This is a genomic window from Dyadobacter sp. UC 10 (genome assembly GCF_008369915.1).
Lineage (GTDB): Bacteria > Bacteroidota > Bacteroidia > Cytophagales > Spirosomataceae > Dyadobacter.
The window spans coordinates 2,059,266-2,116,936 of the sequence record NZ_VSRN01000001.1 but is presented as its reverse complement, the minus strand read 5'-3'; the positions used below and the strand labels follow the sequence as shown (position 1 = coordinate 2,116,936).

Annotated in this window: 47 protein-coding genes, 4 tRNA genes and 1 riboswitch (2 of these 52 cut by a window edge); of the genes, 36 read left to right on the top strand and 15 right to left on the bottom strand. The window is 45.9% G+C overall.

Going from position 1 to position 57,671, the window contains the following annotated elements; all coding sequences use genetic code 11:
* From cyoE to FXO21_RS08500, 8 genes are all read left to right on the top strand, one after another.
* Window positions 1-443, top strand: the 3' end of a protein-coding gene (gene cyoE / locus FXO21_RS08535; protein WP_225865617.1) for a heme o synthase. 451 nt of this gene lie to the left of the window's left edge; only the last 443 of its 894 coding nucleotides appear in the window; the start codon falls outside the window, past its left edge; the stop codon is at window positions 441-443.
* A 21-nt stretch (window positions 444-464) separates the two neighbouring features.
* Entirely contained in the window at window positions 465-1,052 is a 588-nt protein-coding gene (locus FXO21_RS08530) for a cytochrome c oxidase subunit 3 (protein WP_149639692.1), read from the top strand.
* 15 nt (window positions 1,053-1,067) lie between these two features.
* A complete protein-coding gene (locus FXO21_RS08525) occupies window positions 1,068-1,838 on the top strand; it encodes a cytochrome c oxidase subunit 3 (protein WP_149639691.1) in 771 nt (256 codons plus the stop codon).
* Window positions 1,839-1,867: 29 nt separating this feature from the next.
* Complete coding sequence (locus FXO21_RS08520) at window positions 1,868-2,197, top strand: cytochrome C oxidase subunit IV family protein (protein WP_149639690.1); 330 nt, start codon at window positions 1,868-1,870, stop codon at window positions 2,195-2,197.
* A gap of 5 nt (window positions 2,198-2,202) precedes the next feature.
* The gene (locus FXO21_RS08515; RefSeq protein WP_149639689.1) at window positions 2,203-2,811 is read left to right on the top strand and encodes a hypothetical protein; all 609 of its coding nucleotides are present in this window, start codon (window positions 2,203-2,205) and stop codon (window positions 2,809-2,811) included.
* A 1-nt stretch (window position 2,812) separates the two neighbouring features.
* Complete coding sequence (locus FXO21_RS08510; protein WP_149639688.1) at window positions 2,813-3,352, top strand: DUF420 domain-containing protein; 540 nt, start codon at window positions 2,813-2,815, stop codon at window positions 3,350-3,352.
* Window positions 3,349-3,630, top strand: a complete 282-nt coding sequence (locus FXO21_RS08505; RefSeq protein ID WP_149639687.1) for a hypothetical protein — start codon at window positions 3,349-3,351, stop codon at window positions 3,628-3,630. The genes FXO21_RS08510 and FXO21_RS08505 overlap by 4 nt, the downstream gene beginning before the upstream one ends.
* A gap of 120 nt (window positions 3,631-3,750) precedes the next feature.
* The gene (locus FXO21_RS08500) at window positions 3,751-6,270 is read left to right on the top strand and encodes a glycosyl hydrolase (protein WP_149639686.1); all 2,520 of its coding nucleotides are present in this window, start codon (window positions 3,751-3,753) and stop codon (window positions 6,268-6,270) included.
* 2 nt (window positions 6,271-6,272) lie between these two features.
* On the opposite strand, the gene murI is transcribed toward FXO21_RS08500, so the two are convergent.
* The gene (gene murI / locus FXO21_RS08495) at window positions 6,273-7,082 is read right to left on the bottom strand and encodes a glutamate racemase (protein ID WP_149639685.1); all 810 of its coding nucleotides are present in this window, start codon (window positions 7,080-7,082) and stop codon (window positions 6,273-6,275) included.
* 142 nt (window positions 7,083-7,224) lie between these two features.
* Between murI and FXO21_RS08490 the strand changes: the two genes are divergently transcribed.
* The 21 genes from FXO21_RS08490 (at window position 7,225) to FXO21_RS08390 (ending at window position 28,520) form a co-directional block, all read left to right on the top strand.
* The gene (locus tag FXO21_RS08490; protein WP_149639684.1) at window positions 7,225-7,815 is read left to right on the top strand and encodes an RNA polymerase sigma factor; all 591 of its coding nucleotides are present in this window, start codon (window positions 7,225-7,227) and stop codon (window positions 7,813-7,815) included.
* The gene (locus FXO21_RS08485; protein WP_149639683.1) at window positions 7,796-8,584 is read left to right on the top strand and encodes a hypothetical protein; all 789 of its coding nucleotides are present in this window, start codon (window positions 7,796-7,798) and stop codon (window positions 8,582-8,584) included. Before FXO21_RS08490 ends, FXO21_RS08485 begins: the two co-directional genes overlap by 20 nt.
* A gap of 11 nt (window positions 8,585-8,595) precedes the next feature.
* Window positions 8,596-9,696 carry a hypothetical protein gene (locus FXO21_RS08480; protein WP_149639682.1) on the top strand — a complete coding sequence of 367 codons (1,101 nt, stop codon included), beginning with the start codon at window positions 8,596-8,598 and terminating at the stop codon, window positions 9,694-9,696.
* Between the two features lie 162 nt (window positions 9,697-9,858).
* Window positions 9,859-9,941, top strand: a tRNA-Tyr gene (locus tag FXO21_RS08475).
* 55 nt (window positions 9,942-9,996) lie between these two features.
* Window positions 9,997-10,069 (top strand) — tRNA-Gly (locus FXO21_RS08470).
* An 85-nt stretch (window positions 10,070-10,154) separates the two neighbouring features.
* A tRNA-Thr gene (locus FXO21_RS08465) sits at window positions 10,155-10,226 on the top strand.
* A 201-nt stretch (window positions 10,227-10,427) separates the two neighbouring features.
* On the top strand, window positions 10,428-11,615 hold the full coding sequence (tuf, locus tag FXO21_RS08460; protein WP_031528324.1) for an elongation factor Tu: 1,188 nt from the start codon (window positions 10,428-10,430) through the stop codon (window positions 11,613-11,615).
* A 101-nt stretch (window positions 11,616-11,716) separates the two neighbouring features.
* Window positions 11,717-11,787 (top strand) — tRNA-Trp (locus FXO21_RS08455).
* Window positions 11,788-11,805: 18 nt separating this feature from the next.
* Window positions 11,806-11,997 (top strand): preprotein translocase subunit SecE, encoded by a 192-nt coding sequence (gene secE, locus FXO21_RS08450; RefSeq protein ID WP_149639681.1) that lies wholly within the window; start codon window positions 11,806-11,808, stop codon window positions 11,995-11,997.
* 23 nt (window positions 11,998-12,020) lie between these two features.
* The gene (nusG, locus tag FXO21_RS08445) at window positions 12,021-12,575 is read left to right on the top strand and encodes a transcription termination/antitermination protein NusG (RefSeq protein WP_015812908.1); all 555 of its coding nucleotides are present in this window, start codon (window positions 12,021-12,023) and stop codon (window positions 12,573-12,575) included.
* A gap of 73 nt (window positions 12,576-12,648) precedes the next feature.
* Window positions 12,649-13,098 carry a 50S ribosomal protein L11 gene (gene rplK / locus FXO21_RS08440; protein WP_026631777.1) on the top strand — a complete coding sequence of 150 codons (450 nt, stop codon included), beginning with the start codon at window positions 12,649-12,651 and terminating at the stop codon, window positions 13,096-13,098.
* Between the two features lie 33 nt (window positions 13,099-13,131).
* A complete protein-coding gene (gene rplA, locus FXO21_RS08435) occupies window positions 13,132-13,830 on the top strand; it encodes a 50S ribosomal protein L1 (RefSeq protein WP_149639680.1) in 699 nt (232 codons plus the stop codon).
* 1 nt (window position 13,831) lies between these two features.
* On the top strand, window positions 13,832-14,362 hold the full coding sequence (gene rplJ / locus FXO21_RS08430) for a 50S ribosomal protein L10 (protein ID WP_149639679.1): 531 nt from the start codon (window positions 13,832-13,834) through the stop codon (window positions 14,360-14,362).
* A gap of 85 nt (window positions 14,363-14,447) precedes the next feature.
* A complete protein-coding gene (gene rplL / locus FXO21_RS08425; RefSeq protein ID WP_149639678.1) occupies window positions 14,448-14,834 on the top strand; it encodes a 50S ribosomal protein L7/L12 in 387 nt (128 codons plus the stop codon).
* A 311-nt stretch (window positions 14,835-15,145) separates the two neighbouring features.
* The gene (rpoB, locus tag FXO21_RS08420) at window positions 15,146-19,012 is read left to right on the top strand and encodes a DNA-directed RNA polymerase subunit beta (protein ID WP_149639677.1); all 3,867 of its coding nucleotides are present in this window, start codon (window positions 15,146-15,148) and stop codon (window positions 19,010-19,012) included.
* Window positions 19,013-19,091: 79 nt separating this feature from the next.
* Entirely contained in the window at window positions 19,092-23,414 is a 4,323-nt protein-coding gene (gene rpoC, locus FXO21_RS08415; RefSeq protein WP_149639676.1) for a DNA-directed RNA polymerase subunit beta', read from the top strand.
* A gap of 122 nt (window positions 23,415-23,536) precedes the next feature.
* Entirely contained in the window at window positions 23,537-23,863 is a 327-nt protein-coding gene (locus FXO21_RS08410) for a DUF3467 domain-containing protein (protein ID WP_149639675.1), read from the top strand.
* Between the two features lie 243 nt (window positions 23,864-24,106).
* Window positions 24,107-24,568 (top strand): (2Fe-2S)-binding protein, encoded by a 462-nt coding sequence (locus FXO21_RS08405; RefSeq protein ID WP_149639674.1) that lies wholly within the window; start codon window positions 24,107-24,109, stop codon window positions 24,566-24,568.
* Window positions 24,569-24,571: 3 nt separating this feature from the next.
* On the top strand, window positions 24,572-26,716 hold the full coding sequence (locus FXO21_RS08400; RefSeq protein WP_149639673.1) for a xanthine dehydrogenase family protein molybdopterin-binding subunit: 2,145 nt from the start codon (window positions 24,572-24,574) through the stop codon (window positions 26,714-26,716).
* 119 nt (window positions 26,717-26,835) lie between these two features.
* Window positions 26,836-27,807, top strand: coding sequence for a hypothetical protein (locus FXO21_RS08395; protein WP_149639672.1), 972 nt, complete (start codon window positions 26,836-26,838; stop codon window positions 27,805-27,807).
* Window positions 27,808-28,136: 329 nt separating this feature from the next.
* Window positions 28,137-28,520: a hypothetical protein gene (locus FXO21_RS08390; RefSeq protein WP_149639671.1), complete on the top strand. Its 384-nt coding sequence runs from the start codon at window positions 28,137-28,139 to the stop codon at window positions 28,518-28,520.
* Window positions 28,521-28,622: 102 nt separating this feature from the next.
* On the opposite strand, the gene FXO21_RS08385 is transcribed toward FXO21_RS08390, so the two are convergent.
* A complete protein-coding gene (locus FXO21_RS08385) occupies window positions 28,623-28,889 on the bottom strand; it encodes a hypothetical protein (protein WP_149639670.1) in 267 nt (88 codons plus the stop codon).
* A 269-nt stretch (window positions 28,890-29,158) separates the two neighbouring features.
* Here FXO21_RS08385 and FXO21_RS08380 point away from each other — a divergent pair, with 269 nt between their 5' ends.
* Window positions 29,159-30,322 carry a sialidase family protein gene (locus tag FXO21_RS08380; RefSeq protein ID WP_149639669.1) on the top strand — a complete coding sequence of 388 codons (1,164 nt, stop codon included), beginning with the start codon at window positions 29,159-29,161 and terminating at the stop codon, window positions 30,320-30,322.
* A gap of 12 nt (window positions 30,323-30,334) precedes the next feature.
* Window positions 30,335-30,760: a DUF1801 domain-containing protein gene (locus FXO21_RS08375; protein ID WP_149639668.1), complete on the top strand. Its 426-nt coding sequence runs from the start codon at window positions 30,335-30,337 to the stop codon at window positions 30,758-30,760.
* A 37-nt stretch (window positions 30,761-30,797) separates the two neighbouring features.
* Here FXO21_RS08375 and FXO21_RS08370 read toward each other — a convergent pair whose 3' ends face one another.
* From FXO21_RS08370 to FXO21_RS08345, 6 genes are all read right to left on the bottom strand, one after another.
* The gene (locus FXO21_RS08370) at window positions 30,798-31,697 is read right to left on the bottom strand and encodes a DUF4097 family beta strand repeat-containing protein (RefSeq protein ID WP_149639667.1); all 900 of its coding nucleotides are present in this window, start codon (window positions 31,695-31,697) and stop codon (window positions 30,798-30,800) included.
* Window positions 31,698-31,783: 86 nt separating this feature from the next.
* Complete coding sequence (locus tag FXO21_RS08365) at window positions 31,784-33,031, bottom strand: hypothetical protein (protein ID WP_149639666.1); 1,248 nt, start codon at window positions 33,029-33,031, stop codon at window positions 31,784-31,786.
* 98 nt (window positions 33,032-33,129) lie between these two features.
* Entirely contained in the window at window positions 33,130-33,780 is a 651-nt protein-coding gene (locus FXO21_RS29125) for a response regulator transcription factor (RefSeq protein WP_149639665.1), read from the bottom strand.
* A gap of 106 nt (window positions 33,781-33,886) precedes the next feature.
* Window positions 33,887-36,838, bottom strand: coding sequence for an ATP-binding protein (locus FXO21_RS08355; protein WP_149639664.1), 2,952 nt, complete (start codon window positions 36,836-36,838; stop codon window positions 33,887-33,889).
* Window positions 36,839-36,910: 72 nt separating this feature from the next.
* The gene (locus FXO21_RS08350) at window positions 36,911-38,503 is read right to left on the bottom strand and encodes a L,D-transpeptidase family protein (RefSeq protein WP_149639663.1); all 1,593 of its coding nucleotides are present in this window, start codon (window positions 38,501-38,503) and stop codon (window positions 36,911-36,913) included.
* Between the two features lie 85 nt (window positions 38,504-38,588).
* Window positions 38,589-39,005: a hypothetical protein gene (locus FXO21_RS08345; RefSeq protein WP_149639662.1), complete on the bottom strand. Its 417-nt coding sequence runs from the start codon at window positions 39,003-39,005 to the stop codon at window positions 38,589-38,591.
* A gap of 420 nt (window positions 39,006-39,425) precedes the next feature.
* Here FXO21_RS08345 and FXO21_RS08340 point away from each other — a divergent pair, with 420 nt between their 5' ends.
* Complete coding sequence (locus FXO21_RS08340; protein ID WP_192579192.1) at window positions 39,426-42,605, top strand: SusC/RagA family TonB-linked outer membrane protein; 3,180 nt, start codon at window positions 39,426-39,428, stop codon at window positions 42,603-42,605.
* 32 nt (window positions 42,606-42,637) lie between these two features.
* Complete coding sequence (locus FXO21_RS08335; RefSeq protein WP_149639661.1) at window positions 42,638-44,191, top strand: SusD/RagB family nutrient-binding outer membrane lipoprotein; 1,554 nt, start codon at window positions 42,638-42,640, stop codon at window positions 44,189-44,191.
* A gap of 134 nt (window positions 44,192-44,325) precedes the next feature.
* On the opposite strand, the gene FXO21_RS08330 is transcribed toward FXO21_RS08335, so the two are convergent.
* From FXO21_RS08330 to FXO21_RS08300, 7 genes are all read right to left on the bottom strand, one after another.
* Window positions 44,326-45,654 (bottom strand): voltage-gated chloride channel family protein, encoded by a 1,329-nt coding sequence (locus tag FXO21_RS08330; RefSeq protein WP_149639660.1) that lies wholly within the window; start codon window positions 45,652-45,654, stop codon window positions 44,326-44,328.
* Window positions 45,655-45,690: 36 nt separating this feature from the next.
* A riboswitch (Fluoride riboswitch) is annotated at window positions 45,691-45,756 on the bottom strand.
* 83 nt (window positions 45,757-45,839) lie between these two features.
* Window positions 45,840-47,063 carry a DUF4374 domain-containing protein gene (locus tag FXO21_RS08325; RefSeq protein WP_149639659.1) on the bottom strand — a complete coding sequence of 408 codons (1,224 nt, stop codon included), beginning with the start codon at window positions 47,061-47,063 and terminating at the stop codon, window positions 45,840-45,842.
* Between the two features lie 36 nt (window positions 47,064-47,099).
* Window positions 47,100-49,277, bottom strand: a complete 2,178-nt coding sequence (locus FXO21_RS08320; protein ID WP_149639658.1) for a TonB-dependent receptor plug domain-containing protein — start codon at window positions 49,275-49,277, stop codon at window positions 47,100-47,102.
* Window positions 49,274-50,503, bottom strand: coding sequence for a PepSY-associated TM helix domain-containing protein (locus FXO21_RS08315; protein WP_149639657.1), 1,230 nt, complete (start codon window positions 50,501-50,503; stop codon window positions 49,274-49,276). The genes FXO21_RS08320 and FXO21_RS08315 overlap by 4 nt, the downstream gene beginning before the upstream one ends.
* A 45-nt stretch (window positions 50,504-50,548) precedes the next feature.
* Window positions 50,549-51,727: a DUF4374 domain-containing protein gene (locus FXO21_RS08310; protein WP_192579191.1), complete on the bottom strand. Its 1,179-nt coding sequence runs from the start codon at window positions 51,725-51,727 to the stop codon at window positions 50,549-50,551.
* Window positions 51,728-51,738: 11 nt separating this feature from the next.
* A complete protein-coding gene (locus FXO21_RS08305; protein ID WP_149639655.1) occupies window positions 51,739-52,359 on the bottom strand; it encodes a hypothetical protein in 621 nt (206 codons plus the stop codon).
* 66 nt (window positions 52,360-52,425) lie between these two features.
* Window positions 52,426-53,001 carry an RNA polymerase sigma factor gene (locus FXO21_RS08300; RefSeq protein WP_149639654.1) on the bottom strand — a complete coding sequence of 192 codons (576 nt, stop codon included), beginning with the start codon at window positions 52,999-53,001 and terminating at the stop codon, window positions 52,426-52,428.
* A gap of 267 nt (window positions 53,002-53,268) precedes the next feature.
* Between FXO21_RS08300 and FXO21_RS08295 the strand changes: the two genes are divergently transcribed.
* The 3 genes from FXO21_RS08295 to FXO21_RS08285 form a co-directional block, all read left to right on the top strand.
* Window positions 53,269-55,521 carry a xanthine dehydrogenase family protein molybdopterin-binding subunit gene (locus tag FXO21_RS08295; RefSeq protein ID WP_149639653.1) on the top strand — a complete coding sequence of 751 codons (2,253 nt, stop codon included), beginning with the start codon at window positions 53,269-53,271 and terminating at the stop codon, window positions 55,519-55,521.
* A gap of 11 nt (window positions 55,522-55,532) precedes the next feature.
* Window positions 55,533-56,348 (top strand): AraC family transcriptional regulator, encoded by an 816-nt coding sequence (locus tag FXO21_RS08290; RefSeq protein ID WP_149639652.1) that lies wholly within the window; start codon window positions 55,533-55,535, stop codon window positions 56,346-56,348.
* Between the two features lie 97 nt (window positions 56,349-56,445).
* On the top strand, window positions 56,446-57,671 hold the 5' end (the start) of the coding sequence (locus FXO21_RS08285) for a TonB-dependent receptor domain-containing protein (RefSeq protein ID WP_149639651.1). 1,237 nt of this gene lie beyond the right edge of the window; only the first 1,226 of its 2,463 coding nucleotides appear in the window; its start codon is at window positions 56,446-56,448; its stop codon lies beyond the right edge, outside the window.

The following is a 57,671-nucleotide window of genomic DNA, read 5'->3' as shown; positions in this document are numbered from 1 at the left end:
TAGGCGCATTCCCAGGGGCATTTCCTCCGATGATCGGCTGGGTTGCGGCGACTAATCATTTCGGACTGGAACCTGGGATTCTGTTCGCGATACAGTTCTTCTGGCAGTTTCCACACTTTTGGGCGATTGCCTGGGTGCTTGATGAGGACTACAAGCGTGCAGGTTTCAAGCTATTGCCCGCCAATGGTTTGAAGGATTCCGACACTACTTTGCAGATCATGATTTATACATTGTTCCTATTGCCAATCGGTTGGCTGCCTTACGAACTGGGAATGACTGGTATCAATTCTGCATTTATTGCAACTATTTTTGGGGTGCTTTTTCTTGCTCAAACATTCCATTTGATGCGGACATGCACAGACAAGACAGCAAAGCAGCTAATGTTTGGATCATTTATATATCTGCCGATCGTTCAGATCGCGTTTTTGTTGGATAAATTGTGAAACTGAAATTATTGTAGAGAAATGGAAAACGTTCAGCAATATAAACTAGAAAAAGAGCCACAGGCCACGCTGGCGATGGACCCCATCAAGTTCATCCTGTGGTTGTTCCTTGTAACGATCATCATGCTTTTTGCTTCTCAGACAAGTGCGTATCTTGTTCGCAGAGCAGAGGGAAATTGGCTTGAGTTCCAAATGCCAAAGATCTTTTGGTACAGTACAGGCGTCTTGGTAATGAGCAGTATCGCCATGCAATGGGCTTATTTTGCGGCAAAAAAAGATCAGTTCAAACAATTGAAAATAGCAATTTCTATTACTTTTGTACTAGGCCTGCTCTTCCTTTGGATGCAGTTTGAAGGATGGAAAATGCTGGTTGACATGAATGTTTATTTCGTGGGAAACCCGTCTGGTTCTTTTTTTTACGTGTTTACCGGTTTGCACGGTTTTCACATTATTACAGGCCTGATTGTTTTGGTGCTTTCACTTTCTGCGGCATTTAAATCAAGGGTTCACAAAAAGAATTTGAGAAGGATTCAGATTTGTGCAACCTACTGGCATTTTTTAGATATCCTCTGGATTTACCTTTTTGTATTTTTATTGACTTTTAATTAATAATAACTTTTACCAATGGCTGCAAATGTAACAACACCTGGTGCTGTGGAACCCAAAATGTGGTTGGGGGGAATAGAGCCCATGAAAGCGAGTTACGGAAAACTAATGATGTGGTTCTTCCTCATCTCCGATACTTTTACTTTCTCCGCCCTATTGGTGGCGTACGGTACAGCCCGGTTCAGTTTTCCTGCTTTTACCGGAGATAGGGAAAATTTCACCTTTTCAAACCTATATTGGCCAGTACCTGAAAGGGTATATGAGGCGGTTCCTTTTTTGCACGGAATTTCCTTGCCGCTGGTTTTCGTAGGAATTATGACTTTCATTCTGATCGCAAGTAGTGTTACAATGGTACTTGCAGTGGAAGCCGGTCACCGTATGGATAGAGCGAATGTGGAGAAATACATGCTTTGGACAATCCTGGGTGGATTTACATTTCTGGGCTGCCAGGCTTGGGAATGGTCCCACTTTATCCACGGAACCGACACAGGAAGCGTTATGAAAGTAATGGAGAACGGTGAATGGATCGAGAAAACAATTTTTGGAGCTAATCTGACTGAGAATCAGTACGGTCCGCCAGCCTTTGCCGATTTCTTCTTTTTCATTACAGGTTTTCACGGTACGCACGTTTTTAGTGGTGTTATCCTGAACATATTAATATTCTTCCGAGCTGCTACCGGTTTTTACGATAAAAGAGGAAGCTATGAGATGGTCGAAAAAGTAGGTCTCTACTGGCACTTTGTGGATTTGGTTTGGGTGTTTGTATTTACCTTCTTCTATCTGGTTTAGTTTTTAACTTCTAATATTCTTTAAAAGAAATGGCAGACGCACATCATATTCACAATCAGGATCCTAACGCTGGTGCAGAGCAGCGTAAAGCGATCATGAAGACATTCTGGATCCTGTTGATATTAACTGCACTTGAATTCGTGATCGCCTTTATGGTTCCTCACGGGGTTTTGAAAGTTTCAATTTTCATCGTGATGACCATTGTGAAAGCATTTTACATTGTGGGCGAGTTCATGCACTTAAAACACGAAACCAAGTCGCTTATCTGGTCTATTTTGGTCCCGGTAATTTTTGTGGCCTGGTTAATACTGGCGCTTCTACTTGAAGGAAATGCCATTTTCGAAGCGATTTTTAGTTAATAAAAATGAAGAACTTTCCCAAAGCCGGATTACTGATAGGCACATTAGTAATTCCGGCTTTGATTTTTTTGTTTTTGCAGCTCTTCGCAAGAAACCATTATGACCTGCCCTATTTCAATCCGGAACTGGACGAAAATGGGAAGGTGGTAATGCAAAATTCCGACACTGTTTTTCATAGGCTATCTGAGAAGCAGAATACAGTGGCCGGTTATTTTTTTACCGGAAAATGGACAGTGGTTAGCTACCTGCCAGTTGATTGCAGGGATAGTTGCAAGCTCGGATTTAGTCAGTTGCAAAGAATAGCAGCCTTAGGAAGCGAGCTACAAGATTTGCATTTGCTAACCCTTACTTCTGATTTAGGTAAGCAGAAGGCCAGTATGCCTGAACTGGATATGGCGAACTGGGAGATCAAGGCAGCACCGGAAGATGGGATTGCTCAATTTTTCAAGCAAGAACTAGGTTTGAAAAATGCAGTGACAAATTCTTCGGCCTGCGTCTTAGTAGATAGCAAAGGTTTTGTGAGAGGGCATTATCAATTAACGGATCCAAAGGAAACGGAGAGGCTAATGGCGGAAATAAAGATTCTTTCCTACGAAGGAGAAACGACAGATTAGAATGGCAACTTTATTAATTGAAAAAAAACCAAAATACGAACGTATTATCAACATTTTGGCGGTGGTTGTGCCGGTTGCTGTGGCGGCTTTACTGGGAATACGTCAGAAGATCGAGCTCGGCGCCTGGACCAAAGTATTACCGCATGTTATCGGCGTAATCAACTCATTAACTGCAATTCTGTTACTGACGGGCTATTATTTCATTAAGAAAAAAGATATTACCGGGCACAGAAGATCGATGACAGGAGCATTCCTGTTAGGCTCGGTATTTCTGGTCTGTTATATATTATACCATATTTCAAATGAATCGACACCATTTGGCGGTCAGGGGTTTGTGAGGCCGGTATATTACTTTCTTCTGATTTCACATATCTTATTATCGATTGTAGTCGTTTGGTTTGTATTGCGCGCAGTTTATTTTGGGTATACCAATCAAATAGTCCAGCATAGGAAAGCAGTTAAATGGGCCATGCCGATTTGGTTGTACGTCAGCATCAGTGGAGTGGTTGTTTACTTAATGATTAGTCCTTATTACACATGAGAAAGTTAATAGTTATATCAGGTCTTATTATCCTGTTTGTCATACTTGGAACGGATACCTGGGCGCAATGCGCAATGTGCCGCGGCTCTGTTGAAAGCTCAATGGGGAATGGAAGAAATAATGTGGGCGTGGGATTGAATACAGGTATTATGTACCTTTTTGTGATGCCGTACCTTTTGGTAGGCGTGATCGGATACCTATGGTACAGAAACAGTAAGCGGGCACGCGACGAAAGACAATTTGTTATTTCTCGTGTAAAGCAGGCTTATCAAGGATAATTTGTTTTAAATCTATATCGAGCGAAATCATTTTGGTTTCGCTTTTTTTATGCGCAAATAAAAATCTTGCGGCTGGTAGTGTAGAAAATGTATTGTACGTCTTTAATCAAAAACTTGTCTATGAAGAAGCTATTCATCCTTTTGATTATACTAACAAGTCTGAACATTCAGGCGCAGCCAATATCTACTGCAAAGCCTTGGACTTATTGGTGGTGGATGAGTAGTACTGTCAAAAAGGAGGATATCTCCGCGCAGTTGCAATTTTTCAAAACCTCCGGGATCGGCGGCGTACATATCATTCCGATATATGGCGTCAAGGGATTGGAAAAGGAGGCAATACCATTTCTGTCTTCGCAATGGCTGGATATGATGCAATTCACGGTGAAAGAGGGTAAGCGACTCAGGATAGGTGTAGATCTGACGACCGGTACCGGCTGGCCTTTTGGCGGACCAAATGTTTCGCAAGCTTTGGCCGCCAAAACAATGAAGGTCAAAAATGGAAAAGCTGACATTAGTCTCACAGGTCAGAAAGTCAAGCGGGCTGCGCCAGGAGGCGAGGGCTTTGTACTGGATCCTTTCCATTACAAAGCGATGCCCCAATACCTGTCTAGGTTTGACTCCGCTTTCAATGAAATTGCAGAACTGCCGAGGTCGATGTATATGGATTCCTATGAGGCCTATGGAGCAAATTGGACTGATGATTTTCCTGAGGAATTTAAGAAACGAAGAAGATATGACATCCTTGAAAAGTTAGACGTATTGTCGGATTCAACACAAAATTCTGAAAACGAACTGATCAGAATAGACTATCACCAGACGCTTGCCGAACTATTGCTTGAAAGATATGCAAAGCCGTGGACAGAATGGAGCAAAAAAGAAGGCTTTTTAACCCGCTACCAAGCGCACGGTTCACCAGGTAACCTGCTAGACCTGTACGCTACTGCAACTATTCCGGAGACGGAATCATTTGGTACCAGCAGGTTTGATATTCCCGGTCTCAGAGTTGACCCTGATTATTCCATTGATCAATTTGGCACGCCGAATCCACTAGCGATGAAATTTGCCTCTTCGGCAGCTCATTTAAATGGAAAGAAATTGGTCAGCTCCGAGACAGGTACCTGGCTGGCAAATCATTTCAAAGTATCGCTTTCGCAGATTAAGCCACAGGTTGATGAATTGTTCGCTTCGGGGATCAATCACATTTTTTATCACGGGACTAATTATTCACCCACCAATGCGCCCTATCCTGGCTGGTTGTTTTACGCGTCTACGCATTTCGGGCCTACTTCGCATTTCGCGAAGGAATTTCCCTTACTTAATAAGTATGTAACATTTTGCCAGGAACGCCTGCAAAACAGTAAGCCGGACAATGATATTCTGGTTTATTTTCCGATTCACGATCTATGGGCTACAAAAGCGAAATCGTCGGGCAATATCCATTTACTGGAGGTACATCACGTTGATCGCTGGTTGCTTGACCTGCCTTTTGGAAAATTAACTCAAAAACTATGGAATGCCGGGTATAGCTTTGACTTCGTATCTGATTTACAACTTCGCCAACTCACCGTCAAAGGCAATAATCTGATAACTTCTGCCGACGCGACTTATAAAACAATCCTGATCCCGTCCAGCACCTATATTCCTTTGGAAACGCTGAGAGAATTGAAACGCATTGCAGCGGCGGGAGTTCGCATAATTTTTGAGGAAAATATGCCGAAGACTGTAACCGGGTTTGCTGATCACGCTTCGAATCAGGCAGCATTTCAAAAAGAGGCTGCTACGATTTCTCAAATGAAGCATGTCCAGATATCTGCCGATTTTGAGAAAGCATTGGCTAATATCAATGTGTACCCGGAAGAACTTGCTCAAAAGGGGCTGACATTTATCCGTAAAAAAACCGACGACGGTCGCACCCTATATTTCGTGACCAATCTATCTAACAAATTCAAAAAAGGTTGGCTAAAACTGGGTACAGCCGGAGCATTTACCAGAATCGACCCACTTGGAGCAAAGTCTCTTTTACCATTTCGACAATCAGGAGATATACAACAGGTCTATTTACAATTACTTCCCGGTCAATCCTGCTTTCTTGAATCCGGAGCAAAAACAGGTGCTTCGCCGGAAATTTCAGATCTTTCTCATAGCGCAGAGATAACTGGAACATGGGAGCTGACTTTCCTAAAGGGGCGGCCCTCCAAACCAGCTAATGCTAAAATGGAACGTCTGGATTCATGGACGACGCTGCCTGATTCCGCTAAATACTTTTCAGGAACAGCGCGGTACACGATCAGGTTTGATACGCCGGCCGATTTGCCCAAAAACAAATCTGTTGTTTTGGATCTTGGAGATGTACGGGAAACGGCCAGAGTGACCATCAACGGACAGGACAAAGGTACTGCCTGGTGCATTCCATTTAGGATTAATCTGAACGCGGGATCGCTGAAACCGAAAGATAATGTGCTCGAAATTGAAATAACCAACTTGTCAGCCAACTATATGCGTTTGCGGGATAAGCAGCAACCGGAATGGAAGAAGTTCCTGGATATCAACATCGTTGATATCACCTATAAAAAGTTTGACGCGAGTACATGGGAGCCGATGCCTTCCGGGCTTTTGGGGCCGGTAAAGCTCATTTACTGATACTATTCCCAAAGCGGATAATGTTCCAGCTGAATCTGGCGGCCGAAGAATATGCTGGTGGATTGTTCAAAAGATAAAGTATAATCCGAAACATAAAACTGTCGGTTTCCATTTCCTTTTTCGTTGACCAGATAATGCTGTTCCAGCCAGGCGCGGAGAGAATGTGCGACAATTTCAGACGTATCCAGAATTTCGATCTGCTCCTCATAAAACTTGTCGATTTGCTTTTTAATAAGCGGATAATGCGTGCATCCCAGAATAAGCGCCTCGATGCCGGAAAGTGTAGGATCTGAAAGATAGCTTGATACAATGCTTTCACTGATATTATTATCGAAAAAACCTTCCTCTATCATCGGCGCGAGTAATGGAGTGGCCAGCGATTTTAGATAGATGTTTTTACCGATAGCATCAACCTTCTTTTTGTAAACATTGGATGAAACCGTCTGCTTTGTCCCGATCAATCCGATCGTTTTTCCGTCATAATGCTCCTTAATGTAGTCGACAACAGGATCTATCACATTCAAAACTTTGGCCTTGCTGCCTACATATTCGCGAACTAATTCATAAGCTGCTGCTGAGGCAGAGTTACAGGCAATTAATATCAGCTTACAATTTTGCTGCAAAAGCATATTGCAGATCTTGATAGAATATGCCTGAATAGCCGCCGTGGATTTATCACCGTAAGGAAGGTGAGCGGTATCTCCGAAATAAATTGTGTTTTCCAATGGTAAAAGTCGCGTAACGGCACTTGCGACGGTCATACCACCGATACCACTGTCAAAAATCCCAATCGGTGCAGAAGAGTCGAGCATAATAAAATCAATGTCTGGATCAATACCCCAAAGCTAAAAGAAGCTGACTGATTATTTTTTATAGAAATCTACAAAAAACTTCTCAGTACGTGCAACCTCGTCGAGAGGAATGAGCATCTTGCTATTGAAACCATCAGTTAAAATGGGGAGAATTTTAGCACTATTTAGCCAGGAAGCACAACTCGTCAAAGCCCTTAAGAAGGAAGATCCTAAGGCGCAGCGACAGGTTTACGATAAATACAGCACTCGCATGCTGGGTTTATGCTTCCGCTATATATGTGATGAAATGGTGGCGGAAGATGTGATGATTGAAGGTTTTTTGAAGGTGTTTTCCAAAATCGATCAGTTTAACAGCGATGGAAGTTTTGAAGGTTGGATCCGCCGGATCATGGTTAACGAATCGCTGGGACATTTGAGGAAACAAAAGCGAATATTGGAGGACAATTTGTCTGACGAGGCAAACAATATACCCGATTACGCACAGGCTGATCAGAATCTGGATACACAAGAGTTGCTGGAATTAATAGAGCGTTTACCGACAGGATACAGAACGGTTTTCAACTTGTATGCGATTGAAGGTTACGCGCATATTGAAATTGCAGAAATGTTGGGAATCACTGAAAGTACATCCAAATCGCAATTACATCGGGCGCGCGCGTTGTTACAGAGAATGGTTTCTGAGTGGGAAAATGATTTTAAAAAAAAAGTGAACTATGAAAAAGCATCCTGTTGATGATCTTTTCAAACGAAAGCTGGGCGACCTGGAAAAAAAGCCTTCCGAAAATGCGTGGCTGAGAATACAGGCAGAGAACAAGCCAAAACACCGGAGCCTTGGGTGGATCTGGTATGCTGCCGCGAGTTTGGTTGTGGGATTGTTTGGAGGATATCTGGTCTGGAAAAATAGTCAGTCTGGTTTGGACGCTCCAATTCCAAACAAGGTAATCGCAAAGGTAGAAGCAGCAGAGCCGCCTGCAAAAAGCATTGAAACCGAAAGCATTTCAGAGAGCATTGACACTTTGTCTCGGAGGAATATCCAAAAAGGGTCGCTCCTGACTGATAATGTGACAAAGTATCCTCAACAAAGCAAGAAAGTCAAAACTGAGCAATCTGTTAAGGACGATAGGATTTTGGTAGAGATAATTGAAAAACCGGTAGCAATTGTCTCTCAAAACGCGCTGGCGGAAGTTTCCCAAATGCCGGAGGTTTCGGAGCATAATCCAGAACACCCTGTTACTGAAACTATTAAACCGGAAGCAGAACCAGCGCGTACCATAGTTGTTGCAGTTGAATCAGAATTCAATGAAACGGATGATAAACCTAAAACTTCACGATTCTCAAGAGTATTCCGCCAGTTAAAAAATGCGAGGGCTGGTGAGAGAGTGGATTGGGAAGAAGTAGGTTTTAATCCAAAAACGCTGGTTGCAAGAGTAGATGACCGGCTACGCAGTAAAGATGACAAAGTATCAGAGAATCAAAACCCCAAAGACAGAACAAAATTGTAATCTATTCAGCCATGAAAAGTAAAATATTTGCCTCGCCAATACTGCTTCTTTTGTGCATTGTTTTTAGTATCAAACAATTGAAAGCCAATGATATAACTACCAGTGAAAAAGATTCGATTATTGTCACTTTCGGAGATAAAACGCGGCTGATCATCTATGGAGAAAATCGAAAGGAGCTGGACAAGATCATGAAATATGATTTAAATGCCCTTTTGAAAGATTTGAAAATCAGACTGGATAGCACCAGCGCAGATACGACTTACTTGAGGGAAGAGTTTAATGGGAACGATTATCTGAAAGATCAATCCGGAAATGAAGAAAAGGATTATGTAAGAATCGGTTTGAGAGGGATACACGTCAAAGACGGAGACACGCGGGTCAGCATTGATGGCAAGGGCGTAGAGGTGAGAGATGGAGACGATGTGATTGTCAATGACTCAACATACCGTCGTACCGGACGGCGTTTTTACCGATCGAGCCGTAATTCAAGCCCCAGAAAGGGTTTTAATGTGGCATTTGGACTGAATGCTTATGGCACGAACGAAGCAACGCCGGGATACAATAAATCTGACTACGAACTGAGGCCATTTGGATCACGGTTTGTCAGTCTAGGATATGTGGCCAGCGCTACATTAGCACGAGGTAAAAACGTAGGGTTTCACCTTGACTTTGGAGCAGATTTTTCCTGGTACAATCTGATGTTTGACAATAATAACACGGTTGTGAAGAACATTGGTTACGTAGAGTTTTTACCAGTTATCGAAAATAACGAAGAGGTGGAATTCAAGAAGAGTAAGCTGGTGGTGCCTTATGTGAACTTATCTCTTATGCCGACAGTCAGCTTTTCGCATTCATTTATTTCATACCTGAGTGCCGGCGTCTATGGAGGTTACAAACTGGGAAGCTACACCAAGGTGCGGGTTCAGGGTAGCAAAGATGTTGACCATGTGCGTAAGAACTTTTACATTGAAGATTTGCGATATGGTTTTGCGGCAGAAATAGGGATCCGGAAATTTCCTGATTTATTTATTAACTACGACCTGAATAACCTGTACGTCGAAAACCGCGGTCCTTCGGTAAGAATGCTGAGCTTTGGTGTGAGACTGTTCTAATGTAAAAAGTGCAATCAGAGGCTGAAATGGACGTTTTTCCTTTCAACCTCTTTTTTTCTTTATTTTTTTTTCGAAACAATTTGAGAATTTAAGAAAAGGCCATAATTTTGCGACTCCAAAAAGTGAGACAAACGGTTTCGCGGTACTGTTGAAATGATGTCTGGGGGTGTACCAGAGTGGCCAAATGGGGCAGACTGTAAATCTGCTGGTGTATGCCTACGGTGGTTCGAATCCATCCGCCCCCACAGTTTATGTCAAACATGATCTTGAATTGCCAGTCAGGAATCAGACATAACAAATGCGGAAGTAGCTCAGCTGGTAGAGCGATAGCCTTCCAAGCTATAGGTCGCGAGTTCGAACCTCGTCTTCCGCTCATTAAAGCACCGTCGAAGCGATTAGCGAAAACATTCAATTGTAACTTTTTCGCTAGTCGCTTTTTGGTTCTTACAAGGGTTTTTGCTTTTGTAGCTCAGGGGTAGAGCACTTCCTTGGTAAGGAAGAGGTCAGGGGTTCAAATCCCCTCAAAAGCTCGGTGAACGAGTTTTCCTTGGTAAGGAAGAGGTCAGGGACGGTCCGCCGCGCGGTTCAAATCCCCTCAAAAACTCAGGAAGATTTTTGGTTCTGTATTTGGTTAATTGGTTTTGAAGTGCTTGGAATTTGTAAGCTAAACAGGATCAATATTTAGTGTTAAATAAATTCGTAATAACTTTTAATTTAAGCGTACTTAAGTCATGGCAAAAGAGACGTTTGACCGCTCGAAACCCCACGTAAATATCGGTACTATCGGGCACGTTGACCACGGTAAAACCACCCTTACGGCAGCAATTACAACTGTTCTTGCTGACAAAGGTTTCGCACAAAAACGCGATTTCTCATCAATCGACAATGCTCCTGAAGAGAAAGAGCGTGGTATCACCATCAATACTTCGCACGTAGAATACCAAACAGCCAATCGTCACTATGCGCACGTTGACTGTCCAGGTCACGCTGACTATGTGAAGAACATGGTAACTGGTGCTGCACAGATGGATGGCGCGATCATCGTAGTTGCTGCTACTGATGGACCGATGCCACAAACTCGTGAGCACATCCTTCTTGCTCGTCAGGTAGGTGTTCCTCAACTTGTAGTATTCATGAATAAAGTGGATATGGTTGATGATCCTGAGCTTCTTGAGCTTGTTGAAATGGAAATTCGTGAGCTATTAAGCTTCTACGAATATGATGGTGACAACATTCCGGTAATCCAGGGTTCTGCTTTGGGTGGCTTGAATGGCGAACCAAAATGGGTTAAGACCATTGAAGATCTGATGGATGCAGTTGATAGCTACATTCCAATTCCTCCACGTATGACAGATCTTCCATTCTTGATGCCTGTTGAAGATGTATTCTCGATCACTGGTCGTGGTACTGTTGCAACTGGTCGTATCGAGCGTGGTGTGATCAACTCTGGTGATCCAGTAGATATCTTGGGTATGGGTGCAGAAGGTCTTAAATCTACCGTAACTGGTGTTGAGATGTTCCGTAAGATTCTTGACCGTGGAGAAGCTGGTGACAACGTTGGTCTTCTTCTTCGTGGTATTAACAAAGAAGATATCCGTCGTGGAATGGTAATTTGCAAGCCAGGTTCAGTAAAACCTCACGCTGCATTTAAAGGCGAAGTTTACGTTCTTTCGAAAGAAGAAGGTGGTCGTCACACTCCATTCTTCAACAAATACCGTCCTCAGTTCTACTTCCGTACCACAGACGTAACTGGCGAGATTACACTTCCAGCTGGTGTTGAAATGGTTATGCCAGGTGACAACATCACTATCGAAGTGAAATTGATCAACAAGATCGCTATGGAGAAAGGTCTTCGTTTCGCGATTCGTGAAGGTGGACGTACCGTAGGTGCAGGTCAGGTAACTGAAATTCTTGACTAAATAGTTAAGTAACAATAGCAAGTGCATTTCTTCAAGGAATGCACTTGTTTTTTGTAAATAAATTGTATCTTTGCAGCCCGAAAGAACGGATTGCGGGAAATACGGGTGTAGTTCAAGGGTAGAATAGCGGTCTCCAAAACCGTTGATGGGAGTTCGAATCTCTCCACCCGTGCATATTTAAAAAGGAACAATGGAAAAGTTTACCTCTTTTTTTAAAGCTTCCTGGGAAGAAATCACCCAGCATGTTACCTGGCCTCCATTCAATGAATTGCAGGCTAACACAACTTTGGTGCTCGTGGGTTCGCTCATTTTTGCCTTTGTTGTTGGTGTGATGGATTTCGTTTTTGAGAATGCGCTTAAACTGTTTTACCAGTCTTTCTAAGGCTATTTTAACCCCTAAATGGTATGAGTAGTCTAAATTGGTTTGTGTTGCGGGCAGTGTCGGGACAAGAGAAAAAAATCAAGTCTTACATTGAAAATGAGATAACACGGCAAAAATTAAATGAATTCGTTCCGCAGATCCTGATTCCTTCTGAGAAGATTTACGAAATGCGTAACGGAAAGAAAAGGGTCAGGGAGAAGAATTTTTTCCCGGGCTATATTATTATCTCCGCCGACCTTTCAAAAGGAGAAGTACTCCATATTATCACAAGCATTCCGGGAGTTATCGGTTTTCTTGGTAACGCCGAAGGAAATTCAAAAGTACCTGTTCCATTAAGGCAATCTGAAATCAATAGAATTTTAGGTAAGGTTGATGAAGCAGAACAGCACGAAGAGGCCCCAAGCATGTCCTTTATAAAAGGAGAAACCGTGAAAGTGGTAGACGGGCCTTTCAGCGGATTTATCGGTTTGGTGGAAGAGGTATTTGATGAGAAGAAAAAACTCAATGTAGTTGTAAAAATATTCGGGCGTAATACACCCGTGGAACTCAGTTACGCACAAGTAGAAAAGGATAGTTGAGAGAAGGCGGGCAGGTAAGCTTCCACTTGCATTTGAACCGTGATCAATCAATGACCCAACAAATTCCAAAACAATGGCAAAAGAAATAGGTGGATACGTCAAACTACAGGTGAAAGGCGGCCAAGCCAATCCTTCACCTCCGATTGGTCCTGCATTAGGATCGAAGGGTTTGAATATCATGGAGTTTTGCAAGCAATTCAATGGCCGTACCCAGGATAAAATGGGTGTGGTATTGCCGGTAGTTATTACATACTATAAGGATAAGTCTTTTGACTTTGTCATCAAGACTCCCCCGGCCGCTATTTTGCTTCTGGAAGCATCAAAAGTGAAGACAGGTTCGGCTCAGCCTAACCGTTTGAAAGTAGGTTCGGTATCATGGGATCAGGTTCGTACGATCGCTGAGACGAAAATGCCGGATTTAAATTGCTTCACAATTGATTCTGCCATGAAAATGATCGCGGGAACGGCTCGTAGTATGGGTATCACTGTGGCAGGCAAAGCCCCGTGGGAAGAAAACAACTAAGCGTAGGTTTAATACGCTAACGAAACAAAGAACATGGGAAAACTGACCAAAAAGCAAAAAGAGGCTCTTTCGAAATACGACCCAAATCAGGCTTACTCTTTGGAGCAGGCAGCGGACGTTCTTAAAACGATTTCCTATACCAAATTTGATTCTTCAGTTGACATCGACGTTCGTTTAGGCGTTGATCCTCGTAAAGCAGATCAAATGGTACGTGGCGTGGTAACATTGCCACACGGAACCGGAAAAGAAGTACGCGTTTTGGTTCTCTGTACTCCCGATAAGGAGGCAGAAGCGAAAGAGGCAGGAGCAGATTACGTTGGTCTTGATGAGTATATCACTAAGATAGAACAAGGCTGGACTGACATTGACGTAATTATCACAATGCCGAGTGTGATGGCAAAAGTGGGACGGTTAGGTAAAGTATTAGGTCCTCGCGGATTGATGCCGAACCCTAAATCAGGAACTGTAACTCCCGATGTAGCGAAAGCTGTGAAAGAAGTAAAAGCAGGTAAGATTGATTTTAAGGTTGATAAAACCGGAATTATACATACCAGCGTTGGAAAAGTTTCTTTTGGAACTGATCAGCTTGCACAGAATGCACAGGAAGTTATTAACACTTTGGTGCGCCTAAAGCCTTCTTCGGCAAAAGGTACTTACGTAAAGAGCATTCACTTGTCTAGTACGATGAGCCCGGGTGTTGTTATTGATAAAAACACGATTCCAGGATTATAATATGACACGGGAAGAGAAAGCAGTAATTATAGACGAGTTAAGTCAAAAATTCGCTAGCACCCCATACTTCTATATTACCAGCGCAAGCGGAATGTCTGTTGGCGAAGTAAATCAGCTAAGAGGACTATGCTTTGAGCGCGGTATTGAGTATCGTGTTGTGAAGAATACATTGATAAGAAAAGCACTAGAAACGTTAGATACAGATTATTCCTCATTCGACGAAGTGTTGAAAGGATTCTCTGGAGTAATGTTTCACCCGGAGTCAGGCAAAGTTCCTGCGCAATTGATTAAAGAGTTCAAGAAGAAATCAGGAAGTGATAAGCTTAAGTTCAAAGGAGCTTCTGTGGATACTGCTGTTTTCGTTGGTGAAAGCCAGCTTGACGTTCTTATCTCTCTGAAATCGAAACAGGAGATGATAGGAGAAGTAATCGGATTGTTGCAATCACCTGCTAAAAATGTTATCGGTGCTCTTAAAAGCGGCGGAAACAAATTGGCTGGTATCCTTAAAACTTTGTCTGAAAAGGAAGACTAATTAATAGCCAGGCTTAGCTCTCCGGGTTTCATAAAACAGAGCTTTTTTAATCATCTTATTGTATAATCAAAAAATCTAAATAAAAATGGCAGATTTGAAAGCTTTCGCAGAACAGCTTGTTAACCTTACGGTTAAAGAAGTGAACGAATTGGCTACAATTCTTAAAGATGAGTACGGTATTGAGCCTGCAGCTGCTGGTGCAGTGATGGTAGCAGGTCCTGCTGGTGGCGGTGGTTCAGATGCTCCTGCGGCTGAGGAAAAAACATCTTTTGATGTAATCCTTAAATCAGCAGGTGCAAGCAAACTGGCTGTCGTGAAATTAGTTAAAGACCTAACAGGTCTTGGCTTGAAAGAAGCGAAAGAACTGGTTGACGGTGCACCAAAACCTGTTAAAGAAGGAGTTGCGAAAGACGAAGCTGAGGCTTTGAAAAAACAACTTGAAGAAGCAGGTGCAGAAGTTGAAGTGAAGTAATTTGCTTTATTGCATTCATCTATAATTCGAAGGAATAGGCCTGACAAACGTCAGGTCTTTTCCTATTTTGTGTTTTACCAAACGAAAATCCCTTTTTTGACGTTTGGAATAAAGGCCCTGCTGATTAACGGCGGTTGTCCTTACTTCTTTCCAATAATTTGCCCGAAACACTTCTTTACTCGTAGAAAAGACAGAAAAGGGGCAGTTATTTATCCTTCTACGAGGCATTAGATTAGGTTTAAAACTAATTAATACCATGCGATGAAATCTTCACGTATTGGTTTTTCTTCTAACCCAAATCAAACATAGCCTTGGCTACAATTAAAGCAACAACACCTAGAAAGAATTTCTCAAGGATCAATCAGATTATCGATTATCCGGATCTGCTAGGAATCCAGGTACAATCATTCCGGGATTTTTTCAGTTTGGATACATCGGTAGAAGATCGTTCCGGCGAGGGATTGTACAAAGTTTTCGCTGAAAACTTCCCAATTGCGGATTCGCGCGACAATTTCGTTTTGGAGTTCATTGATTATCTGCTTGAACCACCAAAATATTCTGTTGACGAATCTATTGATCGCGGACTTACCTATGCGGTACCGCTAAAAGCAAAGTTACGTCTGATATGTAATGATGCTGATCATGAAGAATTTGAAACCATTGAGCAGGAAGTTTTCCTAGGAAATATTCCTTATATGACCGAAAGAGGTTCATTTGTGATCAATGGTGCTGAGCGTGTTATCGTTTCTCAGCTTCACCGTTCGCCAGGGGTGTTCTTCTCAATGAGCAAGCACACAAATGGTTCCAAATTATATTCTGCACGTATTATTCCGTTCAAAGGATCGTGGATTGAATTCTCGACTGACGTGAATAATGTGATGTATGCATACATCGACCGTAAGAAAAAATTCCCGGTTACTACGCTTTTGAGGGCTATTGGTTTTGGTTCTGATAAAGATATCCTAGACCTGTTTGGGCTTTCTGAGGAAATCAGCGCAACACCTGCTAACCTCAAAAAAGCAGTTGGTCGCCGTCTGGCTGCGAGGGTTCTTCGCACCTGGACTGAGGATTTTGTAGATGAAGATACTGGTGAAGTTGTTTCTATTCAGCGTAATGAAGTTTTGCTGGAACGCGATTCGACTATTTCTGCTGATGATATCGATGTGATCACTGAATCAGGTCAGAAATCGGTTATTCTTCACAAAGAAGATATGAACGTAGCGGATTATAATATCATTTATAATACCCTACAAAAAGATAGCTCAAACTCTGATAAAGAGGCTGTTGAGCAAATTTACCGTCAACTTCGTAATGCAGAAGCTCCTGATGAGCAAACTGCACGTGACGTAATTCAAAGCTTGTTCTTCAGTGATAAGCGTTACGATCTTGGAGATGTCGGTCGTTACAGGATCAATAAGAAACTGGGTTCTGATACCAGTCTGGACGTTCGCGTTTTGACTACGGGTGATATTGTTTCGATCGTGAAATATTTGATCGGTTTGATCAATGCCAAAGCGGTTGTCGATGATATTGATCACTTGTCAAACCGTCGCGTTCGTACTGTTGGTGAACAACTTTACGCACAATTCGGTGTAGGTCTGGCGCGTATGGCGCGTACTATCAAGGAGCGTATGAACGTACGTGATAACGAAGATTTCAAGCCTGTTGATTTGATTAATGCGCGGACTTTGTCTTCCGTTATCAACTCATTCTTTGGTACTAACCAGCTGTCACAGTTCATGGATCAAACCAATCCGTTGGCTGAGATTACCCACAAGCGTCGGATGTCTGCACTCGGGCCTGGCGGTCTTTCCCGTGAAAGAGCTGGTTTTGAGGTTCGCGACGTTCACTACACGCACTACGGTCGTCTTTGTACGATTGAAACGCCGGAAGGTCCGAATATTGGTCTGATCTCTTCGCTTTGCGTATTTGCAAAAGTGAATGGAATGGGCTTCATCGAAACTCCGTACCGCGTTATCGACGGCGCTGGTAAACTGACCGATGAGCTGATATACATGACAGCCGAAGAAGAAGATTCCAAATATATCGCCCAGGCAAATGCCTCTGTCGACAAAGAAGGAAACTTTACGGTAGAAAAAATCAAGACACGTTTTGAAGGTGATTTCCCAATGGTGGATCCTTCACAAGCGTCTTACATGGACGTTGCTGCTAACCAAATCGTATCTGTCGCGGCTTCGCTGATTCCGTTCCTGGAACACGATGATGCAAACCGTGCATTGATGGGATCTAACATGCAGCGCCAGGGTGTGCCTCTTTTGCGCCCACAAGCGCCAATCGTAGGTACTGGTCTCGAAAAACGCGTTGCAATGGATTCACGTGCCCTGGTAGTAGCCGAAGGCGACGGGGTTATTGAATTTGTAGATGCAAAGAAAATCGTCGTTAAATATGACAGAACAGATGAAGACCGTCTGGTAAGCTTTATAGATGACAGCGTTTCTTATGATCTGGTAAAATTCCGTCGTACCAACCAGGATACTTGCCTCAACCTGCAACCGATGGTCCTTAAAGGACAAAAGGTAAAGAAAGGCGAGGCACTTTGCCAGGGTTATGGTACCGAAGGCGGGGAACTTGCTTTGGGACGTAATCTCCTGGTAGCGTTCATGCCTTGGCAGGGATACAACTTTGAGGATGCGATTGTAATTTCTGAAAAAGTGGTTCGCGAAGATATCTTTACTTCTATTCACATTGAAGAATTTGAACTGGAAGTGCGTGATACCAAACGGGGTGAGGAAGAATTGACAGCTGAAATTCCAAACGTTAGCGAGGAAACTGTTAAAAACCTTGATGAGAATGGTATTGTTCAGGTTGGTACCGAAGTGAAAGAAGGTGATATTCTGATTGGTAAGATCACTCCAAAAGGAGAATCTGATCCTACTCCGGAAGAAAAACTGCTTCGTGCGATCTTCGGTGACAAGGCAGGGGATGTGAAAGATGCTTCGAAAAAAGCACCGCCATCAATGAAAGGTGTTGTTATTGATACAAAACTTTTCTCTCGCCCAACTAAAGAAGAGCGTGCAAAACATAAAGACGAGTTGCGTCTGTTGATGAAAAAATACAGCCGTGACCTGACTGCGTTGCGTGGAAGAATTATCGATAAGCTGGTTCAACTGACCGACGGTAAAACCACACAGGGTGTGAAGCACAAATTTGGTGATGAGCTGATCAGCAAAGGAATGAAGTTCAATGTGAGAAATATCTCGGAGAACTTGTTCCCTGCTAACAATCCGTACCGTGACGAAAGTCAATATGCAGTTCCTGAGGAAGTTAACCTCATCGGGGATGTGCTGACAGATTCATGGACTGAGGATGCAGATACCAATCGCCAGGTTTCACTGGTATTGAAGAATTACCTGAATGCAAGAAGCGAAATTATGGGCCGATTCAAACGCGACCGTTTTGCTCTTGAAGTAGGGGATGAACTGCCAGCTGGTATCGTGAAATTGGCAAAAGTTTATATCGCCAAAAAGCGTAAGCTGAAAGTAGGGGATAAAATGGCAGGTCGCCACGGTAATAAAGGGGTTGTTGCCCGTATTGTTCGTGACGAAGATATGCCATTCCTGGAAGACGGAACGCCTGTTAATATCGTGTTGAACCCGCTTGGTGTACCTTCACGTATGAACATCGGGCAGATTTACGAAACAATCCTGGCCTGGGCTGGTTTAAAACTAGGTCGCCGGTATGCGACACCGATTTTCGACGGTGCAACAGAAGCAGAGGTAGCGGCGGAATTGAAAGAAGCTGGTTTACCGGATTGGGGACGTACTTATCTGTACAACGGTTTGACAGGAGAGCAATTTGATCAGCCTGTAACTGTCGGTCTGATGTATATGATGAAACTCGGTCACTTAGTCGACGATAAGATGCACGCGCGTTCAATCGGACCATACTCTCTTATCACACAACAACCGTTGGGTGGTAAGGCACAATTCGGAGGTCAGCGTTTTGGAGAAATGGAAGTGTGGGCGCTTGAAGCATTTGGTGCCTCTCACATTCTTCAGGAAATCCTTACGGTTAAATCTGATGACGTGGTTGGCCGTGCAAAGGCTTATGAAGCAATCGTGAAAGGTGAAAACCTTCCGAAACCAAATATTCCGGAGTCATTCAACGTACTTGTTCACGAGCTTCGCGGACTAGCATTGGAGATTACACTGGACTAATTTTAGTCGTTGGCGCGCGAAAGCGCGCCATCAATGAAATCTAATTGAGTTTCGACTAACAGACAAACGACTTTTTATTATGTCTTTCAAAAAGAACAAAAAATTAAATAGTGACTTTTCCAGAATGACGATCAGTCTGGCGTCACCGGAGTCTATTCTTGAAAGCTCTTTCGGTGAAGTAACCCAGCCTGAAACCATCAACTATCGGACTTACAAACCGGAGATGGGTGGTTTATTCTGCGAAAGGATTTTCGGTCCTGTAAAGGATTGGGAATGTCATTGTGGTAAATACAAGCGTATCCGTTACAAAGGAATCATCTGCGACCGTTGCGGTGTAGAGGTTACCGAGAAAAAGGTACGTCGCGAGCGCATGGGCCACATTGAGCTGGTAGTTCCTGTTGCGCACATTTGGTATTTCCGCAGCTTGCCGAACAAAATCGGTTACCTGCTTGGATTGTCTACCAAAAAATTAGATCAGATAATTTACTACGAGCGATATGCCGTAGTTCAACCAGGTATCAAAGAAGAGGATGGCGTAGGCTATCTTGACTTCCTTACCGAAGACGAATATCTGGATATTGTCGATAAGTTGCCACGCGAAAACCAAATGCTTCCGGATACGGATCCCAATAAGTTTATCGCGAAAATGGGTGCCGACGCGCTTGAAATGCTTTTAAACCGGATCAAACTGGACGAGCTTTCATACGAACTTCGCCACCAGGCAGCAACGGATACTTCTCAGCAACGTAAAGCAGAAGCTTTGAAGCGTCTGAAAGTTGTAGAAGCGTTCCGTGATGCAAATACACGCATTGAAAACCGTCCTGAGTGGATGGTGATCAAGATGGTTCCGGTTATTCCACCAGAACTTCGTCCGCTTGTGCCTTTGGATGGTGGTCGTTTTGCGACTTCCGATTTGAATGACCTTTATCGTCGTGTGATCATTCGGAATAACCGTTTGAAGCGTCTGATCGAGATCAAAGCGCCTGAGGTAATCTTGCGTAACGAAAAACGTATGTTGCAGGAAGCGGTTGATTCGCTTTTCGATAATAGCCGTAAAGTAAATGCGGTGCGTTCAGAAGGTAACCGTGCATTGAAATCACTTTCTGACATGCTGAAAGGTAAGCAAGGACGTTTCCGTCAAAACTTGCTTGGTAAGCGTGTCGATTATTCTGGTCGTTCGGTAATTGTTGTTGGACCTGAATTGAAATTGCACGAGTGCGGTTTGCCAAAAGATATGGCGGCAGAATTATTCAAGCCGTTCATTATTCGTAAGCTGATCGAGCGTGGAATTGTTAAAACTGTAAAATCAGCGAAGAAGATCGTAGATCGTAAAGATCCTGTGATCTGGGATATTCTGGAAAACGTTTTGAAAGGGCATCCTGTTCTGCTTAACCGTGCTCCAACGCTTCACCGTTTAGGTATCCAGGCGTTCCAGCCTAAGCTGATCGAAGGAAAAGCAATTCAGTTGCACCCACTGGTGTGTACTGCATTCAACGCTGACTTTGACGGTGACCAGATGGCGGTACACGTACCACTAGGTCAGGAAGCCGTTTTAGAAGCTTCTATGCTGATGCTTTCGTCACATAACATTCTGAACCCTGCCAACGGAGCGCCGATTACGGTACCTTCACAAGACATGGTTTTGGGTCTGTATTATGTAACGAAAGGTCGCGTAAGTACTCCTGAATATCCGATTATCGGAGAAGGTAAGATCTTCTACGGTCCGGACGAAGTTGTTATCGCTATTAATGAAGGGAAACTTTCGAAACACGCGAATATCAAATGCCGTCTGAGAGTACGTAACGATGACGGAACTTTTGAAACCAAATTGACCGACACTGTTGCAGGTCGTATCCTGTTCAACCAGGCTGTTCCTGAGGAAGTTGGTTATATCAATGAATTGCTGACCAAGAAAAAATTGCAGCAAATCATCGGACTTGTTTTCAAAATGGCCGGCGTAGCACGTACAGCTCAATTCCTTGATGAAATCAAAGAACTTGGTTTCCAAATGGCCTTCAAAGGCGGTTTGTCAATGGGATTGAACGATGTAATGGTTCCGGAAGAAAAAGAGAAACTGATCGAGCAGGCAAAAGCAGACGTTGAAAACGTTTGGAGCAACTACTTGATGGGTCTTATCACCGAAAACGAGCGTTACAACCAGGTTATTGATATCTGGACGCGTGTTAACTCCCGTATTACAGAAACTTTGATGAAGCAACTGGAAACAGACCAGGGCGGATTCAACTCTATCTATATGATGATGCACTCAGGTGCACGTGGTTCGCGCGAGCAGATCCGTCAGCTGGGAGGAATGAGGGGTCTGATGGCCAAGCCTCAGAAAAATATCGCAGGTGGTGCAGGTGAAATCATCGAGAACCCGATCCTTTCTAACTTCAAAGAAGGTCTCGACGTTCTTGAGTACTTTATCTCAACACACGGTGCACGTAAAGGTCTTGCCGATACTGCATTGAAAACTGCGGATGCTGGTTACCTGACCCGTCGTTTGCATGACGTTGCGCAAGATGTTGTAGTTGTTGAAGAAGATTGCGGATCACTTCGTGGTATTGCGATCTCAGCTTTGAAAGACAACGAAGATATCGTTGAGCCGCTATCTGAGCGTATTTTGGGCCGTGTCAGCGTTCACGATGTATTTGATCCGCTTTCTAATGAAATGATCCTTGCCTCAGGTCAGGAAATTACAGAAGAAATCGCTTCTTACATCGACGAAACCAGCATTGAAACTGTTGAAATCCGTTCGGTACTGACTTGCGAAACACGTAATGGTGTTTGCGCGAAATGCTACGGACGTTCGTTGGCTTCGGCGCATATGGTGAATATCGGTGAAGCTGTGGGTGTAATTGCATCTCAGTCAATCGGTGAGCCAGGAACGCAGCTGACACTTCGTACATTCCACGTGGGTGGTACTGCTTCCAACATTTCTGTTGAAGCAAATATCAAGGCGAAATTCGATGGTGTGATTGGGTTTGAAGATCTTCGTCTGGTACAGTCTGTTAATTCAGAAGGCGACGAAGTAACAGTGGTAATGGGACGTTCAGGTGAAGTTAAAATTACAAATCCTGAAACCGGACAGCTGCTGATCTCGAACAACGTTCCTTACGGAGCACATTTATTGGTAAAAGACGGTGAGAAGGTATTCAAAGGACAAGAGCTTTGTACCTGGGATCCATATCACGCAGTAATCCTTTCCGAATTCACCGGAACAGTTTCTTTCGATGCGATTGAAGAAGGTATTACATATCGTGAAGAATTTGATGAACAAACCGGTTTCCAGGAATCTGTGATCATTGAAACACGTGACAAAACCAAGAACCCCGCTATCGTGGTAAAAGGTAAGTCTACCTTGTTGAAAGATCAGACAGAAAAAGGCTATAACCTTCCTGTTGGTGCACGTTTGGTTGTGAAAAATGGTGTTGCTATAAAAGCAGGTCAGCCGCTGGCAAAAATTCCTCGCGTAGTTGGTAAAACCCGCGATATCACAGGAGGTCTGCCACGTGTAACTGAACTTTTTGAAGCACGTAACCCGTCGAACCCGGCGACAGTTTCTGAAATCGACGGTGTTGTTTCCTATGGTGGCGTAAAACGTGGTAACCGCGAGATTCATATCGAATCAAGAGATGGTACGCAGCGTCGTTATATGGTTGCACTTTCGAAACACATTCTGGTTCAGGATGGTGACTTCGTAAGAGCCGGTGACCCGCTTTCTGACGGTGCGATCACGCCTGCGGATATCCTTTCTATCAAAGGGCCAACTGCTGTTCAGGAGTACCTGGTGAATGAAATCCAGGAAGTATACCGTCTGCAAGGTGTGAAGATCAACGATAAGCATATCGAATGTATCGTTCGCCAAATGATGCAGAAAGTAGAAATCCTGGATGCAGGTGATACCAATTTCCTCGAAATGCAGCCGGTTGATCGTGTATTGTTCCGCGAAGAAAATGATAAGATCCTTGATCTTAAGGTAGTTGAAGACGCTGGTAGCTCTGAGACCCTTAAGCCAGGTATGATCGTTTCTGTCCGCCGTTTACGCGACGAAAATTCAAGCTTGAAACGTCGCGACCTTAAACTCGTTGTGGCACGTGATGCGCAGGCAGCTGTTGCAAAACCTACTTTGATGGGTATTACACAAGCTTCTTTGGGTACCGAAAGCTTTGTTTCTGCGGCGTCATTCCAGGAAACAACCAAGGTACTGAGCGAAGCAGCTGTTCGTGGAAAACGCGACGAACTGAAAGGTCTGAAGGAGAACGTGATCGTAGGTCACCTGATCCCGGCCGGTACAGGTATGCGTCAATACGAAAGCCTCATCGTAGGTTCAAAAGAAGAGTTCGATGCACTTACTGATTCGCGTGACAGACAGTCTCGCAAGAAAAAAGAATTGGTATAGTAGATTATATTGAAGTTCAGAGCCGGCCCGCTATGCAGGCCGGCTCTTTGTTTTTTGGTGCTGCTATTTTTTACTAATTTCAGAAATCCATTTAGCCCAAAGCTGTTTTTAAGAACCAAACAATGAAAGAAGAAAAGGAAAACGAGCAACAAATTAATGTAGAATTGTCCGAGGAAATGGCTGAGGGTGTGTATTCCAATCTTGCCATGATCGCCCATTCTAACAGCGAATTCATATTGGATTTTATACGCCTGATGCCAGGGGTACCACGTGCAAAAGTTAAGGCACGTATTATAGTTACTCCGGAGCATGCAAAGCGGCTTGTAGCTGCCCTGAAAGATAATATCCAGAAATACGAGGATCAGTACGGGCCGATCCAAAATTCACAGGATGGAGATCCCACGTTTAACTTCCCAATCAGCTTTGGAGGTCCGGGAGGCGAGGCATAATTCAGCTTCAACTAGTTTTTTATTTTTTACTCTTCGCTCGTCCGACCAAAAATACCTTGTGAGGCATTAACTTCCTAACAAGGTATTTGGGAACCAGGATTTTCTATGCACCAGTAAATCAATCACTTCAAGTTCTTTTTGAAGGACGCCCGCGGGTGGTTTGCCAATGTGTTTTTTTTGGCAAATTTAGTAACTTGTTAATTGTTACACAGAATCGACAATTCAGCATTCAAATTATTCACCATGGCTTTATTCAAACTTTCAATTAACAACCGCAGCTACGATGCGGACGTCGAGCAGGATACCCCGCTTCTGTGGGTGCTGCGTGACAACTTAGGATTGGTCGGCACGAAATACGGCTGCGGTATTGCGCAATGCGGTGCCTGCACGGTCCATTTAGATGGGAAGGCAGTTAGGTCCTGCGTGTTGCCGGTATCTGCTGTCGGGAAAGGGAAAGTAACCACGATTGAAGGCTTATCCGAAAAAGGAGATCACCCGGTTCAGAAAGCCTGGGATGAGGTCGATGTAGCACAATGCGGCTACTGCCAGGCGGGACAGATCATGACGGCGGCTGCTTTGTTAAAAGACAAACCAAAACCTACTGACCAGGAAATTGTAACAACCATGAGCGGCAACCTCTGCCGTTGCGGTACGTATCACAGAATCCGGGAAGCAGTGAAAGTTGCAGCCTCTAAATCCAACTAAAAAATGAAAACATCAGATCAATCTTCCAGACGTGATTTTATGAAGATCGCGGCTGCGGCAGGCGGTGGACTGTTTTTGGGGTTTAATTGGACAAACTCGAATGCACTTCCCGTAGTGGTCGACGCAAAATCGATTGCGGCTGGATCCATTCATTTCAATGCATATTTATCCATCGGTACTGACAACATCATAACGATCGTTTCTCCTAACCCGGAAATCGGCCAGGGGATCAAGACGGCGTTCCCGATGGTTGTAGCAGAAGAGCTCGATGCAGATTGGAAACAGGTAAAAACAGTTCAGGGTAACCTGGACACAACCATTTTTGAACGGCAGGTAACAGGAGGAAGCGGCGCTGTACCACATTCCTGGGAGAGGCTGCGTCAGGCAGGTGCGACTGCCAGACATCTGCTAATCGAAGCCGCTGCATCCACCTGGAACGTGCCCGCAGCAGCATGCAGCACTGAAAATGGAAAGGTTTTACACAAAGCTTCGGGCAAGTCCCTTACCTATGGCCAGCTGGCCGAAGCCGCTTCGAAACTGGAAGCGCCAAAAGAAGTTAAACTCAAGGACGAGAAAAGCTTTAAACTGATTGGCCAATCGGTGCGCAATGTTGATAATATCGATATAGCTACCGGAAAGCCGCTTTTTGGTCTCGATTTTTACCGGGAGGGAATGTTGTTTGCCTTGATTCAGAGACCCAAAGCTTTTGGCTTAAAACTGAAATCTGTCAACGCCGATGCTGCTAAGGCAATGCCGGGAATCGTTGATGTGGTCACATTTGAAAACAGCGTCGCAGTAGTGGGCAAATCCACCTGGCAGGTAAAGAAAGCCAAGGATGCGTTGAAAATTGAATATGAAAAAGCTGCGGACCTGGAAAGTTCTGCCGATCATAACCGGATCTTTTCGCAGCTGATGGACAATGGTGAGGCGACGGTCCGCAGGAAGAATGGAGATGTGGAAGCTGCATTCAAAGGCGCGGCCAAGGTTATTAAGGCTGAATACCAATGTCCGTTTCTGCCGCACAGCCCGCTGGAACCCATGAACTTTTTCGCGCACGTGCGGGAAGATGGTGTGGAATTGGTAGGCCCGACTCAGACACCCGATCGCGCACGTACCGAAGTTGCAAAACTGACGGGAATAGCGCCCGAAAAAATCACCGTCGAAATTACCCGTCAGGGAGGAGGATTTGGCCGCAGGCTGGCTGCTGATTTTGTACTTGAGGCAGCGCATGTTTCTAAATTAGTTAAAGCGCCGGTCAAAGTGATTTGGACCCGTGAGGATGATATGACCGGAGGCATTTACCGTCCCGCTGTCAGGTATCGCTTCGAAGCCGCTTTAAATAAAAGCGGCGAGATGATCGGTTACAAACTGCGAGGCGTCGGTATCAATTCAGGAAACCCGACACGCGAAGATAATTTTCCTTCCGGATCGGTGGATAATCTGCTAATCGACTCGGTAGAGCATAAGTCGCCTATTACCACCGGCCCATGGCGCGCACCAATTACCAACTTCCTGGCTTACGCCGAACAGTCCTTTCTGGATGAAGTTGCGGAAGCTGCGGGAAAAGATCCTGTCGCTTTCAGATTAGAGCTACTAGAGAAAGCCAAAAAATCACCCGCCGGAGAAATCAAATATGATATCGACCGGATGGTTGCAGTGATTAAACTCGCCGCAGAAAAAAGCAACTGGGGTAAGAAAAAGGGTGTATTCCAGGGATTTAGCGTATATTTCTCGCACCGTTCTTATGTGGCACAGGTAGGTGAAGTGGCGATGGAAAAAGGGAAGCCTGTCTTGAAAAATGTTGTCGCGGCCGTTGATTGCGGTATTGTTATCAATAAAAGTGGCTCGTTGCAACAGGTAACCGGCGGGGTAGTTGATGGTATAGGTCACGCTATGTACGGTAATATGACCTTCAAGGAAGGCGCGCCCGACCAACGCAATTTCAATGGTTTCAGGCTGATCAGGATGAGCGAGATCCCGGAAGTGGACGTTCATTTCGTCGACAATGGTATTTCGCCAACGGGCCTGGGAGAACCTGCGTTGCCGCCAGCAGGTGGAGCGGTGGCCAATGCATTTTATAAAGCAACAAAACAGCGGCTGCGGAATCAGCCGTTTATAAACGAAGACGCTTTCAAAGGCATTTCGTAAGCTTTTAAGAGGAATATATTCAGACAGTAAGGTGAAATGTAATGCTGCATTTTTATCTTACTGTCTTTTCTTTTGCATCTTACTTAACTAACATAAAATACCTAAACGCCGATCTTCCAATGAAAAGTAAAATCAGTCTCATTATCGCCCTTCTTGCCATTTGCGGTAGCGCTTTCAGGCTGGCAGATTATCCCGCCACCGAAATAACAAATGGCATTATTCAGGCAAAGTTATACCTGCCCGACGCAGAAAAAGGATATTACAGGGGAACACGTTTTGATTGGGGAGGGGTTGTCCCAAGTCTCGAATACAAGGGGCATTCCTATTTCGGAAAATGGAACCAGGCACCTTACGATCCCAAATTGCATGACGCAATCATGGGGCCGGTTGAAGAATTTGTAGCACTGAATTTCGACGAAGCCAAACCGGGAGAGACATTTGTAAAGATCGGCGTAGGTGAGCTTGTTAAACCGGACAATGGAAAGTACGCATTTGCAAGGGATTATCAGGTGAAAAATGCCGGTAGGTGGAAGGTTAACAAAGGAAAAGACAAAGTGGAGTTCATCCATGAATTGCAGGATGCAGCTGGCTATTCTTACATTTATACAAAAACCCTTAGGCTGGTTCCAGGCAAACCAGAGCTGGTTTTAGAGCATAATCTCGAAAATACCGGGACAAAGCCAATCGTAACAAGCACTTACAATCATAATTTTTTCATGATCGATAATGAGCCTTCCAATGAAAATCTGCGCATCGTTTTTCCTTTTGATGTGGCAGGGGAGGGTAGCGGCTTCGGTGATATTATCAAGGCAGAAAATAAACAGCTTGTCTACACACGTGAAGTGGTAAAAGGAGATCAGGTTTTCAGTAGCGGGTTGAAGGGCTTCGGTGAGTCAGCAAAAGATTATGACATCAAGATTGAAAATACCAGGACCCGCGCAGGCGTGCGCATGACGTGCGACAAGCCGCTTGAAAAATTAGTTTACTGGGCTTGCCCTACGACTTCCTGCCCGGAACCGTACATTAAGATTGCGGCTGATCCGGGAAAAGAAGATAAGTGGCAGGTACTTTACCAATTCTATACATTTTGAGCTCAATGGTGGCTTGTAGCGCCACTATGGAGCAATATGTGTAACGATGCAAGTTGAAATGCGAAGTATTTCTATGAATTTTTGATTTACGCCAGATGGCAATTTGTTGTGTCTCTGTGTATTAGTCTACGCAATATGTGGATTGTCAAATGAAGATAAAGTCCCGGAATCGCTAGTCAAATGCACAAGAAGCCTTCGTTTCATCTCATTTAAATTAAATATAAACTCAGAATAATATTATTGTATTTGCAGGAAGAGCCGCTTCTGGAATGCTTTTGGTATGAAACGGTTATCCACAGAATTGGATAATCAACTAAAAACCAGATGATATGAAAAAGCTACCAGCAATAATCGTAAGCGCTTTTCTTGCCAGTGCAGGGATCGCCTACGCACAGACTACCCCCGCGCAGAATCCAACTCCCGGACAGACTGTCCCGCAGACCGTACCGACACAGGATCCGGCAACAACATCGCCTGAAACGGAAAAGAAGACCGATTTTAATTCACCGCAATCTCCTGTGCGACCTGCTAACATCCCCTCTGAGGATACATTAATCAAAGGTCAAAGCAGTTCAGGAGCAGTCATCAGGGATACTCTGGTACCGTCCAACAGCCGGAAAGCTGAAAGAATGAATCGAAGAAAAAACAAAAAAGGAACATCAGAAATGGATGATTCCACATCTGTAAACAAGTCAGGCGACGTAAAGCCCTGATGTATGCCTGCAATTAAAGCCCGGGAGATCGTCTTCCGGGCTTTTTCAGTTACAGCAGGTTGATGTAAAATAATGTGTGTGAATTACTTAGTAAGAACGGAATTAATGCAGGTCGAATGTAGAGTGCATGTCGCTCGGAGAAGCCGGTTCGAGATCCTCTTCCCAGAATGGCTGGGTGACGACGGTCTTGTTTTCATTGACCCAGGTGCACCATACTTTTCCACTATAAACACGCTTTACAAGCGGTAATGCCTTATTTCCGTTCGTGTAGGTGACGGCTTCAACAACCTGGTATTCATCAACCTGCATCAGTTTTGAGCCGTTCTTTTCCTTTACCCAATCATCCTTGACAAAGTTTAACGTGACCATTATTTATCGAAATGTTTATAACGTTGTTATGATATAAATCAAATGTTATGCCATTAAAATCTGCCAATCTAGGTGAACAAGAATGCTTTTATTGTACAGAACAGTATTGTAGAACTAATTCAATCGAATTCCGCGGTAATGGACTGCAGCAGTGCGTATGTTGATATCGGGCTTTTCTGGCAACACTTTAAACTGTATATTTCTATGCGGGATAAACAATAAAAGTTTAAGTTCTAAATAATCTGAAAAGAGCCGTTCCAAGTCAAAATATGAAATCAATCCTTCTAGCTTCACTGATTGTTTTACTCGTTCTTCCAAACCGGTTAGCTGCGCAAAATACAGTGTTCCTTTCCGGCAAAGACAATTACAAGTCTTTCCGGATTCCGGCTGCCGTGCGCGCGCCAGACGGGACTATCATGGCTTTCGCAGAAGGCAGGGTCAATGGGGGCGGCGACTTTGGTAATATTGATATTGTAATGAGGAGAAGCAAGGACAATGGCAAAAATTGGTCTGCGATAAAGGTAGTGGCTAGTTATGATACATTACAGGCTGGCAACCCAGCTCCGGTTTTCGATCTCACGGACCCAGCACATCCGAAAGGCCGGCTATTTTTATTTTATAACACAGGGAACAACCACGAAGGTGAAAACCGAAAAGGAAAAGGTCTCCGGGAAGTTTGGTATAAGACTTCCACAGACGCCGGGCTGACCTGGTCGGCACCGGTTAACATCACCAAACAAGTGCACCGGCCCCGGCAGCCGCTCGTCAATCCCGGCTACAATTTTCAGGAAGACTGGCGCAGTTATGCCAATGCCCCGGGGCATGCAATGCAATTCACCTCCGGCAAGTTCAGAGGCAGGATCTTTATTCCTGCCAACCATTCCGAAGGCGAGCCAAAACCTCAGTTTATGGATTACCGGGCGCATGGGTTTTACAGCGATGACCACGGTGCTACGTTCAAGCTGAGTGACAATATCAATATCGAAGGATCAAATGAGTCGATTGCTGCTGAAATATCAGGTGGCAGACTGATGATGAATTCGCGTAATCAGCGGGGAGATATTAAGGCGCGCATCGTGGCCATAAGCAGTGACGGAGGCGCCAAATGGGATACGGTTTATTTTGATAAAAACCTGCCTGATCCGGTTTGTCAGGGGAGCATTCTAACGATTGGGAAAACTAAAACCCACTTTGTCCTTGCGTTTTCCAATGCCGCAAATACCCGGCTGAGGGACAATCTTACGTTGCGCGTCAGTTACGATGATGGTAAAACCTGGGATAAAAAAATATTGGTGGACCAAAGCAGCAACGGGGAGAAAGATTATACCGCCTATTCAGACCTCGTGCAGACCGGCGAAAATACCATTGGGATTTTATACGAATTGAACGGTTATAAATCGATTGTATTTAAGGAAATTGACTGGACAAAATAATCAGAAAGTGCTATGGCCAAAAACAAAACCACCGAAACGGAAAGCAGCGTCGCAGACTTTATAGAGGCGGTCCCCGACGCAACCAAGCGTGCCGACAGCTACGAGATACTTCGGCTGATGCAAGAGAAAACTGGATTTGAACCTAAAATGTGGGGCCCTAGTATCATCGGATTTGGCAGCTATCATTACAAATATGATAGCGGGCACGAAGGCGATGCGCCGCTGGTCGGATTCTCACCCCGAAGCAGCGCGATAACCCTGTATATCCCGGGGTTTCCTAACAGCGAAGAGCGGCTCGCGGCTTTGGGAAAGCATAAATCAAGTAAAGCCTGTGTTTATATCAAGAAACTCAAAGACGTGGATATCAACGTATTGTCAGATATGATTGTCGATTCTGTTGAGTTTATTAAAAATAAGTATCCGTCCTCCCTGCAATGACAAAGTATTGCGATTCGATACTTATAATTGAGAAGGGTTATTTAATCGTAACCTGGCCAAATTCTGCATTGATATCAACACTGGCCAACTGATTTTTCGAGAAGAAAGCCTCTTTAAAGTCCGCTGTATTCCGTCTCCATTTAAACCCGTTCGGAAGCTTCATGGTCGCGTATGCACTGTTGATAGTGTAATCGAATTGCTGCCAGTTTTTGGTAAATAGCGTGATCTCCGCTTTTTTAGACCGTATTCCAAGGCTGGTCAAACCGGCAGTGGGGTAGATTTCAATATGACCATACAGCGCATCAAGCTTGACTCTTCCGCCAATACGGTCCAGCTTGATATTAGTCCTGTCTGTTGAAAAAGAGAAAGACCCGGTAACCTCAATAGCGCTCAATTCACCGAATGCGGTGTCAAAAATGCCTTTTCCACTCAATTCAGATACATTAGTGGTGCAAAAATCTGCTTTCAGGTTCAGGTTGTTCGTCAGGCCTTTCAGTTGAATATTGCCGAACGTATTTTTCAGGTCAACCGAGCACGAGGCCGGGAGGTGAATGGTGTACCGGGCTTTGAAATTAGAAACGGGCTTCCCTTCGCCATCTTTCAGAACAATGTAATTTCGCAGAAAGTAATCTTTTCCGTTACGATCGGCTATATACTGCATTTTGGAAAGGTCCTGCGCGGCGGTGGCGCGGTCGGGATGCCTGGCCGACAGTTCCATCACAATTGATATATCAGCCCTGGTCCAGGTAACCATTTCTATATCTGCTTTTTCAGCATTGACAAACAAGGTACGGATAGCTGGCGCGCCGATCGTCCGCTCGATCTTTTTAGTAGCGACCTGCAAAGTCGCCTGTGCCTGCGCCATCGAAACCAGCAGCATCCAGAAGAGGAGGGTTGTTTGGAATATTTTGTTGAATATCAGTATGTTCGGTTTCATTTTTTTGCTGGAATACTTTTGTCTTTCCGAAATCAGATCTTGTTTGAATTAAAGAGGCTGGTAATGTTTCAAATGGTTGTACGGTACTAAATTGTAAGCCCGAAACCGAGCTTGATTGCGCTGAGCCAGTGTTTTTCGTAAGGCCCTGGTCTTAAGAAATTGTAGCTGGAACTCAATGCGAAATCAAGATAGGCTTTCCCGAAGAGTGTTTGCTGGTAACCCAAAGCTGCCCCTGTCCCCAAATGCCTTTTCGGCCTCCCGATACTGAAAATCGTTTCGCTATTGTAGTACACAAAATCGCCGTGCGGCCCGATGTACAGACCCGATAGGTTATTGCCGCCGGTACCTTTCCGGAGCTTTTGTTTTGTATCGAAATAGTACCTTAGTTGAAGTGATGGCCAGAGCTGAATATCATTACTCACGAGCTGGTTTTCTGTACCGGTCTGCATGTAGGACACAATGCGCATGTAATCGGCAGTTACCTGGGCATTAACGGACAATGGACGGTTGCCAAGTTTGCGTTCATAGGCCAATCCGGCAGTTGCCTGAGTGAATCGGGAGGAGAGGTAAATTCTCGGCCAGAGCAGTTTCCATTGCTGTGAAAGCGACTCGTCGCAGCGTAATACTTCACATATTGCGGCCTTCCTGTTACGCCGCCAGTCTCCAAACGCAAACCCCATACTCGTCCTGGAAACGATTACAAAATCGGATTTTTTATTATGTCCGTAGCTCAAAAGTGCAGGATAGTATCCTTTCTGGTAAAACTGATAGAATGTCCCGATGGCAAATTCGATCCGGCCATTATTTAAAAACCGCCGCTGCAAGCCGAATTCTGCTCCGAATCTTGATAGCTGGTAATTCGTTTCAGCAGTTCCCCAGCGTTTTTCAGCCACAATCGCCAGATAATTGCCGGTAAAGTTATTGACATTGACACCTGCCTTAATTCTGCGCCTCATGTCATAGTACCACCTTCCATACACATTAGCGACCAAAGTTCCCGAGAACTCAGTCTGACTTCCCCAGCCTCCGCCAGCAGTGATTTCGGTACCAAGTGAAAGGAAAGGTAGTGCCTTGTATTCGTAGCCGACGTGGTAGGAAGTGCTCTGGGTCTGGCTGTTTTCGATTGCGAAAAGATAATTGGGTGAAAATGTTAAGCCTACCTTGAACATATGTCTGGTAGGGACTTTTGTCATAAAAACATTTTCGTAGCGATCGATAAACCGCTGCCTGGTGAGGGTATCCTGTGGTTCCTGGGTGTAAATAACCTCGGAACTGTCTTGCGCAAACAAATGCTGGGAAAAAAGCAGGAATACAACAAAAGGAAATACTTTCATGGCAAGTAAAGACAGTTCTGTTCTTTTTTGCTTGAAAGAGGGGTGGGCGGGAAGGGAAGGTTGTATGGTAATGTGAAAACAATTGAAATATTCAATTTTCAAACCACCCCTAACCGCACCGCTACCTTCGTCAGTCCAACGGAATTTTTTACTCCCAGCTTTTGAAAAAGGTTTCTCCGATGCGATTCGACGGTTTTGCCGCTGATGAAAAGTTCACTGGCAATGCGGTTGGTTGAATATTCGCTGGCTACCAGCCGGAGGATTTCGATCTCTCTTTTACTTAGAAAGTCCCTGGAAGTGGGGGCAGGCTGGCTTTCGGTAACTTCGGAAGGAGTTTCAGAAAGCCGCATCATTACCTCCTGTCCATAATAGATCTTTCCCTCCGAAACCGATTTAATGGCATGCTCCCATTCATGGATCTCGGCTTCAATCCCGATATATCCGCTCACACCGGAGCGGATCAGTTCTTTCACCAATTTCATCGAGGAGCCGGGGCCAAGGAGCAGGAATTTAAGTGCGGGATGCACTTTCCGGAGCGCGAGGATCTGGCCTGCGGTGTCTTCGGTGCTGTAAGCGAAAGCAATCACAAGGTCGATTTCGCGGAGGTATGGAATGTGCATTACCTTTTCCAGGCAACTACTTTTCCCGACCAGGCTCATCGTAGATCGCTTTTGCAGCCAACCCGCAACAGCCTCGCATTCGAGAGGGTGTGGGTGAACCAGTATTGCTTGTGTAATGCAATGTTTCATACCCTGAAATTTTGGACTTCACAAAGCAAGTTAATACAGCTTTCCCGGACATTTGGATTTGTTGCAAATGCATTTGAAAATGTAGCGATAGTAATGAAAAATGCTTTTATGGGCTGGAAGTGGCCTTTTTGGATGCCTCACTCGGCGGAAATCCAAAATGCTGCGCAAAGCTGGTCGAAAAGTTAGAAGGATTGCCATAGCCCACTATATAGCCGATCTCAGCAACGGTGCCCGCATTTTTGCGAAGCAATTCCAGCGCTTTTTCCATACGGACAGTCCGGATCAGGTCACCTGGCGTTTGGTTGATCAGCGCCTTCAGTTTCCGGTGCAGCTGTGTTCTGCTCAGCCCTACGTCGCCAGCCAGCAGTTCGGCGCTGTACGTTTCGTCCGACAAATGTGACTCCAGTGCCCTACGGACTTTTGTCAGGAAGGCTTGTTCGATCGAAGGCAGGTCTGCACTATGCGTAAGCCAGAGGTTGTTGCGACTGTATTTTTCACGAAGTGATTGCCGCGTGGCGATCAGGTTTTCAATTTGGGCGATCAGTTCGGGTTCGTGAAATGGTTTGCGTAAATAAGCGTCAGCGCCAGTTTGCAGACCTGTGAGCCGACTCTCTACATCCACTTTGGCAGTCAGGATGATGACGGGAATATGGCTGGTTTTCTCATTGCTTTTAATATCCGCACAAACCTGGTAGCCGTCTTTCCCCGGCATCATGAGATCTGTAATCACCAGATCAGGCACATTGTCAAATGCCAGATCAAGTCCATTTAATCCGTTTTCAGCTTCGAGAATGCGGTAATTGCCTGCTAACGAGGAGCGGATGAACGAGCGGAGATCGGCATTATCTTCAATAACCAGTACCAGGTGCGAATCCGGCGATTTCAGAAAATCACTGTTATTCACAGTTTCGACCGTCATGTTTGCAGGCTGCTGTTTAATTAAAATACTATCCGGAATTACCACCGCATCAGACGTTTCCAATGCAAGTTTCACAGTTACATTCGTCCCTTTACCCGCCTCGCTTTCTACGGAAACACTTCCTCCCAAAAGGGCAGTCAGCTCTTTGGTAATGGCCAGGCCAATACCTGTACCTTCCTGGGGGCGGCTGTCGGACGAGTCTATCTGGTAAAAGCGATCGAATATGTAGGGAAGTTTTTCAGCCGGGATACCGGTACCGGTGTCGGAAATAGTCGCTATCAGCTCATTTAGGTCCTCCTTTTTGTCAAAGATGAGAGAAATTGAAATACTACCGCCTCTCGGTGTGAATTTGACTGCATTCGAAATGAGGTTGTAAAAGATATTTTCCAGTTTGTCTTTATCGGTAAGCCCGGTGAAGTCTTCAGTATTAGATGAAAAATGAATGCTGACCTGTTTCTGGTTAGCTAGTGTTTCAAACGAATAGGCGATGCTTTTTATCAACCCGACTACTTCCAGCGGCGCATTGTTCAGCTCCATTTTCCCGGCTTCCAGTTTACTCAGATCAAGTAGTTCGTTGATCATTTTCAGCAATCTTTTCGCATGTCTGGTAATCAGGGCAAGTTGGCTTTGTGACTCTGCGTCCTGCGTTCGGGCCAGGATACGTTCCGCGGGGCCGAGGATCAGCGTAAGGGGCGTGCGAAATTCGTGTGTCAGATTGATAAAAAACCGCGATTTGAATGTGTCCAGCTCGCGAAGTTTATCGGCCTGCTGCTGCACCTGCGCGGTTCTCTCTATCACCGTTTTTTCCAGAGTCTCTGCCTGCTGCTCAATCAATTCCCGCTTCTCCTGTTCGGCCAGCAGTTTTTGAGAGGATAGCGCTTCCACCTCCGCGAGCCGCTGACTTAGGTCGTTGTTTGTTCTTGCAAAATCCAGCGCCAGGAAAATAGAGAAGCACAGCGGCATAAAAAGCAATCCGATCGCCATGAGCTGGTCTATTATATGCAGCTTGCCTGCAAAAAGGTTGAGTATATCGACACCGACAAAAAAGAAGAACAGGGCCGTAACAAACATACCTAATGCGATCAGCCAGACACCCCTTCTACCTTTCCGGGAAGCTTTGAAAGTTTCCCGGATACCATCGATAATAACCGCCAGAAAATACAGATTGAAGAGGTCGTCGTGCGCAGAATCATGGAAAAAAGCGAATTCTGCCACATAGTATATCCCTGGTACGAGGATCAGCGCGAGCCGCAGCCGCGTGAGCTTTGTGCCCGCGATTTTGTAAAACAATAAACCTGCGGAAATGGTGGTAAGCGTCTTTGCAACATCGAAAGCCGGCCAGGCATAGGCTTGCAGGTAGGGGTCAGAGATTACCTCGTTATAGTAGCGGAAAATCTGCGTCGAAGCTGCAAACCCGACGAAAAGCGCATAGTATAAGTTAGCTTGTTGTTTTGGATAAAAAATGAACAGGCACAAATGCAGCAAGGCAAACGCACACATAGCCGCAATGCTGCCTATCATATAATCCTGACTGTCCCAACTCAATTTCAAGGTAGCCATCATCTTTTGATATTCTCCGATCCACGATTGAAATCCGGTGAAATTTGCAAATGCTGGCTTATAGTTGGCATAACGGATCGCGAGGTGGATCGTGTCATTTTTGGAGGCGTCAAAGGGGATCAGCTGGTGGGGAGCACGTTTGGCAACATTTTCAGCTGCATTACGGCCTATCTTTCCGTAACCGCCTTTTTTGAAGCCATTAATAAATATTTCCGACGCGCCGTCATGATTGACCCGAAAAGCCAGCGTCCGTCCGGTGAATGTTGAATCCGTAACGATCCGCAGTCGGAACCAGCCAATTCCTTTCCAGTCCTTGGGTAGATTATGTTCCCCAAAAACACTGCCCAGCTCAATCCAGTTATGATCCGGAAACTGCGGTGAAGCCCATTCGGTGGAATCTCCCGGATGGAATTTCCATTTTGAATTTTGCAGATCGAAACTCTGCGTTTTGTTGAGGCTATCAGAAGAAATCCTTACAACAGACGACTGGGCCAGAATTTGGCTGGAATAAAGAAGGCAGCAAAACAGCGCAAGTAAATGCCCGCGACGCTCAAAAATGTATCTCAGCACTCTATTCATCCGGCGATAGCAGATTTCGATTTTACAACTTACCAATTGGGCGCCAGATTATCAAGAAGTTAATCAATTTGCCTATTCGGCCAAAGCGAACAGTCTTTCAGCCATTTTTTTGTCGTGACCGTACACATCTTTCCGGAAGTTCAGTTTACCGGTATGGTCTACCCAGGCGGTGAAATAGCCGATAAAAACAGGAATTTCATTTTCGCCGCGCAGCCGCACATACTTTTCCTTTCCGCTATTCATGGCGGCAGTTATTTTCTCGGAAGTCCAGGCTGAATCTTTGCGCAGCAGAAACTCAGCCAGCTTTTTAGGTTCCGACAACCGAATGCAACCGTGGCTGAACGCGCGCTGCGACTCGCCGAAAAGACTTTTGGAAGGGGTATCGTGCAGGTAAATATTGTAGGAGTTCGGAAAAAGGAATTTGACCAAACCCAGCGAATTAGACTTGCCCGGTTTCTGGCGCACGCTGTTCCCGTTCCATTCCATATTGTGCCGCGCCAGGTAGTTCTTGTTTTTTTTAATCCCGGGCAGAATTTCGTTTTTCAAAATACTCGGCGGGATATTCCAGTAGGGACTGAAAACGACCTGATTGAGTTTGCCGGCAAAAATAACCGTACTGTGCGCCTCGGAGCCAACCACTACGTTCATATCGAATGCAAGCTCGCCTTTTTCGTACATGTGCAGGCGGAATTCAGGGATATTGACCAGGATATAATCGGTCGCTGGCGCCGCCGGGACCCAACGGATGCGTTCCATATTGATCAGCATGAGGCGAATTCTTTCGCTAACCGGTACATTCAGCTCTTTCACAAATGCAGGTCCGATTTCCCCCGAGGCTTTTAGTCCCATTCGCGCCTGAAAAGATTTCACTGCTTCTACCAGTGTCGAGTCAAAGATTTTGGTAGAATCGCCCGGCTCCATGTCCTGCAATAAAGCCAGTCTTCTTTTAATCTCCGAAATAACCGGCGAGCTGTCTCCTCTTTTCAGTTTTTTGACAGGTTCCAGTTCTGTCCATTCTTCATTTTTCAGGCTATTATAGAGTCTCAGCTGCTCTTTTAACAAATTATACTGGCGATTCACCGGTTCGTAGGATGCTACATTTTCTCCTTTATTTTTCAGAAGGGAATCGAGAAACGCGCCCGGATTTATCTTTTTTCGAGGGATAAACCAGTTGAGTTCCTGGATGTTAATACTGCCGTCACCGGAATATGCCTTTTCTGTATACTTAAAAAAGTGCTCTGTCAATGCCAGCTCGGTATCGATTACCAGCGGGTCAGTCGGTATAATGCGCTTCAGCGTTTTCAGGGAATCGATCTGCGACATCAGTTTCGGGTCATAGAGCGAGCTGTCGCCGGAATCGTGGATATAATCGTTTTGTAGGCTGAGGAATGAATGCACAAAATCGGCCATGCCGTCGGGGAAGAACCAGGCAAACTGGTAGTTCCGGCGATTGTAAAAACTCTGGATTTTATTGACCAGACTATCCTGCATACTCCGCGTTTCCACAAAACGGCCGAGCGCGGTGGTGTCAATAAATAGCTCGGTGAATGAATTTTCAACCTTGATGGTCGTGTCCCGCACGGCTATTTCGGGCTGCTGTTTTTCTTTGGTTTTACAGGAAGCGAACAGCCCGCAGGCGATTACAAACAAGAATAGGATCCTCATACGACAAAGTAAGAATGCGAACCGTAACTTACCTTTTATTTCGTTTCGAAGATCATATTTGTCAGATTAAGCGCGAAATCCGTGGCTACTCGAATTTTTTCCGCAAACCTTTCACCAGTTTCCGCACCGAGGCGGATTGTGAATTAAAACCATTTGCACCGTTTGGGGCAGCTTTGTAATATTCCGACTGCCAGATCTCGCGATCATCTTTGGTAACAAACAATGCGCTCAAAGCCACCGCTTTACCGCCCCAGGAAGTCCACGTAACGCCACCGGAAATTTTGGTGTCGAGTTTTAAAATCACATCGGCGTCGCTTTTTGAAGAAGCCACTTTCCAGTATCCCCATTCCGCCAAAGCACTTTTCAACTCCTGGCCGGCGCTTTTTCCTACATCTGTTTTATTGGTTTCCACATACACCGACTTGCCTTTCTGCAGCGCCTGATCTTGTGCCGCTGCGAGTAAAGGGAATAGGATGATGACTAAAAATGCGATCCGTTTCATAGTGTTTGTGATTTGGTACAATGCAAATTTCGCCACTTAAATCTCCTGGCGCCATCCCTGAATTCAGCCATATTTTGAACTGCGGCAGATATTATTGAGTGAGCGGTGAAAGTTTTTTCCGGCAAAGGCACAATTCCGGAGTACTTTGTGTTTGATAAAGACTGTCAGTTGATCCTGAAATAAGACAAATAAATTTATTTACTCTATAAATTCGATAGAGAATAAATATTTAGACAGTTTTTAATAAATTTGCAAAACTATCAATGGCGAAAAGCCAATATAAGTCTATTGTAGTTATTTAAAACCAATTAATATTCTAATTAAATAGCATTGTACATAATAATTAGTGTTAAGCGCTATCAAAAATCAATAAGTAATTTTTCAAAAAAGTATTCTCACCACTCTTATAATAATACAATTATGAAAATACGGATTCTCTACCTATTCCTTCTGACTTTCCTGGCGACAGGATTTGTCAGTGCACAGCAGCGTGTCATCACGGGTATTATAACCGACGCGAACGATGGTACGCCGCTGCCCGGGGCCTCTGTGGCCATAAAAGGCACTTCATCTGGGACACTTTCTGATGTTGCCGGTGCTTTTAGTCTGAATGTCAGTGACGATGCGGCTGTGCTGGTCGTCTCTTTTATCGGTTATCTGGCTCAGGATGTGGCGATTGGTAATGGTGACAAAGTGAATGTCGCATTGAAAGCCGATACCAAGATCCTCAACGAGGTAGTGGTAACCGCACTCGGTATCTCGCGCGAAAAGCGGGCATTGGGCTATGCGGTGCAGGAAATCAAAGGGGAAGCTTTGCAAACCCGGCCGACCAATGCTTTGAGTGCACTATCAGGTAAAGTAGCGGGCTTACAGGTGGTTACTTCCGGGGGCAATATGGGCGGCTCGTCGCGTGTGCTTTTACGGGGGATCAATTCTATTTCAGGAAATAACCAGCCTTTGTATGTAATCGACGGAACGCCGATCGACAATGCAGACCTGAACAGCGCGGCGACGAGCTCGGGAAGCGGTGGAAAAGATGTGGGTAACATGATCCAGGATCTTAACCCGGACGATATAGAAAATATTTCGGTATTGAAAGGACCTTCGGCGGCGGCACTTTACGGAACGCGCGCGGCAAACGGGGTTATTTTGATTACTACCAAAAAAGGAAAAGAAAACAGCAAGGTGAACCTGACGCTGAATACGGGTATTGAATTTGAAAACATTGTGCGGCTTCCAAAACGTCAGAAACTCTATGGCGGCGGTTTTTCAAGCACATTCCAGCAGGCTAATATCGGTGGTACCAATTACAATATCGCCGAGTATGCGGTAGATGAAAGCTGGGGTCCGAAACTCGACGGAACACCCGTTTTGCATTGGTATAACCTTGATCCCGAGAATACTGCGGACTATTTGAACCCACAGCCGTGGATTTACCCGAAAAACGATGTACACACTTTCTTCGAAACAGGTGTGGCCAATACAAACAGTCTGTCGGTAAGCGGCGGGAATGCAAACTCGACTTACCGCCTTTCCTATACGAACAAAAATGTAAAAGGTACTGTACCGAATTCTTCATTAAAACGGAATTCGATCAACTTTTCGGGATCTACGCAGTTGGGTAAATTGAAGGTTTACAATAATTTCAATTACATCAAAAATCAGTCGACCGGCCGGCCCTGGACAGGTGCTACCAACCGGAATATTATCCTGGAAGCATTTCAATGGGGAGCCGTGCAGGTGGATTACGAAAAGCTGAAAAACTACAAAAGGGCCGACGGAACGCAGATCCTGTGGAACCGCAGCGGTTATCAGAATACACCAGCGGGTGAGGCTGCGAAATTTATTGATAATCCCTATTGGTCGGCTTACGAAAGTTACCTCGACGAAAACCGCGATCGTTTTTATGGAAATGTGGGCCTCGTTTACGATGTGAACAGCTGGCTGAAAGTGAGCGGAAAAGTGAATGCGGATGTCTACAATTACCAATACCAGGACCGCATTGCGGTGTATTCCCGCACGCAATCGCAGTACCAGGAATACAATAATAATTTCAGCGAGTTCAATTACGAGTTACTGGCTTCTGCCAACAAGAGCTGGGGGGATATCTCACTGAATGTGAATGCGGGAGGAAATATCATGAGTCAGCGCCGCCGCATCAGCGATGCTGTAACGCAGGGCGGATTGATTATTCCTGAATACTACAATTTGAAAAACGCCAGCTCGGTGCTGGTGAATTCAAACGCTTACCGTAAGCAGATCAACTCTATTTTCGGAAGCTTCTCGTTGGGCTGGAAAAGCTTACTTTTCGTAGACGGAACCTTACGTAACGACTGGTCCTCTACTTTGCCAATCGGACGGAATTCTTTTGCATATCCTTCATTGACAACGAGTTTGATACTGAGTGAACTCAATGGTGTGAAAGATATCGGCTGGCTGGATTTTGCAAAAGTTCGCCTCGGCTGGGCGCAGGTAGGTAACGATACTGATCCTTACCAGTTGCAGCGCGCCTACGAAGCCACCCAGTCTTTCGAGGGACTGGCTTCGTACCGACTTCCGACGCAGCTGAACAACCAGGCTTTGAAACCTGAGATCACCAGTTCATGGGAAACCGGTCTGAGCTTGCAGGCATTCAAGAATCGGGTAGGGCTGGACGTGACTTACTATGACAATGTGAGCCGCAACCAGATTATCAACATCCCGGTTTCTTCCGCATTCGGGTACGATTCGAAGGTGATCAATGCGGGTAAGATCAATAACAAAGGGGTGGAGGTTACATTGACCGGCACGCCGATCCGTGGTAATGGTTTTGAATGGAATTCGAGCCTGAACTGGTCGCGGAACCGGAATAAGGTGATCCAGCTTGCGCCCGGTGTAAATACATTCCAGCTCGCGAACAGTCTGGTTACATTGGTAGCACGCGAAGGTCAGCCTTACGGACAGATTCTGGGTAATGATTTTATCTATACTGCCGATGGTCAGAAAGTGATCAAGGCGGACGGAACCTACGACCGCGGGCAGCAACTGACGCCGCTGGGTAGTGTTTTGCCAAAATACCTGTTTGGTTTTCAGAACAGTTTTACCTACAAAAACTTCAACCTCGGCTTCCTGGTGGATGGTCGTGTGGGCGGGAAATTCTTCTCGCAAACGTATAAAGTAGGTATGTACGCAGGTGTACTCGAAAAAACAGCTGCCGACAATGTGCGGGAAACAGGCGTGGTGCTCGACGGCGTGAAAGGAACGGTAACCTACAATGCAGACGGAACCTATTCGGTGAGCAATATTTCACCAAACGATACCCGCATTACGGCGCAGGCCTGGGCGCGGGGCGAATACAGCGGGCCAACGCCGCAGACAATATTCGACGCCACATTTGTGAAGCTGCGTGAGGTCACATTCGGGTACAGCCTGCCACTGGCCAACAAAACGGTGAAATCCGTTTACTTCGGACTGTACGGCAGAAACCTGGTTAACATTTACACAGCCAGCAAATACATCGATCCTGAATTCACAAGCAGCGGCGGTAACATTCAGGGATTGGAAGGCGGAAGCATTCCGGTGCCGGCGACTTACGGTTTGAATGTGAATGTGAAGTTTTAAGCCAGCTATTTTAAAGTTAAAAATTGTAGACCATGCAAAAGTTCATATATCAGAAAAGCATCTTTTCACTCGCCATCGGCGCAATAGCATTGCTTGTATCTTGCAGCGACAGCCATTTTGAAGAAGTAAACAGGGACCCGAACCGTCCCGAAAACGCGACGACGACGACCATTTTATTGAATGCCGAAAAACAGGCGATCGATAATATCCGCAATGAAAACAGCTCCTTGCGCGGGACACAGCTATTTGCGCAGTATTACAGCCAGAATATTTACAGCGACCAGTCGCGATACGATATTCCGCGTTCGTATTCGGATACCTATTGGAGCAATGCTTACAAAACGCTCAATAACCTGAACGAGATCATTATCCTCAATACCGACCCGGCCAAAAAGGACGTAGCAGCGGCAGGTGTGGCAGGTACCAATGCAAACCAGATCGCGATCGCGCGGATTTTGAAAGCGTATGTTTTCCAGAACCTGACCGACGTTTTCGGAAATGTACCTTACCAATCTTACGGTAACCCGGATCCTGAGTTTCAGGCTTTGCAGCAAAATCCCGAGAACCTGAGCCCGGCTTATGCAAGTCAGCAGAAGATTTACCAGGATATTCTGAATGAACTGAAATCGGCTGGTGACACTTTGATCAAGTACAAAACGGCGACTACATTCGGCAATTACGATGTGATTTATAAAGGTAAAAATGAGCTGTGGGCCAAATTTGCAAACTCGCTCCGCCTGCGCATTGCTACACGGATCCGCACCAAACTGCCTGCTGAGTCGAATGCACATTTTGAAGATGCTTTGGCCAAAGGCGTTTTTACTTCCAATGCAGATAATGCAGTATTCAAATACCAGGCACTTGCACCCAATGAGGCACCTTTGTACCGCGCTACGGTGACGGCCAACCGCAAGGATTTCGCTGTTTCGCACGTGCTGATCAATGCATTGAAAGGTCAGATCGGAACCGTGAAAGTGCAGGACCCCCGTTTGCTGATATATGCGACTAAAAACGCAGCCGGTGAATACGTAGGCCAGCCTTACGGATTGCCCGTTGCGGCAGCGGGTTTGCTGACAGCCACGGATGTGAGCTTGCCGGGTACTGCCGTAAATGCAGCGGCTTACGGGGAAGTATTGCAGGAATATGCAGAGGTAGCTTTTCTGATTTCTGAATATAAAAACTGGGATCAGCAGGCTTATATCAATGGCGTAACTGCCTCTTTGCAAAAATGGGGCGTTGCACAGGCGGATATTACGACTTACCTGGCTGCACTTCCGAAAGCTGATAAGGCGAATGTTTTGAACCAGAAATACCTTGCACTTTACACCCAGGGTGACGAAGCATGGAGCGAAATCCGCCGCACGGGTTATCCTACGTTTTTGGTAAAACCAGGTGACGTGGTGTGGAGCAGAACTGCGAACGGCGCTACGACGGATTATAAATTCCAGCCGCTATTCGGCGAAGGTGTTCCATTGCGGTTATACTACCCGCCGAAAGAGCAGAGCGTGAATCTTGCCAACTACCAGAACGCCGTGAAGGCGCAGGGTAATGATGACATCACGACTTCGCTCTGGTGGAATAAGTAGTTTAAAATTGATTTTTGAGTAAATAAAAAGGCACTTACTGACTAACATGGTAAGTGCCTTTTGCATTCAGAATATTTACTCAGCAGGAACAGGAGCTATATTTAGCTGAATGCGTCTACCGGACACTCACATAGTTATTTTGTTCGGTGACGGAAACTTTTCGGGGTCGAATGAAGTGTTGAAAGCATCTTTCCGGTGTGCCTCCCGTAGCTGAGATGTTTGGGTTGGCCAACCAGTTGTGAACCATAAATTCCCCGGTGTCCAGAAAAAAAGTAAGCAATGATGCAGGCAATAGCAACGTACACGCCGCATTCGCTGCCGAACAGCTCTATGGCCATCAGAATACAGGCTATCGGCGTGTTGGCGGCGCCGGCAAAAACAGCCACGAACCCCATACCTGCCAGCAATCCGACCGGCAGGGGGATAAAGTATGAAAGCGCATTGCCCAGGGTTGCCCCAATGAAGAACAGAGGAGTGACTTCCCCGCCCTTGAAAGCCGCTCCCAGCGTCACAGCTGTAAAGAGGATTTTCAGGAAAAAATCGTAGGGCGGGAGCTGGTTCTCGAAAGATTCAAGGATGACCGGAATGCCAAGTCCGATGTATCTGGTAGTGCCAAAAAGAAATACAGCTGCTGCGACCAGCGCGCCTCCCACGAGCGGCCGAAAGGGTGGAAAAGAAATGCTTTGTTTAAAAAAGCGGCTTGTATAGTGTGTTAAACTGCTGAAGAGCACCGATGCTGCGCCGAATGCAATTCCGGCGACTACTGCATACAAGACATTCATTCCGGAAAGATGCGGGATTGATGCGATGTGATAGTGCGTATGCCCGACCTGCCAGGCTCTGGTTGTTAAGTCAGCAAAAATGGAGGCTGCAAAAGCAGGTAGCAAGGCATCGTACCGGATCCTGCCGATCAGGAAAACTTCCAGTGCGAAAATCCCGCCGGCAAGCGGAGTTCCGAATACCGAACCGAACCCGGCGGCAATACCGGCAATGAGTATGAGCTTCCGGTCCCTCGGTCGCAAACCCAAAAGCCGGGTAAACTGGTCGGCTATGGAGCCGCCCATTTGCAGGGCGGTTCCTTCCCTGCCGGCCGATCCTCCAAACAAATGAGTGGCGATTGTGCCTATCAGTACAAAAAGGGCCATTTTGAGGGATATGATCGCCGAGGGGCGGTTGATGTTTTCAAGCAGCAGATTGTTGCCGGCTTCAACGTCCTTGCCGAAATAGTGGTACATGCATCCGATCAGCAGCCCGGCAAGCGGTAGTAAGGCGATAATCCAGTGGTGCGCCTCCCGGTATTGCGTTGCCCATTCGAGAGAGACCAGGAAGAATGCGGAAGCGGAGCCTGCAAACACGCCTACCAGTCCTGAAATGACCAGCCATTTGATCGTAAAAAAAATGATCGGGTACTTCCAGAAGATAATAGCTAACTTTTTGGAGAGACGAAGGCGGGTTGCTGACATGGTATATATACCTATTAGTTGAACAAAAATATTTTGATCCTAATAGGCGCCATCAGCCTGCAAAGGCGGTTTTAGTAGGAAGACACCATTTCCTGTTCGTCGGCAAAGTTATCGAATTAATGTTTTGATTGAAACAAAAAAGGAGACCGCCTGTCCGGACGATCTCCCCTGTTATGTTTGAGTCTTTATTTTGTTGGGTGGGGCGCGATAAGCTGTACCTGAATATATCCGCCACCATCGAGCGAAATACCTTTTTTGAAACTGTCGGCCCCTCCTGCCGGATCGAATTCGTAGATGAATGCTTCTTTATCCACCGGGCTGATACCTGTATAGTATTTGCCGTTAAATACCAATGGAGAACGTACCATTCCGACCGGGCTCAAAGGGCTGTTCATTACGGTTACGGTTTTGGTATTTAAATTCAATTTCACAACCTGGGCAATGTCGTTATAGCGGTCCCGTACCGAGGTCATTTTGCTTTCATATTGCACTGTCCCAAATGCAATGCCATTTCCAACGTAGTTTAATCCCATCAAACAAGCTTCGTCGCCAACTGGCGTCGTCACGTCGAAAAAGTAGTCTTTGTCAAATTCGGCCGTGCCCTTTTTGATCCGCACCACACCCGATTTGCCTCCATTGCCCATCCAGTACTTACCGGCGCTCACCACGAAATAATGGTTGCCCTCTTCGTCTTTATCTACCGAATGCAGATAATCGTAACCCACGCTGCCGTTCGTCGCATTGGTGCTGATCACTTTCATGTTGCCCATTGAGGGGAAGTCGTAAACCAGCGCCTTCACACCGTCAACTACGTAAGCTCTTGTGGCAGCATTGTAATAATAGCCGCCCAGAATGAATTTGCCATTATCCACAAATCCGCGGCCCAGGTAGAAGGTTACGTCCGGCGTTGCGGCATTGTAAGGCAGTGTAAATGTTCCTTTGTCTATCACTGAAAAGTTATCGACGCGTATTCTTGCCCAGCCAGCCTGGCCTTTATTATCGTCCAGAGCACCCAAAACGAGTAAAGTGTTGTCGTCAACTACATTAAGCGATTGGAAATAATTGGGCACCACACCATCGGTCAGAATGTACGATTTTTCGGCAATTGAACCGTCGGCTTTCATTTCATACTGGATGAATTTCTTCTCTGGCAGGTTCATTTGATACACATATTGCTTGTGCCACAAATAGCGCGAGCCCTGTGCTTCAATGCCTTTTCCTAAAAACGACAAACTGCCTTCCTGGATCGAAGGAACGGATGCAATGTATTGGTCGTCGCCCTGGGCCCAGGCGGAAATGGTGAAATGCTGTTCCGCCGGCGTTACTTCCCCCGCGGGTTTATCGTCGCTGCACGAAAAAAGACTGGCAAGGGCAATCATTATCCCAAATTTGCTTAGGGTTGTTTTCATCTTTGTTTGAGTAGTTAATTTAAAATGTTTCCGTAGTTAATTATGATGTAAAAAGTACCTGATATGCATGCTGATGAACCTGCCGGGCTTTTGCAGGAGATAATTGTCGTAAACCTGCCTGTCGAAAATGTTCCGGCATTCAAGGCTTAAATTCAGACTGTTTTGAAGCGTGCTGTAAGTCAGTCCCGTGTTTTGTAGAAATTGGGTGGGGATTTTCTTTTTGGTAGCGGGATCGCCCAGGCTGGGCCAGCTCAGGAAAAAGCCTTTCACGTAATCTGTTCCGATATAAAAGCTGAGATCGCCCTTGCTTCCGAATGCCGAAGGGTATTTCAGCCTTGCTTCACCATTGGCCATCAGCGACGGCAGGTTTTTCATCCGGTCGTTATATACAATGCTTCTGGCGCCTGAGGCGGTGAAGCGCTGCTTGTTGCGCACATCCTGGTAAGTGAGTGCCCCGTTGACTTCAAGCCACTTTTTACGCGCATAACGCATGGAAAGGTCGCCGCCGGCGCTTCGCAGCTTGTCGATGTTTTCGTAGCGCGCAGTTCCATACAGATCGCCTTCGCCCAACCAGATCAGGTCGCGCGTATTTCTGTAAAAAAGGCTCAGTTCATAGCCCCATTTGTTATCCGAATTCCGAAATGATTGGGCAATGCCTGTATTCAAATTTGTGCTTTTTTCGGGTTTCAGGCCGGGGGCATTCAGGATCGTATTTCCATTGCCGAGCAGCTCGACACCGTCGGGCATACGTGCTGTGCTTTCAAAAGAGAGCTTCACCAGGCTCGCATCATTGAACTGAAATTTGGTTCCAAACCCGGTACCCCAGCTGTTGTTCTCCGAGAAGTAGGGAATCAGCTCCTTTTGCTCGCCTCCATTATAATTGTAAACATTGGTGCGCGCCGAATAGCCGAAGTTTTTGACAAACAGCATGCTGGTCAGCTTTTCGTCGAGGAAAACGGTTTGGTAGGAGAACGCAGCTACATGGCGGCTCAGGTTTTGCGGTTCGCGAAAGGGGATGGTCCATTCCGCGCTAGCGAGCGGGTCTTTGCCGGTTCGGTTTGTACGGTTAAATGAGTAGCTGGCAGCCAATGTATGGTGCGGGCCGAGCGCGTAAGAAGTGTTGGCGATCAGCATGGTATTGCGGTCGCGGAACTGGTATCGCGATTTTTGGGCACGGATCCCATTCAATTCCCCGGAAACCTGTGCGATTACGTCCTGTGCCCAGTTGTATTTCTGTGAACTCGTATCGGTGGTTTGTGCTTCCAGGCGGTTGAGCACGCCGTAAAGATCGAGACTGAGTCCTTTTGGATTTTTTTTAGAATAGCGTATCGACGGGGCAAAAAGCTTTTCATCATAGCGCACGCCGCCGTACACAAAAGCCATCGTGCGGCCGGTTTGCACGCCTTTTTCCATAGTTGAGCCGATCAGCCCCAGCATCAGCGCGTCGGCCCAGGGTTTGCCGGTAATACCAACTTCGGCTTTCACATTAAATGCCCGAAAATCATCATTAAATCGACGGTATCGGCGGCCAGCGATCGGTTTGCCGAATTCATCGGCGACTTCCACCGTCCGGCCCCAGACCTTGTAATTGTTTTCTGAATATCGGTAGGAGCTACTGAGCTGGAAGGTAAGTGCATTTTGGTGCCTCCATTTGCCGGAAAGCTCCGCTTTATGTGTTCGGAATGAACCAATACTGTATGAAACGTCGATGTAATTACTAAGGTCTTTGCGGGTAATGAGGTTAATGGAGCCACCCAACGCGTCGCCGCTCAGCTCAATCGGCGTCACGCCTTTATACACTTCAATCCGTTCCAGGGAATTGACAGGAAAATTCTGAATGCTGTAACCTGTCCCGTAAGCTTCCATCGGCACGCCGTCCACGAAAAACCGGATTGATTTTCCCGATAATCCATGAATGGCGTAATTAAATTCCGAGCCCATTCCGCCCGTTTCGCGTACTCTGATCCCTGGCATAGCGTCCAATAGCCGGTTGATTTCCAAATTTCTTCCAGCCACGGATTTCAGATCCAGTACATCCACAGCGAAAACGCGCTGTTTTACCTGGGTAACCTCCGTTTTGCCGGTTACCCTTACTTCATACAAGTCGCGGGCCGTTGTGTCTGGGGTAACTGCTTGTCCCCGTGCCCATTTCGGAAGACACACAACCGTGCATAAGACGACTATAAGCAGCTTATGTTTGAGAAAATTGTTCACGAATAGAGGCGGGTGATTTTCGAATTTTTTTTCTTGCCAAATCCTTTTCTATTCCACCAAACGATAAATCCGGTCACAGGAAGCGATGCGCCGATCAGCGAGCATAAGGCTGCCAGAATCTTTCCAGGTAGCCCGAGAATGCTGCCAATATGGATATCATAGTTCATCCGTCGGATTTTGGCACCAGCTGACGATTCTTCGAAGCTTTTGTCAAACACTTCAAAAAACTCCAGTCGCTGTAATGTATGGCGGTCGAATGTGTGCCTGGCTACATCGTAGAATCTACCTGGCTCAGGGTACGTTCGGATGCTGATGGTCGAATTAGCATCCGTGGAATCAGGAAAAGCATAGTAAAATCCACCGGCAGACGGACTCTCGGTAACCATATGTGCCCAGGTGAGGTCCAGTGCCTGGTTGTATGTATAATGTTTGCCCTGTTGTGTCGTGTCGGAGCTCACGCGCTTCCATTCCGGTTCGGATGCACCGCCGGATGTTACCCAGTACAAGCTTTTGCTGTACCACGCAATGCCGTAGACCATTCCTGACAATGCAAGCGCCATCAAAATCAGGAGGGAATAGAAGCCGAGCACATTATGCAGGTCGATGTTCATGCGTTTCCAGCCCGCATTCCATTTGATAGCAAAGCTTTTTTTACGGTTGCTTTTCGACCATTTCGCGGGGTACCACCAGATCAGCCCGGTGATTAGCAGGATTACAAAAACCAACGTGCCGTAGTTGACCAGCGGCTGCCCGATATCATGTGGCAGCCATAGGTGGCGGTGACCCAGCAGGATCCAGTCGAAAAAGCCTGTTTCTCCCTGTTTGAGGGTTTTTCTTCCCTGAACCTGGCCGGTATACGGATTTAGAAACAGGGTATAGGTTTCCTTATCACGCTTTCCGCCCACGCCGACGCGTACAGCGGTTCCCTGCTGATAATAGGCGTAGGCAGCGGGCTTCCCTGGAAATTCCCGGGCTGCAATGGAGAGTACCTCCGATGGTTTGAGGACAGGGCTATCGCGTTTTTCTGCACGGATCGCTGGTTCAAGCGCGTAAGTGATTTCTTCGCTCAATGCCCAGATTGCCCCGGTAATGCAAACTATAAATACGATAACGCCCGAAGCCAGTCCCAGCCACAAATGCAGCCAGTCGTTAACCCGCCTGAACAGCGATTTCTTCCCTCGCCTGGCAGATAGTTTTTCTATTGATTTAAGCTCAGATCCTATCATTTGAAATAAACTTCGATTTCATCTTTTGTTCTCCATCCCCCCTTTTCAAAACGCCACCACTCCGCTCACAAATTCTGCATTTTGGTAAATCAGTCCCTTTTTGGCACTTCCGGTTGCACGATCGTAGATATAGCAGGCATTCTCCCCGTTTTCTGCATTGATGGCGATAGCGACTTTGCCATTTTTCAGTCTCTCCAAAGCCCTGCGGGGATATTTGCTGAGTGGTATATGTAACTTTTTGAGTGACTGAGAAAGCAGATCGGCTTCGTAATAACTGATCACAAATCCGTGCTGGTAATCGCGGTAAGCCTTAATGAGGCCGCTTTCAAAAACCTGCACGATGACTTTGCCGTTACCTGCGTAGATCATCCCGCCCGAATGGTTGCCGTTTAGTTTGGAAGTGAGGTTTAGAAAGTAGCTGTCATCGAATTCGGTCTGACCGCTTTTAATCCTGACAATGCCTGAGGGAAGTGATTCATTGGCACCCCAGTAATTGCTATTCGAAGAGATCAGATACAGATCGCCGTTTTCTGTAAAGGCATGTGAAGACACAACGCTGTAACCCAGGCAGGCCGTTTTGTCGGTAGAAATCGTTTTTTCATAAGTCATATTTTTGGCATCGTAAACCGCCACATTCGCTATCGAATGGGCGTGGTTATCGCCATCAGCGTGGATGTACGGGACCAGTACCTTGCCTTCCTTGACGATGTACATGCTCGGCGATGCGACGCTGCCGGCATTGATCTGCAAGCGGATACTGTCGCTGCGCTCGACGGTCATTTCGGCGGCGTTGATGATCTGATAGGTAAAAAAACTGTCTGCCTCCTGCCGCGGCGCGGTGCTTACCAAAAGACGGTTTTCGTCCAAAAATGCAGATATCGGTCCGCCCAGAAGACCGGTATTAGGCACAGCGCCTTCCGGTTTGAAGTTTCCCGATGCATCTACCGAGTACTTGGTCATTTTGTCTTTTGAATTCACAAAGACAAAACCCGGCTTTGAGGTGACAAGTACGTTATTGGGGATATTGGTAATCTGTTGTGATCCCGAAATGTCGGCCGTGCCAGATTCGAGGTCGGAAATCACGTGATAAGGATAAATTCCCTGTGAAGGCAGGCTCAGTGCCACAATGTAGCGGGATTCTTTGGCTACCTGGTCGCCGGTATTCTGCGGTCCGCACGATGTAACCGCCAACCCCGACATAAACCCTATGAAAAGCGCTTTCATTTTCACGTTCATCAGATTTCCAAAGCTTCCAGCGCCTTTTTTTGCAACGGTAATGGTAAGTCGAATACCCTATCTTCTTCTACGACAACCAGCTCGTCCGATTTGAGCCGGTATTGAAATGCAACAATTTTTTTGTCTCTACGTATCGTGACCACCGCACTTTGTTCCGGGCGACGGTTCTTCGCACAAGTCAGGTTCAGCTTCATACTGACATCATTTTCAGAAGTGTTATGAATGCGTACATCCCCGCAGAATAGTAGGTCTGCACTATGTGAAGCAATATTCATATTGATCCGGGCAGAACCGTTAGGAGGAAGTTTGAACAGAAGTCCTTTTGCATAATATGCCTCGTAATGGTGTGATGTATTCTGAATTACCAGATTCTCCTGAGCAAGTTTCCAGGCAACACCGAACACAGTCATCAAACCAGCCAGTGCAGCAGCAACGTACATTGCCCATGGACTTAGGGGCCGAATTGAATCCGCCTTCGCGTGTTTCTGAATGTTGCGCCAGGATCGCCTGAGAATTAAGTCTTCGTTGGCAAGAGGCTGATCAAGCGAGCTCCTGACGCGGATTGCCTCTTCGGGTGTACATTCGCCGGCAAAAAACTTATCCAGTAAATCCTCGTCCATATTTGGGGTTGATTTACCAATAAGTAACCCGGCAGAGAATTTAGTCCCAACGCAACACGACCTTTTTTACGCAGCCATCAGAAAAAGCGCGAGGATCGCCTCGATATGACGTCTCAAAAAGCCGAGGGCCCTGGTCAGGTGGTTTTTGACCGTTTTTTCGGAAAGCGAAAGTTCTCTGGATATTTCTGCCGAATTAAGGCCCTGTCCCCGGCTCAGCCGGTATACTTTCCGGCACTGGACAGGCAGCTGTTTTACCAACTCGTTGATGTTGTGATTTAAGTCAACATATTCGATATGGAGGCGGGTGCTATCGTCACTGGGGTCACTATCGTTCAGTATCTCGCTTTGCACGCTCCGAAACCGCGAGAGGCTGCGTTGGTGATTATAGTATTGATATTTAGCACACCGGAACAAATAGTTTTCCCATGAACTGATGACCGGGAGCGTCAACCGACGGTCCCAGATTGCGCAGAAGACTTCCTGAACCATGTCGGCAGCCAGCATTTCGTCTTTGCAAAGCGAATTACAAACCCGTAATAGAAACGGAGCATGCTGAATGTAAAGCAGTTCGAAGTCCTGTTCACTTATGATTTTCGCAAAAGTGTCAGGCCGGTTCGTGACGATCTGATGAGAATGGGTCATTTTCTGAGATAAACAGCAATCAGAATGATGCCCTGCAAATTAACAGATTTTAAATAGATTAATTATAAATAGATACACTGATCCATGTATTTTTCTTTTGGGCCTGAGTTCATTCTGAAAGTTCGGCGTGATAATAACCCTTCTGTGATCAGTAAAAATGGTAGTAAAGTAAGTAATTTGTATACAGCTTGTTTCCTGTTAAATAAAGATCTTTGTTAATTACGCTGCCGACTTCAGTTCATCCTTCACCGCATTAAAAAACTCACCATGAACAATGACAAAAAAGCCTTAAACAGGCGCTCGTTTCTGAAAGCTTCACTGATATCTGGCGGAGGAATGATGCTGACCGTCAGTTGGTTGTCCAGTTTCAGGTCTGCCGATAAGTCAGAAGCGCTGAACCTGCCGGAGCAATGGGCTCAGCTTAACGGTTATATTCAGATTACGGCGGATAATAAGGTCAGGCTAATTTGTCCAAACCCCGAATTTGGGCAAAATGTAATGACTTCTCTTCCGATGATGCTGGCAGAGGAACTGGATGTGGATTGGAAAGATGTCACCGTAGAAATGGGGCCGCATGATAGTGCTAAGCTGGGCGCGCAGTTTACAGGTGGAAGCAATTCTGTCAGAATGTATTGGAAGCCGCTCAGGGAAGCCGGTGCTGCGGCGAGGCAGATGCTGCGGGAGGCTGCGGCGCAAACCTGGAAAGTGCCGGCAGGCGAAGTGACGACCAAAGCAGGTGTGTTGTCCCACCCGAGCGGGAAATCGGCCAGGTATGGTGATATGGCGGGCAAAGCGGCGACTTTATCCGTACCCAAAGATTTGCAGTTAAAATCCCCGAAAGATTTTACGATCGTCAGAAAATCCCAAAGGAATGTAGAAACGCAAAAGATCATCACAGGTAAGCCTCTTTTTGGATTGGATTACAGCGTTGACGGGATGCTGATCGCGATGATCCAGCATCCGCCGGCTTTTGGAATGAAACTCAAATCGTTCGACGCCGCGGAAGTCCTCAAAATGCCAGGGATTAAAGATGTTTTCCAGCTCAAACTATATGAAGAAGGTTTTGAGCAAGGCGGTTTCGACACCCGGACATTCAATGATTTGCTGGTCGTGGTGGGCAATAGCACCTGGCAAGTAATGAGTGCCCGAAAGAAACTGATCGCAGAATGGGAATCTGCCGGCGATGTTAAAGATACGATGACGGGCAGGGGAGGGAAAAGGGAGGTTACTATTCCCGGAGTACCTGAAAGTACAGGTACTCAAATGGAAAAAATGCAGGAGTATGCCAAAAAGCCGGCTCAGCAACTCAGAAAAGACGGTGATCCGGAAACTGCGTTTAAGAATGCGGCCCAGGTGATTGAGCGCACATACAATGCACCCTTCCTTGCGCATAACTGCATGGAGCCGATGAATTTTTTCGCCCATGTTACCGACGAGAAGGCGCTGCTGGTTGGGCCGCTGCAAGCTCCCGGCTGGATCGAGCCTACACTTGCTAAGTTGTTGAAACTTCCCGCCGACAAGATCGAAATACAAATGACCCGCATGGGCGGTGGCTTTGGCCGCAGGGCTTACGGACACTATCTTTCGGAAGCGGCCCTTATTTCTAAAAAAGTGAAGGCCCCCGTCAAACTCATGTATACCCGCGAGGATGACATGACTTATGGGATTTATCGTCCGATGTACACGGCAACTTACCGTGCCGCCCTGGACAAAGACAAAAAACTGGTTGCTTTCCATGTGAAAGGAGGCGGTATACCTGAGCATCCCGTACATGCAAACCGTTTTCCGGCAGGAGCAGTGGATAATTACCTGGCCGAAGGGTGGCAGATCGCTTCCAATATAACAATAGGTGCTTTCAGAGCGCCACGTTCCAATTTCAACGCCGCCGCAGAGCAATCGTTCCTGGACGAGGTGGCCGAAGCGATGGGCAAAGACCCAATTGAATTCAGATTGGAACTTTTGAAACGGGCCAAAGAAAACCCTGTAGGTGAAAATAATGAGTACGATGCCGAGCGTTACGCCGGCGTACTGGAACTGGTGCGTGATAAATCGGGCTGGAACAAGGCGGGTAATGAGAAATACAACCGCGGTGTGGCTGCCTATTTTTGCCACAATTCCTATGCGGCCCATGTGGTCGATATGGTGACCAGAAACGGGCAACCTTATATTGAGCGCGTGTTCAGTGCGATGGATTGTGGGGTAGTCGTAAATCCCGATGCGGCAACGAATATGGTTGAGGGAGCAGTGATTGATGGAATTGGTAATGCATTTTACGGCGCTTTGACGCACAAGGATGGCGTTGCGCAGCAAACCAACTTCAATAACTACCGCATGATCCGTCATCACGAGGCCCCTAAACAAATAGAAGTCCACTTTGTCAGGAACGACATTGACCCGACCGGCCTGGGGGAGCCGCCATTTCCCCCAGTATTTGGCGCAGTAGCCAATGCATTGTATAAAAATAAAGGCAGAAGATTTTACAACCAGCCATTCCAGTCTGAAATGGATAAGGTCATTTGAAAATAGCTTTGATGGAAATCCCGATTAAAAACAAACTGAACGAAAAGGAGCTTTTCAGGATCAAGAGAATGAAAGAGGTGATTAAAACCACCAATCCGCACGGTCACAAGGATTATCTCGAAATCATTTACTTAGAGCAGGGCGCGGGTTTCCATCAGATTGATTTTAACCGTTTTACCGTCCAGCCGCACAGTCTTTACCTGGTCATGCCCGGCCAGATCCACAGCTGGGAGCTGACCGAAATCCCGAAGGGGTTTGTGGCGATGGTCCAAAAGGATTTTCTTCTGGAACAACCGCTTTACCATTCCCTTTTTCAGACATTCCCTTTGCCATTTCCGAGCGGATTTCACCTGGCAGATGCCAGTGAAACCTTTCAGGGTATTTTCAGGAACATCGAAATGGAATATACCAAAGGCGAAACCAACTTCGAAGCGGTGATCCAGACGTATCTGCAATTGCTTTTTAATTTGCTCAAAAGGGAAGTTAAATCGGAGCAGTCGCAACCATTTCCTCCTTTACTCAAAAATTTCTTCACGTCGCTGGACAAAGAATTCAGGGCGAATCATGAGATAAAATTTTATGCTGATGCTTTGAATACTACTTCCAAAACACTGAATGCGAGCTGCAAAAAGTTTCTGGGAATGACAGCCGGAGCTGTGATCAATGAAAAACTGACGGCTGAATCGAAAAAGCTCCTTTTGTACTCGCACCAAAATCTAACGGAGCTCGCATTTGAACTTGGCTTCGCGGACGCTTCCCATTTCAATAAGTTTTTCAAACGTCAGACTGGCGTACTTCCCGGAATTTACCGTAAAGGAATTTCCTGAATGTACCAGAAATCCGCGCTGATGTACAAAGTCTACTAATCTTGTAGAGCTAAATTTGCCAATCTGCCAGGACGGCGGAAAATGCATTTTACTCGACATGAAATTTCTCCTGATTACGCACTTCATTTTACTGATTACCATATTATCCGTCCGGGCGCAAACGGACCTAACCATTAACGGAAGTGTCATAGACAGACAAACCAAACAACCTTTGGCTTACTGTTCGGTCGCACTTTTCAAAAGCCAGGATTCGACGCTGGTCACCGGCTTACTTACTTCTGAAAAAGGCAATTTCAGATTTGAAAATGTGGCAACTGCTTCCTATTATCTTCAGACACAATATATTGGTTACGCCAAAGCCACCGTTTCACTTGCTGCTTATTCTTCAAAAAAAAATGTGATCGAAGTCCCGGTTATTGAAATGGATTCCGACCCGAGAATGCTGACGGAATTGAATGTGAAGGCCGACCGGCAAACGCTTGAAAATAAAATAGACCGGCAGGTTTACCGGGCGGACAAATTTTTGAACAGCCGGGGCGGAACGGCCGTTGATGTATTGAAAAATACCCCTTCGGTCACAGTCAATAGCGAGGGCGGGATCACGTTAAGAGGCTCGTCGGGATTTTTGGTGCTTATCAATGGCAAACCCGTTCAAACCGATGCGGCAACGATCCTGAACCAGATCCCGGCAAACACCATTGAAAATGTGGAAGTAATCACTTCTCCATCGGCACGTTTCGATCCGGATGGGAAATCGGGAATTATCAACATCACAACCAGGACTGCGCTGGCGGGGACAAGGTCTTTTTCAGCCAACATTCAGGGTGGCTTACCAGCTATTTATCGTTATCATAACCTGCGTAATCCAGTTCGTTTTGGTGCGGATGCAACCTTTAATGCCCGCTCAGAGAAATGGGAGTTCAGTCTGAGCGGCAACTACCTGCGGAATGACATCTCTGGTCAACGAACGGGCAACGTGAATACGACCATTGATAACATTTATACCTCGTTCCCATCCGACGGGGAAAGGAGTTATAGCCGATACAACTACACGATACGAAGCTCGGTTTCATTCACACCGCGCGCTGGTAATGTTTTTTCGGCAGGATTTTATACCGGATACCGTTCCCAGTCGCGACGCGCCGACATTGTTTACAACAACACAAAAACAGACCTTAATACTGGTAATATTATTGGCCGCATTACTTATTTCAATTCAAATGTGGCGCGCAAATCGGGCAGGATTACATTGGGTAATCTGGACTATACACATACTTTCAAAAACAAAGCTGCACTTACTGTGTCAGGGCTGATTGAGAATGC

What these genes read in the sequence shown, in the direction of transcription:
- FXO21_RS29125 (WP_149639665.1), bottom strand. Translation starts at nt 33,780, where the DNA reads ATGAAACATTGCATTACACAAGCAATACTGGTTCACCCACACCCTCTC.
- FXO21_RS08510 (WP_149639688.1), top strand. Translation starts at nt 2,813, where the DNA reads ATGGCAACTTTATTAATTGAAAAAAAACCAAAATACGAACGTATTATC.
- FXO21_RS08405 (WP_149639674.1), top strand. Translation starts at nt 24,107, where the DNA reads ATGGCTTTATTCAAACTTTCAATTAACAACCGCAGCTACGATGCGGAC.
- FXO21_RS08525 (WP_149639691.1), top strand. Translation starts at nt 1,068, where the DNA reads ATGGCTGCAAATGTAACAACACCTGGTGCTGTGGAACCCAAAATGTGG.
- FXO21_RS08500 (WP_149639686.1), top strand. Translation starts at nt 3,751, where the DNA reads ATGAAGAAGCTATTCATCCTTTTGATTATACTAACAAGTCTGAACATT.
- FXO21_RS08315 (WP_149639657.1), bottom strand. Translation starts at nt 50,503, where the DNA reads ATGATAGGATCTGAGCTTAAATCAATAGAAAAACTATCTGCCAGGCGA.
- FXO21_RS08520 (WP_149639690.1), top strand. Translation starts at nt 1,868, where the DNA reads ATGGCAGACGCACATCATATTCACAATCAGGATCCTAACGCTGGTGCA.
- FXO21_RS08355 (WP_149639664.1), bottom strand. Translation starts at nt 36,838, where the DNA reads ATGAATAGAGTGCTGAGATACATTTTTGAGCGTCGCGGGCATTTACTT.
- nusG (WP_015812908.1), top strand. Translation starts at nt 12,021, where the DNA reads ATGAGTAGTCTAAATTGGTTTGTGTTGCGGGCAGTGTCGGGACAAGAG.
- FXO21_RS08480 (WP_149639682.1), top strand. Translation starts at nt 8,596, where the DNA reads ATGAAAAGTAAAATATTTGCCTCGCCAATACTGCTTCTTTTGTGCATT.
- FXO21_RS08340 (WP_192579192.1), top strand. Translation starts at nt 39,426, where the DNA reads ATGAAAATACGGATTCTCTACCTATTCCTTCTGACTTTCCTGGCGACA.
- FXO21_RS08400 (WP_149639673.1), top strand. Translation starts at nt 24,572, where the DNA reads ATGAAAACATCAGATCAATCTTCCAGACGTGATTTTATGAAGATCGCG.
- FXO21_RS08395 (WP_149639672.1), top strand. Translation starts at nt 26,836, where the DNA reads ATGAAAAGTAAAATCAGTCTCATTATCGCCCTTCTTGCCATTTGCGGT.
- FXO21_RS08485 (WP_149639683.1), top strand. Translation starts at nt 7,796, where the DNA reads ATGAAAAAGCATCCTGTTGATGATCTTTTCAAACGAAAGCTGGGCGAC.
- secE (WP_149639681.1), top strand. Translation starts at nt 11,806, where the DNA reads ATGGAAAAGTTTACCTCTTTTTTTAAAGCTTCCTGGGAAGAAATCACC.
- rplL (WP_149639678.1), top strand. Translation starts at nt 14,448, where the DNA reads ATGGCAGATTTGAAAGCTTTCGCAGAACAGCTTGTTAACCTTACGGTT.
- murI (WP_149639685.1), bottom strand. Translation starts at nt 7,082, where the DNA reads ATGCTCGACTCTTCTGCACCGATTGGGATTTTTGACAGTGGTATCGGT.
- FXO21_RS08390 (WP_149639671.1), top strand. Translation starts at nt 28,137, where the DNA reads ATGAAAAAGCTACCAGCAATAATCGTAAGCGCTTTTCTTGCCAGTGCA.
- FXO21_RS08380 (WP_149639669.1), top strand. Translation starts at nt 29,159, where the DNA reads ATGAAATCAATCCTTCTAGCTTCACTGATTGTTTTACTCGTTCTTCCA.
- FXO21_RS08330 (WP_149639660.1), bottom strand. Translation starts at nt 45,654, where the DNA reads ATGTCAGCAACCCGCCTTCGTCTCTCCAAAAAGTTAGCTATTATCTTC.
- FXO21_RS08300 (WP_149639654.1), bottom strand. Translation starts at nt 53,001, where the DNA reads ATGACCCATTCTCATCAGATCGTCACGAACCGGCCTGACACTTTTGCG.
- FXO21_RS08505 (WP_149639687.1), top strand. Translation starts at nt 3,349, where the DNA reads ATGAGAAAGTTAATAGTTATATCAGGTCTTATTATCCTGTTTGTCATA.
- FXO21_RS08385 (WP_149639670.1), bottom strand. Translation starts at nt 28,889, where the DNA reads ATGGTCACGTTAAACTTTGTCAAGGATGATTGGGTAAAGGAAAAGAAC.
- FXO21_RS08350 (WP_149639663.1), bottom strand. Translation starts at nt 38,503, where the DNA reads ATGAGGATCCTATTCTTGTTTGTAATCGCCTGCGGGCTGTTCGCTTCC.
- FXO21_RS08325 (WP_149639659.1), bottom strand. Translation starts at nt 47,063, where the DNA reads ATGAAAACAACCCTAAGCAAATTTGGGATAATGATTGCCCTTGCCAGT.
- FXO21_RS08370 (WP_149639667.1), bottom strand. Translation starts at nt 31,697, where the DNA reads ATGAAACCGAACATACTGATATTCAACAAAATATTCCAAACAACCCTC.
- FXO21_RS08410 (WP_149639675.1), top strand. Translation starts at nt 23,537, where the DNA reads ATGAAAGAAGAAAAGGAAAACGAGCAACAAATTAATGTAGAATTGTCC.
- FXO21_RS08310 (WP_192579191.1), bottom strand. Translation starts at nt 51,727, where the DNA reads ATGAAAGCGCTTTTCATAGGGTTTATGTCGGGGTTGGCGGTTACATCG.
- rplK (WP_026631777.1), top strand. Translation starts at nt 12,649, where the DNA reads ATGGCAAAAGAAATAGGTGGATACGTCAAACTACAGGTGAAAGGCGGC.
- FXO21_RS08365 (WP_149639666.1), bottom strand. Translation starts at nt 33,031, where the DNA reads ATGAAAGTATTTCCTTTTGTTGTATTCCTGCTTTTTTCCCAGCATTTG.
- FXO21_RS08530 (WP_149639692.1), top strand. Translation starts at nt 465, where the DNA reads ATGGAAAACGTTCAGCAATATAAACTAGAAAAAGAGCCACAGGCCACG.
- rplA (WP_149639680.1), top strand. Translation starts at nt 13,132, where the DNA reads ATGGGAAAACTGACCAAAAAGCAAAAAGAGGCTCTTTCGAAATACGAC.
- FXO21_RS08490 (WP_149639684.1), top strand. Translation starts at nt 7,225, where the DNA reads ATGGGGAGAATTTTAGCACTATTTAGCCAGGAAGCACAACTCGTCAAA.
- FXO21_RS08305 (WP_149639655.1), bottom strand. Translation starts at nt 52,359, where the DNA reads ATGGACGAGGATTTACTGGATAAGTTTTTTGCCGGCGAATGTACACCC.
- tuf (WP_031528324.1), top strand. Translation starts at nt 10,428, where the DNA reads ATGGCAAAAGAGACGTTTGACCGCTCGAAACCCCACGTAAATATCGGT.
- FXO21_RS08295 (WP_149639653.1), top strand. Translation starts at nt 53,269, where the DNA reads ATGAACAATGACAAAAAAGCCTTAAACAGGCGCTCGTTTCTGAAAGCT.
- FXO21_RS08345 (WP_149639662.1), bottom strand. Translation starts at nt 39,005, where the DNA reads ATGAAACGGATCGCATTTTTAGTCATCATCCTATTCCCTTTACTCGCA.
- FXO21_RS08335 (WP_149639661.1), top strand. Translation starts at nt 42,638, where the DNA reads ATGCAAAAGTTCATATATCAGAAAAGCATCTTTTCACTCGCCATCGGC.
- FXO21_RS08375 (WP_149639668.1), top strand. Translation starts at nt 30,335, where the DNA reads ATGGCCAAAAACAAAACCACCGAAACGGAAAGCAGCGTCGCAGACTTT.
- rpoC (WP_149639676.1), top strand. Translation starts at nt 19,092, where the DNA reads ATGTCTTTCAAAAAGAACAAAAAATTAAATAGTGACTTTTCCAGAATG.
- rplJ (WP_149639679.1), top strand. Translation starts at nt 13,832, where the DNA reads ATGACACGGGAAGAGAAAGCAGTAATTATAGACGAGTTAAGTCAAAAA.
- FXO21_RS08515 (WP_149639689.1), top strand. Translation starts at nt 2,203, where the DNA reads ATGAAGAACTTTCCCAAAGCCGGATTACTGATAGGCACATTAGTAATT.
- FXO21_RS08290 (WP_149639652.1), top strand. Translation starts at nt 55,533, where the DNA reads ATGGAAATCCCGATTAAAAACAAACTGAACGAAAAGGAGCTTTTCAGG.